General features: G+C 56.5%; 59 protein-coding genes and 1 tRNA gene (2 of these 60 only partly in view). 27 read left to right on the top strand and 33 right to left on the bottom strand.

Annotation, left to right across the window (positions count from 1 at the left end; all coding sequences use genetic code 11):
• The 3 genes in view from BXY66_RS10335 to BXY66_RS10325 are tightly spaced (each overlapping or abutting the next) and all read left to right on the top strand, a layout consistent with a single transcriptional unit that may run on beyond the window.
• On the top strand, positions 1–803 hold the 3' portion of the coding sequence (locus BXY66_RS10335) for a bile acid:sodium symporter family protein (protein WP_132860026.1). It extends 115 nt beyond the left edge of the window; the window shows 803 of its 918 coding nt (coding positions 116–918); its start codon lies beyond the left edge, outside the window; it ends in the stop codon at positions 801–803.
• Positions 800–1,735 (top strand): SDR family oxidoreductase, encoded by a 936-nt coding sequence (locus tag BXY66_RS10330; protein ID WP_132860025.1) that lies wholly within the window; start codon positions 800–802, stop codon positions 1,733–1,735. Before BXY66_RS10335 ends, BXY66_RS10330 begins: the two co-directional genes overlap by 4 nt.
• Positions 1,732–2,490 carry an SDR family NAD(P)-dependent oxidoreductase gene (locus BXY66_RS10325; RefSeq protein WP_132860024.1) on the top strand — a complete coding sequence of 253 codons (759 nt, stop codon included), beginning with the start codon at positions 1,732–1,734 and terminating at the stop codon, positions 2,488–2,490. The genes BXY66_RS10330 and BXY66_RS10325 overlap by 4 nt, the downstream gene beginning before the upstream one ends.
• A 3-nt stretch (positions 2,491–2,493) precedes the next feature.
• Here BXY66_RS10325 and BXY66_RS10320 read toward each other — a convergent pair whose 3' ends face one another.
• The 3 genes from BXY66_RS10320 to BXY66_RS20465 form a co-directional block, all read right to left on the bottom strand.
• On the bottom strand, positions 2,494–4,323 hold the full coding sequence (locus tag BXY66_RS10320; RefSeq protein WP_132860023.1) for a sensor domain-containing diguanylate cyclase: 1,830 nt from the start codon (positions 4,321–4,323) through the stop codon (positions 2,494–2,496).
• 137 nt (positions 4,324–4,460) lie between these two features.
• The gene (locus BXY66_RS10315) at positions 4,461–6,296 is read right to left on the bottom strand and encodes a sensor domain-containing diguanylate cyclase (protein WP_132860022.1); all 1,836 of its coding nucleotides are present in this window, start codon (positions 6,294–6,296) and stop codon (positions 4,461–4,463) included.
• A gap of 191 nt (positions 6,297–6,487) precedes the next feature.
• Positions 6,488–6,571, bottom strand: a tRNA-Tyr gene (locus tag BXY66_RS20465).
• A 136-nt stretch (positions 6,572–6,707) separates the two neighbouring features.
• Between BXY66_RS20465 and rlmB the strand changes: the two genes are divergently transcribed.
• From rlmB to BXY66_RS10300, 3 genes are all read left to right on the top strand, one after another.
• A complete protein-coding gene (gene rlmB / locus BXY66_RS10310) occupies positions 6,708–7,487 on the top strand; it encodes a 23S rRNA (guanosine(2251)-2'-O)-methyltransferase RlmB (protein ID WP_132860021.1) in 780 nt (259 codons plus the stop codon).
• A 68-nt stretch (positions 7,488–7,555) separates the two neighbouring features.
• Entirely contained in the window at positions 7,556–7,855 is a 300-nt protein-coding gene (locus BXY66_RS10305; RefSeq protein ID WP_132860020.1) for a hypothetical protein, read from the top strand.
• 182 nt (positions 7,856–8,037) lie between these two features.
• Complete coding sequence (locus BXY66_RS10300; RefSeq protein ID WP_132860019.1) at positions 8,038–8,505, top strand: CoA-binding protein; 468 nt, start codon at positions 8,038–8,040, stop codon at positions 8,503–8,505.
• On the opposite strand, the gene BXY66_RS10295 is transcribed toward BXY66_RS10300, so the two are convergent.
• The 4 genes from BXY66_RS10295 to hisF form a co-directional block, all read right to left on the bottom strand.
• A complete protein-coding gene (locus tag BXY66_RS10295; protein ID WP_132860018.1) occupies positions 8,502–10,256 on the bottom strand; it encodes an ATP-binding protein in 1,755 nt (584 codons plus the stop codon). The genes BXY66_RS10300 and BXY66_RS10295 overlap by 4 nt on opposite strands.
• 86 nt (positions 10,257–10,342) lie before the next feature.
• Positions 10,343–10,867, bottom strand: a complete 525-nt coding sequence (locus BXY66_RS10290; RefSeq protein ID WP_132860017.1) for a hypothetical protein — start codon at positions 10,865–10,867, stop codon at positions 10,343–10,345.
• Between the two features lie 62 nt (positions 10,868–10,929).
• Complete coding sequence (locus tag BXY66_RS10285) at positions 10,930–11,241, bottom strand: phosphoribosyl-ATP diphosphatase (RefSeq protein WP_132860016.1); 312 nt, start codon at positions 11,239–11,241, stop codon at positions 10,930–10,932.
• Positions 11,238–12,035 (bottom strand): imidazole glycerol phosphate synthase subunit HisF, encoded by a 798-nt coding sequence (gene hisF / locus BXY66_RS10280; protein ID WP_132860015.1) that lies wholly within the window; start codon positions 12,033–12,035, stop codon positions 11,238–11,240. Before hisF ends, BXY66_RS10285 begins: the two co-directional genes overlap by 4 nt.
• Positions 12,036–12,133: 98 nt before the next feature.
• Here hisF and BXY66_RS10275 point away from each other — a divergent pair, with 98 nt between their 5' ends.
• Complete coding sequence (locus BXY66_RS10275; RefSeq protein ID WP_132860014.1) at positions 12,134–12,589, top strand: DUF302 domain-containing protein; 456 nt, start codon at positions 12,134–12,136, stop codon at positions 12,587–12,589.
• On the opposite strand, the gene BXY66_RS10270 is transcribed toward BXY66_RS10275, so the two are convergent.
• From BXY66_RS10270 to hisA, 4 genes are all read right to left on the bottom strand, one after another.
• Positions 12,590–13,045 (bottom strand): DUF2867 domain-containing protein, encoded by a 456-nt coding sequence (locus BXY66_RS10270; protein WP_132860013.1) that lies wholly within the window; start codon positions 13,043–13,045, stop codon positions 12,590–12,592.
• An 86-nt stretch (positions 13,046–13,131) separates the two neighbouring features.
• Positions 13,132–13,449, bottom strand: a complete 318-nt coding sequence (locus BXY66_RS10265; protein WP_132860012.1) for a hypothetical protein — start codon at positions 13,447–13,449, stop codon at positions 13,132–13,134.
• Positions 13,421–13,729, bottom strand: coding sequence for a hypothetical protein (locus tag BXY66_RS10260; protein WP_132860011.1), 309 nt, complete (start codon positions 13,727–13,729; stop codon positions 13,421–13,423). The genes BXY66_RS10265 and BXY66_RS10260 overlap by 29 nt, the downstream gene beginning before the upstream one ends.
• Positions 13,726–14,448: a 1-(5-phosphoribosyl)-5-[(5-phosphoribosylamino)methylideneamino]imidazole-4-carboxamide isomerase gene (gene hisA / locus BXY66_RS10255; RefSeq protein WP_132860010.1), complete on the bottom strand. Its 723-nt coding sequence runs from the start codon at positions 14,446–14,448 to the stop codon at positions 13,726–13,728. Before hisA ends, BXY66_RS10260 begins: the two co-directional genes overlap by 4 nt.
• Positions 14,449–14,585: 137 nt before the next feature.
• Between hisA and BXY66_RS10250 the strand changes: the two genes are divergently transcribed.
• A complete protein-coding gene (locus BXY66_RS10250) occupies positions 14,586–14,978 on the top strand; it encodes a DUF2147 domain-containing protein (protein WP_132860009.1) in 393 nt (130 codons plus the stop codon).
• A gap of 67 nt (positions 14,979–15,045) precedes the next feature.
• Here the strand turns inward: BXY66_RS10250 and BXY66_RS10245 are convergent, their stop codons facing one another.
• Positions 15,046–15,585 carry a peroxiredoxin-like family protein gene (locus tag BXY66_RS10245; protein ID WP_132860008.1) on the bottom strand — a complete coding sequence of 180 codons (540 nt, stop codon included), beginning with the start codon at positions 15,583–15,585 and terminating at the stop codon, positions 15,046–15,048.
• A gap of 96 nt (positions 15,586–15,681) precedes the next feature.
• Between BXY66_RS10245 and BXY66_RS10240 the strand changes: the two genes are divergently transcribed.
• Positions 15,682–16,407, top strand: a complete 726-nt coding sequence (locus BXY66_RS10240) for a helix-turn-helix transcriptional regulator (RefSeq protein ID WP_132860007.1) — start codon at positions 15,682–15,684, stop codon at positions 16,405–16,407.
• A gap of 4 nt (positions 16,408–16,411) precedes the next feature.
• On the opposite strand, the gene BXY66_RS10235 is transcribed toward BXY66_RS10240, so the two are convergent.
• From BXY66_RS10235 to BXY66_RS10225, 3 genes are all read right to left on the bottom strand, one after another.
• Positions 16,412–18,196 carry an SLC13 family permease gene (locus tag BXY66_RS10235; RefSeq protein WP_132860006.1) on the bottom strand — a complete coding sequence of 595 codons (1,785 nt, stop codon included), beginning with the start codon at positions 18,194–18,196 and terminating at the stop codon, positions 16,412–16,414.
• 78 nt (positions 18,197–18,274) lie between these two features.
• Positions 18,275–19,150: a DMT family transporter gene (locus BXY66_RS10230; RefSeq protein ID WP_132860005.1), complete on the bottom strand. Its 876-nt coding sequence runs from the start codon at positions 19,148–19,150 to the stop codon at positions 18,275–18,277.
• Between the two features lies 1 nt (position 19,151).
• Positions 19,152–19,970 carry a TIGR00282 family metallophosphoesterase gene (locus BXY66_RS10225; protein ID WP_132860004.1) on the bottom strand — a complete coding sequence of 273 codons (819 nt, stop codon included), beginning with the start codon at positions 19,968–19,970 and terminating at the stop codon, positions 19,152–19,154.
• Between the two features lie 137 nt (positions 19,971–20,107).
• Here BXY66_RS10225 and BXY66_RS10220 point away from each other — a divergent pair, with 137 nt between their 5' ends.
• Entirely contained in the window at positions 20,108–20,338 is a 231-nt protein-coding gene (locus BXY66_RS10220; RefSeq protein ID WP_132860003.1) for a putative hemolysin, read from the top strand.
• A 97-nt stretch (positions 20,339–20,435) separates the two neighbouring features.
• On the top strand, positions 20,436–20,696 hold the full coding sequence (locus BXY66_RS10215) for a putative hemolysin (protein ID WP_132860002.1): 261 nt from the start codon (positions 20,436–20,438) through the stop codon (positions 20,694–20,696).
• A gap of 1 nt (position 20,697) precedes the next feature.
• On the opposite strand, the gene BXY66_RS10210 is transcribed toward BXY66_RS10215, so the two are convergent.
• Positions 20,698–21,258 (bottom strand): 5-formyltetrahydrofolate cyclo-ligase, encoded by a 561-nt coding sequence (locus BXY66_RS10210; protein ID WP_132860001.1) that lies wholly within the window; start codon positions 21,256–21,258, stop codon positions 20,698–20,700.
• A 7-nt stretch (positions 21,259–21,265) separates the two neighbouring features.
• Entirely contained in the window at positions 21,266–22,660 is a 1,395-nt protein-coding gene (gene mgtE, locus BXY66_RS10205; protein WP_132860000.1) for a magnesium transporter, read from the bottom strand.
• A 150-nt stretch (positions 22,661–22,810) separates the two neighbouring features.
• Between mgtE and guaD the strand changes: the two genes are divergently transcribed.
• The gene (gene guaD, locus BXY66_RS10200) at positions 22,811–24,106 is read left to right on the top strand and encodes a guanine deaminase (protein ID WP_132859999.1); all 1,296 of its coding nucleotides are present in this window, start codon (positions 22,811–22,813) and stop codon (positions 24,104–24,106) included.
• A gap of 39 nt (positions 24,107–24,145) precedes the next feature.
• Here the strand turns inward: guaD and BXY66_RS10195 are convergent, their stop codons facing one another.
• Complete coding sequence (locus BXY66_RS10195) at positions 24,146–24,385, bottom strand: Lrp/AsnC ligand binding domain-containing protein (protein WP_132859998.1); 240 nt, start codon at positions 24,383–24,385, stop codon at positions 24,146–24,148.
• A gap of 144 nt (positions 24,386–24,529) precedes the next feature.
• Here BXY66_RS10195 and hisB point away from each other — a divergent pair, with 144 nt between their 5' ends.
• Positions 24,530–25,117: an imidazoleglycerol-phosphate dehydratase HisB gene (hisB, locus tag BXY66_RS10190; protein ID WP_132859997.1), complete on the top strand. Its 588-nt coding sequence runs from the start codon at positions 24,530–24,532 to the stop codon at positions 25,115–25,117.
• Here hisB and BXY66_RS10185 read toward each other — a convergent pair.
• Positions 25,114–25,731, bottom strand: coding sequence for a DUF2306 domain-containing protein (locus BXY66_RS10185; RefSeq protein WP_132859996.1), 618 nt, complete (start codon positions 25,729–25,731; stop codon positions 25,114–25,116). The genes hisB and BXY66_RS10185 overlap by 4 nt on opposite strands.
• A gap of 94 nt (positions 25,732–25,825) precedes the next feature.
• Between BXY66_RS10185 and BXY66_RS10180 the strand changes: the two genes are divergently transcribed.
• Together BXY66_RS10180 and hisH are read left to right on the top strand one after the other, a co-directional pair.
• On the top strand, positions 25,826–26,437 hold the full coding sequence (locus tag BXY66_RS10180; RefSeq protein ID WP_132859995.1) for a TetR/AcrR family transcriptional regulator: 612 nt from the start codon (positions 25,826–25,828) through the stop codon (positions 26,435–26,437).
• Positions 26,438–26,494: 57 nt separating this feature from the next.
• Entirely contained in the window at positions 26,495–27,133 is a 639-nt protein-coding gene (gene hisH / locus BXY66_RS10175; protein WP_132859994.1) for an imidazole glycerol phosphate synthase subunit HisH, read from the top strand.
• Positions 27,134–27,367: 234 nt separating this feature from the next.
• Here hisH and lpdA read toward each other — a convergent pair whose 3' ends face one another.
• The 6 genes from lpdA to puuE all read right to left on the bottom strand — a co-directional run bounded on the left by lpdA (position 27,368) and on the right by puuE (position 36,535).
• On the bottom strand, positions 27,368–29,095 hold the full coding sequence (gene lpdA / locus BXY66_RS10170; RefSeq protein ID WP_132859993.1) for a dihydrolipoyl dehydrogenase: 1,728 nt from the start codon (positions 29,093–29,095) through the stop codon (positions 27,368–27,370).
• A gap of 11 nt (positions 29,096–29,106) precedes the next feature.
• Entirely contained in the window at positions 29,107–30,360 is a 1,254-nt protein-coding gene (gene aceF, locus BXY66_RS10165; RefSeq protein WP_132859992.1) for a dihydrolipoyllysine-residue acetyltransferase, read from the bottom strand.
• A gap of 24 nt (positions 30,361–30,384) precedes the next feature.
• On the bottom strand, positions 30,385–33,039 hold the full coding sequence (aceE, locus tag BXY66_RS10160; RefSeq protein ID WP_132859991.1) for a pyruvate dehydrogenase (acetyl-transferring), homodimeric type: 2,655 nt from the start codon (positions 33,037–33,039) through the stop codon (positions 30,385–30,387).
• Between the two features lie 189 nt (positions 33,040–33,228).
• The gene (locus BXY66_RS10155; protein ID WP_132859990.1) at positions 33,229–34,554 is read right to left on the bottom strand and encodes a uracil-xanthine permease family protein; all 1,326 of its coding nucleotides are present in this window, start codon (positions 34,552–34,554) and stop codon (positions 33,229–33,231) included.
• Between the two features lie 80 nt (positions 34,555–34,634).
• Complete coding sequence (locus tag BXY66_RS10150) at positions 34,635–35,123, bottom strand: ureidoglycolate lyase (protein WP_132859989.1); 489 nt, start codon at positions 35,121–35,123, stop codon at positions 34,635–34,637.
• The gene (gene puuE, locus BXY66_RS10145; protein ID WP_132860418.1) at positions 35,120–36,535 is read right to left on the bottom strand and encodes an allantoinase PuuE; all 1,416 of its coding nucleotides are present in this window, start codon (positions 36,533–36,535) and stop codon (positions 35,120–35,122) included. The genes BXY66_RS10150 and puuE overlap by 4 nt, the downstream gene beginning before the upstream one ends.
• Before the next feature lie 159 nt (positions 36,536–36,694).
• Between puuE and uraH the strand changes: the two genes are divergently transcribed.
• Positions 36,695–37,048 carry a hydroxyisourate hydrolase gene (uraH, locus tag BXY66_RS10140; RefSeq protein WP_132859988.1) on the top strand — a complete coding sequence of 118 codons (354 nt, stop codon included), beginning with the start codon at positions 36,695–36,697 and terminating at the stop codon, positions 37,046–37,048.
• Here the strand turns inward: uraH and BXY66_RS10135 are convergent.
• Positions 37,045–37,971, bottom strand: coding sequence for a LysR family transcriptional regulator (locus BXY66_RS10135; protein ID WP_132859987.1), 927 nt, complete (start codon positions 37,969–37,971; stop codon positions 37,045–37,047). The two genes, uraH and BXY66_RS10135, sit on opposite strands and share 4 nt — an antisense overlap.
• A 102-nt stretch (positions 37,972–38,073) precedes the next feature.
• Between BXY66_RS10135 and BXY66_RS10130 the strand changes: the two genes are divergently transcribed.
• The 5 genes from BXY66_RS10130 to BXY66_RS10110 all read left to right on the top strand — a co-directional run bounded on the left by BXY66_RS10130 (position 38,074) and on the right by BXY66_RS10110 (position 43,598).
• Positions 38,074–39,312, top strand: a complete 1,239-nt coding sequence (locus BXY66_RS10130) for a urate hydroxylase PuuD (RefSeq protein WP_132859986.1) — start codon at positions 38,074–38,076, stop codon at positions 39,310–39,312.
• 17 nt (positions 39,313–39,329) lie between these two features.
• Entirely contained in the window at positions 39,330–39,980 is a 651-nt protein-coding gene (gph, locus tag BXY66_RS10125) for a phosphoglycolate phosphatase (RefSeq protein WP_132859985.1), read from the top strand.
• A 101-nt stretch (positions 39,981–40,081) separates the two neighbouring features.
• Positions 40,082–40,657: a PA14 domain-containing protein gene (locus BXY66_RS10120; RefSeq protein WP_132859984.1), complete on the top strand. Its 576-nt coding sequence runs from the start codon at positions 40,082–40,084 to the stop codon at positions 40,655–40,657.
• A gap of 252 nt (positions 40,658–40,909) precedes the next feature.
• Entirely contained in the window at positions 40,910–42,556 is a 1,647-nt protein-coding gene (locus BXY66_RS10115; RefSeq protein WP_132859983.1) for a SulP family inorganic anion transporter, read from the top strand.
• 130 nt (positions 42,557–42,686) lie between these two features.
• Positions 42,687–43,598 (top strand): AEC family transporter, encoded by a 912-nt coding sequence (locus tag BXY66_RS10110; RefSeq protein WP_132859982.1) that lies wholly within the window; start codon positions 42,687–42,689, stop codon positions 43,596–43,598.
• A 36-nt stretch (positions 43,599–43,634) separates the two neighbouring features.
• On the opposite strand, the gene BXY66_RS10105 is transcribed toward BXY66_RS10110, so the two are convergent.
• Positions 43,635–44,267 carry a CatB-related O-acetyltransferase gene (locus BXY66_RS10105; protein ID WP_132859981.1) on the bottom strand — a complete coding sequence of 211 codons (633 nt, stop codon included), beginning with the start codon at positions 44,265–44,267 and terminating at the stop codon, positions 43,635–43,637.
• 29 nt (positions 44,268–44,296) lie between these two features.
• A complete protein-coding gene (locus tag BXY66_RS10100; protein ID WP_132859980.1) occupies positions 44,297–44,902 on the bottom strand; it encodes a flavin reductase family protein in 606 nt (201 codons plus the stop codon).
• A 97-nt stretch (positions 44,903–44,999) separates the two neighbouring features.
• Here BXY66_RS10100 and BXY66_RS10095 point away from each other — a divergent pair, with 97 nt between their 5' ends.
• Together BXY66_RS10095 and BXY66_RS10090 are read left to right on the top strand one after the other, a co-directional pair.
• Positions 45,000–45,491, top strand: a complete 492-nt coding sequence (locus BXY66_RS10095) for a GNAT family N-acetyltransferase (protein ID WP_132859979.1) — start codon at positions 45,000–45,002, stop codon at positions 45,489–45,491.
• 30 nt (positions 45,492–45,521) lie between these two features.
• Positions 45,522–46,289, top strand: coding sequence for an EcsC family protein (locus BXY66_RS10090; protein WP_132859978.1), 768 nt, complete (start codon positions 45,522–45,524; stop codon positions 46,287–46,289).
• An 8-nt stretch (positions 46,290–46,297) separates the two neighbouring features.
• On the opposite strand, the gene ptsP is transcribed toward BXY66_RS10090, so the two are convergent.
• From ptsP to BXY66_RS10065, 5 genes are all read right to left on the bottom strand, one after another.
• A complete protein-coding gene (gene ptsP, locus BXY66_RS10085; protein WP_132859977.1) occupies positions 46,298–48,541 on the bottom strand; it encodes a phosphoenolpyruvate--protein phosphotransferase in 2,244 nt (747 codons plus the stop codon).
• 200 nt (positions 48,542–48,741) lie between these two features.
• A complete protein-coding gene (locus BXY66_RS10080) occupies positions 48,742–49,977 on the bottom strand; it encodes an aspartate kinase (RefSeq protein WP_132859976.1) in 1,236 nt (411 codons plus the stop codon).
• An 81-nt stretch (positions 49,978–50,058) separates the two neighbouring features.
• The gene (locus tag BXY66_RS10075) at positions 50,059–50,703 is read right to left on the bottom strand and encodes an SDR family NAD(P)-dependent oxidoreductase (RefSeq protein WP_132859975.1); all 645 of its coding nucleotides are present in this window, start codon (positions 50,701–50,703) and stop codon (positions 50,059–50,061) included.
• 42 nt (positions 50,704–50,745) lie between these two features.
• A complete protein-coding gene (locus BXY66_RS10070) occupies positions 50,746–51,204 on the bottom strand; it encodes a DUF1178 family protein (RefSeq protein ID WP_132859974.1) in 459 nt (152 codons plus the stop codon).
• Between the two features lie 73 nt (positions 51,205–51,277).
• Positions 51,278–51,751, bottom strand: a complete 474-nt coding sequence (locus BXY66_RS10065; protein ID WP_243694341.1) for an NUDIX hydrolase — start codon at positions 51,749–51,751, stop codon at positions 51,278–51,280.
• A 713-nt stretch (positions 51,752–52,464) separates the two neighbouring features.
• Between BXY66_RS10065 and mraZ the strand changes: the two genes are divergently transcribed.
• The 4 genes in view from mraZ to BXY66_RS10045 are tightly spaced (at most 2 nt apart) and all read left to right on the top strand, a layout consistent with a single transcriptional unit that may run on beyond the window.
• Entirely contained in the window at positions 52,465–52,956 is a 492-nt protein-coding gene (gene mraZ, locus BXY66_RS10060) for a division/cell wall cluster transcriptional repressor MraZ (RefSeq protein ID WP_132860416.1), read from the top strand.
• Positions 52,957–52,958: 2 nt separating this feature from the next.
• Positions 52,959–53,945: a 16S rRNA (cytosine(1402)-N(4))-methyltransferase RsmH gene (gene rsmH / locus BXY66_RS10055; RefSeq protein ID WP_132859973.1), complete on the top strand. Its 987-nt coding sequence runs from the start codon at positions 52,959–52,961 to the stop codon at positions 53,943–53,945.
• Positions 53,945–54,298, top strand: coding sequence for a cell division protein FtsL (gene ftsL, locus BXY66_RS10050; protein ID WP_132859972.1), 354 nt, complete (start codon positions 53,945–53,947; stop codon positions 54,296–54,298). Before rsmH ends, ftsL begins: the two co-directional genes overlap by 1 nt.
• A protein-coding gene (locus BXY66_RS10045; RefSeq protein WP_132859971.1) for a peptidoglycan D,D-transpeptidase FtsI family protein crosses the window boundary here: on the top strand, positions 54,295–55,267 show its 5' portion. Its footprint extends 812 nt past the window's final position; 973 of the gene's 1,785 nt are visible here — the first part of the coding sequence; it begins with the start codon at positions 54,295–54,297; its stop codon lies beyond the right edge, outside the window. The genes ftsL and BXY66_RS10045 overlap by 4 nt, the downstream gene beginning before the upstream one ends.

Genomic DNA, 55,267 nt, shown 5'->3' with positions numbered 1-55,267 from the left:
TGACGCCATCGGATTTCAAACGCTTGGCAAAAGGTCCCAAACCCGTTGTCACCGGTTTGGTTTCCCAATTCATCGTTTTGCCTGTTCTGACGTTCCTGCTGGTGTTGCTCGTTCAGCCGCGACCGTCGATCGCCTTGGGGCTGATGCTGGTCGCCGCCTGTCCCGGTGGCAATATCTCCAACTTCATCACTCATCGCGCCGGTGGAAATGCGGCGCTCTCTGTCAGCATGACAGCTTTCGCCACAGTTGGTGCGATCCTGCTGACACCGCTTAACATTGCGTTTTATGGCAATCTTTATGCACCGACGCGGGAAATCCTGCAGGCGACGCAAATTGATCCTGTGTCCGTCGCGATCACCGTCGGGTTCATGCTGGTTCTGCCCTTGATCCTCGGGATTACCCTCAACGTCATGCGCCCTGAGATCACCGCCAAGCTACGCAAACCGCTGCAATACCTGTCGATGGGTATTTTTATCGCCTTCATTGCCGCAGCGTTGGCGTCCAACTGGGACTATTTCAAGAGCTTTGCCGGAGCGGTGGCGCTCTTGGTGATCATCCACAACGCGCTCGCGCTGGGTGGTGGCTTTGTCACTGCGACACTCGCCCGCCTCAGCCCTTATGACCGGCGCGCCATCACCATCGAAACTGGTATCCAGAATTCTGGACTTGGGTTGATCCTTATCTTCGGGTTCTTCAACGGTTTGGGTGGGATGGCTGTTGTGGCCGCGTTCTGGGGAATCTGGCACGCGATATCGGGTATCGGGTTGGCCGCACTGATGAACCGGACGGAGGCTGCACGATGAGCACCATACTGATCACCGGCGCGGCCGGAATGGTGGGGCAGGCCTTGCTGGACGTACTGGCAGACACATCGCACAGGGTCATTGCATGCGATCTGCATAAGCCGGCCTTGCCCGCAAACGCACGGTTTGAGCGGTTGGATGTAACAACAGATGATCCGGCGAAAGTCATTGGCGCAACCGAACCTGATGTGATTGTGCATTTGGCGTCGGTGGTGACGCCTCCCAAAGGCAGCACCCGCGAATTTGCCTACGCCGTGGATGTGACCGGCACCCGCAATGTGATTGACGCTGCCCTTAACGCAGGTACTCGCCGTATTGTCGTTACCTCTTCCGGAGCAGCTTACGGTTATCACGCCGACAATCCGGTGCCTTTGTCGGAAAACGATCCTGTCAGAGGCAACGAAGAGTTCGCCTATGCACACCATAAGCGGCTGGTCGAAGAAATGTTGGCCGATGCGCGCGCTGATCACCCCGAGTTGGAACAGGTCGTCCTTCGGGTCGGCACCGTGTTGGGACAGGGCACCGATAACCAGATCACGGCGCTGTTTCACAAACCACGGCTGCTTGCCGTCCGCGGCAGCGACAGCCCGTTCGTATTCATCTGGACCGACGACTTGGGCCGCATACTCGCACGGGCTGCCACCGATGGACCAACCGGCATTTTCAACGTCTGCGGTGACGGGGCCATGGGGATCAGAGACCTTGCCGAGACTCTGCAAAAACCAGTCCTGCGTGTCCCCGCTGCGGCTCTCAAGGCGGCGCTGGGCGTGGCTCATCCGTTGGGGCTAAGTCGCTATGGTCCCGAGCAGGTTGGTTTTCTCCAGTATCGACCGGTTCTGGACAACACCGCGCTCAAGTCGGAATTCGGGTATGTCCCTCAGAAGACCAGCAGAGAGGTATTTGACAGCTGGAAAGAGAGTGTAGGCCTATGAAGACCGCTGTGATTTCCGGAGGCGCCGGCGGATTAGGACAAGCATTGAGCCGCAGGCTCCAGTCAGACGGGTGGCGCGTGGTTCTGCTCGATCTCGACACCAGCGCTTTGGAGGAAACCGCAACACAGGTACCAGTGGATTGCGACCTTACGGATTCAGTTCAGCTTTCGTCGGCGGTCAACTCAATCCTTGCCTCATCCAGTTCAGTTGATCTTGTGATCTACAATGCCGGTATCACGCAGATAGGAGCCTTTGCGGAAACCCCCGACGCCACACACAGAAAGGTTTTCGAGGTAAATTATTTTGCTGCCGTTGCAATGGCGCGTGGCTTTCAGGAAGCCATACGTGCGAGCAAAGGGACGCACCTTGCCATCAGTTCGGTCGCTGGATTTGCACCACTTTACTTACGGGCGGCCTATGCGGCGTCAAAACACGCGCTCGAAGGGTTCTTCGGGTCACTACGCAGCGAGGAAAGCGCGTTTGGTGTCCGAACACTGATCGCTGCTCCTTCATTCGTGGCGACAAACATCGGCAATGATGAACGTCAAACAGATGGGATTGCGCGCCCCGGGTCGGCTTCGGACGGCATCGATTACATGACGCCGGACGATGCCGCTCGTATTATTTTACGCGGTCTCGCCAAAGGGACCCCTTTGATCCCTGTCGGACGGGTGGCCCGCCTGTCGTGGCTCGTCAATCGGCTCAGCCCAAGGCTTTTCCAGCGGATGATGGAGCGCAACATAAAGGGGGTCTGAATGTCAGGCGACCGCGGGTTGCGAAACAAGCCCCGAGTAGGTGCGCACCCGATTACGTCCGGCACGTTTCGCGTCATATAGCGAGTCATCCGCATTGCGGAGCAACGCATTCACGGTGGTTGTCCGGTTGCGAGCCTCCGCCACACCGAAGCTGCAAGTGATGCGCAGGATCGTACCGTCGTCTGTCGAAACACGCATGGCTGAAATTTCCTTGCGCAGCCGATCCGCGATGCAAGCAGCCTCTTCTTCGTTGGTGTTCGGCAGGATCACCGCGAACTCTTCGCCGCCATACCGGCAGACGCTGTCTGCGCGCCGCATATTGGCGTTGCGCAAGCTTTCACCCAGAGACTTCAAAACAATGTCGCCAACTTGGTGCCCATGGGTATCATTGAAAGCCTTAAAGTGGTCGATGTCGAACAACACCATCGCCATCGGTTCGCCTGATTTGGCCATACCTTCCCACGCAAGCGCAAACTCGTGGTCGAATGCCTGCCGGTTCAAAAGCCCGGTCAGGTGATCATGGCGCGCAGAATTCACAGCCGCACGATGCATCCGCTGCAAGGTCGCGCGTTCTTCCATAAGGGTGGTGGCCCTGCGCTGGGACTGCGCGAACCTTTGACCGATAAGGAAGGTGTAGAACACCATCGTCGCCGTGAACGCATGCTCTATTAGCAGAACCTCATAATCTGTGAGAATGACGGACACCACGTCGTGGGACGCTCCGAAAATCAGCGTGCCAAGTGCGACGCTGGCAAACACCGCGCCCTGTTCGCGGGCCAGAATTGCACGCACGATACCCCAAAGCGACGCGACGCAAACAAAGAGCGCATGGGCCTGATAGACGGGGAGGGAATTGCTCATCATGTCCGGCGGGGCGGTCAGAATAAAGCCGCACAACAACGCGACGACTGTGAGGACAGCCCGCATCAGCCAAGCCGGGTAGTAGTCAGGCAATAGGGCGCGGTTCAGGCCAACCAACATAGTCGTGGCAAAAACGATGTTCATCATCTCAAGCCGCATTCGGATGACGAACCATTCGGGGCCGAACCAAAGCTCGATCTTGTCCCAGAGAATGAGTGCACGCATGGCAATCAGCAAACAGCCGAAAGCCAGATAGAACGGGGCGGCGTCTTTCGGGTTCAGACCATAGAGAAAAAAGTTCTGCGCCATCGTAAACATAATGATGCCGACCACGATGCCGAGAATCAGCTCGTGATGTGTCCGTTCGGCAAGATTGGCTTCGCGGGTTGTGATCTCCGGCTTGTTGAGAATCCCGTTCCAAGAGTTGATTCCGCTCCAACCAAACACATCCTTGCGAACCTGCAACACCAAGAGGCCTTTGCCACGCCCCTGAAAGTCATGCACCTGGTTGCGGATTGCGGCTTGTGGTTCGCCTTCCATATGTCCGGCTTCTGCCACCATGTGCCAGTAATGTGGGCCAACCAGAGGAACCCAATACACTCTGTACGCTTCAGAGATCGTGCTCATCGCCAACACAAGATGTTCGTTGGTCAACGGTACGTCGACCGGCGCGACATAGGTCGCAACCCCGTGATAATAGGGGTTTTCCGGGTCTTTGGGGATGAAGTCCTGCCAGCGACTGGGCACCGGTGCCCGCTCCAGTGTGCCCTCGGTATAGGCTTTATGCGCTTCCATCGGAGACAAAAGCTCGCCCCATGCGAAACCCCATTCCCCTTGGAGAGGAACAGTCAGCGAGTCGCCTTCTTCGGGAGCAAAAATTGCCAGGTCGGACTGGGCCATTGCCTTGATGGGCAATATGAGCGCCAGTGCCAGCATGAGCACGCGCGTAAAGTGAGGTATCAGGTATGACAACAACCGGCTCCGGCCAATTTAGTACTTGTATTGGGTTCTAAGGTCGAAAGCTTAAGAGGCGATAAAACTTCGGTTGGTGAAGTGAATTCTACGCAATAATTCGTACGCTGCCGTCGCACCGTCCGTCATGGTTCGATTCATGTCGCGGAGATGTCGGGGAACTGCGGGTGCTGGAGGCTGTAAACGCCGTTGACGCAGTTGCGGCCCTGATCTTTTGCGGCATAAAGGGCCTCGTCCGCGCGCTCCAGAAGGCTTTCGGCGGAGCATCCGGATGCTGTGATCGTACATGCCACACCAAAACTGCAAGTTACAGACAACGCAAATTCAGGATCGTCGATCACAGGAGTCTCGGCCACGTCTTCGCGGATTTTTTCAGCCACCAACAAGGCGTCTTCCAAGAGTGTGTTTGGCAGAATGAGCGCGAACTCCTCCCCGCCATAGCGGCAAACACGGTCGTGCCGACGCATCGGGAAGTCCGCCAATCGATCGGCCAGCGATTTCAGTACACGGTCCCCCATCGGGTGCCCATACGTATCGTTGACTTGTTTGAAATGATCGATGTCGAACAGGACAACCGAGAGCGGCTCGACCTTGGCGTTGGATGCTCGCCATGCGTGGGTGAACTCATGATCAAAAGCCTGTCGGTTCAACAGCCCTGTCAGATGATCGCGCCGCGCCGAATTCACTGCGTCGCTGTGCAGCTTTTTGAGCATTTCCTTTTCTTCTTCCAGCATCTGACTGCGACTGATGGCGATTGAAACCTTGCGCCCGACAAACAATGTGCAAAGTGCCATAAAGACAAAAATGGCCATTGCTGTGATGCGGTACTGTGTGCTTCCGGTTTCTGCCGCGATGATGTCGTGAACCGCAGCGGAAAGTATAAAAACAAGCGCCAGCATCAATGTCGTAGCACCTTGTTTGCCGTCAAGCATAGCCCGCCCCAAACCGTAGCCCATCACCAGGAAAACGAGGATCAGGAAGGCCTCATAGACGAGAAGATAGTACGACATCAGGTCGGCGGGCGCCGCCAGAATGAAGATGCCTGCAAAGCCTCCGAACCCGACAATGGTCCACATGAGCACGGGGCCGATCAGCGGAGGAATGAGGTATCGGATTGTCAAAAGCAGGATCGGCCCGACTGTAACGGTGGCCAGCAGTTCGATCCTGGTCCTGAGAACGTGAACTCCAGTGCCGAAAATGACTTCGAGCGAGTTCGATGACGCAGCAAGGTGCAGCATTACGATCAATGCTGCGTTTCCGAGCAGCAATGGCGCATAATCGTTGCGGCGCAGACTGAACAGGTAGAAGTTCTGGAAAACCGCAAAAAACAGACAGCCCGTCCAAAAGCCGTCAAAAATACGTTGGAGCTTGCGGTTAACGTTGTCGATTTCCGACGTTGTGATGCGCGGCGGGTTAAAAAAGCCGCCCCAAGCCAGAACGTCCTTGCGGACGTGTATCAAAAGGACACCTTTACCGCTTCCGTTTACAGGGTGGGATAGGTCGACATAAGCGGCTTTTGCCGGGCCAGTTAGGTTGCCCTCGGAGGCGATGCGTATTGCTGCGTCTGGGGATCCTTTGGGAACCCAAAAGACCTCGTAGGCTTCCGGTATCCGTTCAACGTGCAGAACGAGGGAAATGTCCTTGTCTTCCGGAAGATGCAATTCGCGGGCATAAGTGGCAATGCCGTGATTGTACGGATTTGCAGAGTCATGCGGCAAATGGCTGGCCCAGGTTGACGGGGTGGAAACCACATCCAGAGTGTTTGCAGCCAAGGCCTCAAGGACGGCCGCGGGAGACAAATACTCTCCCCATGCAAAGTGCCATTCGCCATCCAGTACCTGTTCGTAGCTGTCATTGGCAGTGTTCCGCGCGCTGGACTTGCCCAGAAAATGCACAAAGAACGGCGCAGCGGCAACGCAGGCGACCAAGGCAACAAAAAGCAGCGCTTTCAAGTGTGAACGGCTGAATTCCACGCGGTTTCTCCGAGGGTGTATCGCGGCTCGAAGTAGGGCAAAGGACTTAATGAGACCTAAAGGAGAGTGACCGGAAAACGGCCATTGACACCCGTATTTTTATCAAATCAGAAACATCCGCCGTTTGGGCGGAATTGTCGGCAAAAGCCCGCGCAAAGGCGCGTGTTTGTTGCTGATTTCAAGAGAGAAAGTGGTGGGCGACCTTGGAATCGAACCAAGCGTGCGTCTCCGCGAGGGAGTTACAGTCCCCTGCCACACCTTGCGGCCTGTCGCCCACTTTCTTCGGTCTTGCGACCGTGGTGTGAGGGGCTGATTACTTTGATGTGTGGGGGGCGTCAACAAGAAAATATCTTGCACATGGCGGCTGGGCATCGCATTGATGCCCCTTCAGCATTTTAAGGGGTCTGGACCATGAAAAAACCCAAGTGGGTGGTCGAAAAAGAGCAGGCAAAACGCAAAGCCGCATCCGAAACTGTCTGGCTTTTTGGATTGCACGCAGTGCGCGACGCTCTGACGAATCCTGCACGCGAAAAATTGCGTCTTATCGTGACCAGAAATGCCGCTGACAAACTTGCAGATGCCATTGCCGAAGCGGGAATAACACCCGAAATGGCTGACCCGCGCAAGTTCACCGCTCCTCTTGACCCGCAGTCCGTACATCAAGGCGCAGCGCTGGAAGTTAAGCCTCTGGATTGGGGACGTTTGGCCGACCGGGCCATTGCTGATGACGAACGTCCACAGCGTCTCATTCTGTTGGACCGAGTGACTGACCCGCACAATGTGGGCGCGATCCTGCGCTCCGCTGAAGTCTTTGGTGCGCTGGCTGTGATCGGGACCCGCCACCACTCGGCACCGGAAACGGGCGCCTTGGCCAAAACGGCCAGCGGCGCTTTGGAACGTCAGCCATATCTACGTTTGCGCAACTTGGCAGATGCCATCTCGGAATTGCAGAACATGGGCTACCTTGTTCTAGGTCTTGACGGAGAGGCAGATCAGACAATCGAAACTGCGTTGGAAGGCCGCAAGGATCAACCGGTTGCTTTGGTGATGGGGGCCGAAGGGCCGGGCTTGCGCGAGAAAACCAAGGAGACGGTAGATCAGTTGGTCAAGATCGAGTTTGCCGGCGCCTTTGGCTCGCTCAACGTGTCCAACGCTGCGGCTGTCGCGCTTTATGCATCTTTGCCCCGATAAATCCGCCAACAACTCTCGCATTTCCCGAAGCTCACCCTAGGTTCTAGAAAACCTGAGAGGAGGCCGACTTGCCTGGCGCATCGAAAATCGCGACCTGTTGTTACTGCGGTACACGCGCAGCGCTTGTGTTGAGAGGTGACAGCCGCCACGAGCTGTCCTGCTCTTCTTGCGGTGCACCGTTGCATGAACTGAAGTCCATTCCCTTGCAAAAACAACGAGTTGAGCGGGAAGTTGCCTATCGTTCGGCAAGTGCCAAGGCGCAAAGGAAGACTGCTGAGAAGCCCCGTAAGAAGCTGAAAAACAAAAGAAAATTCGCAAAAAAGATCTTCGAGGAAGCTTTCGACTTCATAGAAGACATATTTGATTGAAGAGCGATCCGTTCACGCGGCAGTGAGCGCCTCTTTAATCCGTTGTCACAACACCTACGTAACATAGTGAGAAACGCAGACGTGGAACCCTGCGTTTCGCTTCACTGTCCCTCGTTCCGAACTTGCGCCCAAACGTTGTTTGGGCGCTTCTTTTTTTTCACAACACCCGATAGCGTCGTTGCATGGAATATTCCGACGCAAACCTGAAAAAGATTCTCACACGGACAAAAGTTGTTGCCGTGATTGGGGTATCTATGAATTCCGTACGCCCAAGTTACTACGTGGCGCGGTATCTATCCCTGAAGGGCTACCGGGTAATCCCGGTCAACCCGGGCCATGCTGGCAAAATGCTTTTCGGGGAGACCGTTGTCGCGGATTTGTCCGACATCGACGCGCCGGTGGACATGGTGGATATCTTCCGGAGGTCCGAAGCTGTGCCGCCAATTGTCGACGCCGCAATTGCGCATCTACCGTCGCTGAAAACTGTTTGGATGCAGATCGGCGTGGAGAACGCAGAGGCTGCGGCAAAGGCGGAAGCCAAGGGCTTGGACGTCATTCAGAACCGGTGCCCGAAAATCGAATACCAAAGGCTCTTTGGTGAGTTGCGCATGGGCGGGTTTGCCACCGGCATCATCTCATCAAAACTTTAGGCTGCGCCTCGCTCGGTGCAGCGCTCAATCAGACGGACAAGCACGTCCGAAAGTTCCGCTTTTCGGAATGGTTTGCCAAGGCAGGCGGCCATGCCAGCGCTGATGTAGCTTGCTGTCTGTTCTGGCAGGATATTGGCTGAAAGTGCAACCATCGGCGTACTGGCGTTCAACGCACCTTCGCTTTTGATCCTGGCACAGGCCTCGAGGCCATCCATTTCCGGCATCTGAATGTCCATCAGGATCATGTCAAACTTTGTCTGAGTGCAATGTTCAACTGCGGCGCGACCATTGTCGACGATCACAGGTTCGATACCCATGGACTGCAGAAACCGTTGAACAATGACCTGGTTCGTGCGTGTGTCCTCAGCCACCAGAACCTTTGCCCCTTTCAGGCATTCCCGATCGCCGGGTGCATTGGGTACATTTGCTGGCTCGCTTGGGGCAGGTGTGGCCGCCGGAACGGGTGCTTCAACTTCGATGATCGGCACCGTGAACCAGAATGTGCTGCCTTTGCCGGGTTGGCTTGTAACACCGATCTCGCCGCCATGCAGTTCCACCAGTTCTTTGGAAATCGCAAGCCCAAGGCCGGTTCCGCCATATTTGCGGTTGGTCGACGCACTGGCCTGTTCAAACTTGCGGAAAACCCGTCGTTGCGCGCCTTCGGTCATGCCAATGCCTTGATCCGTCACGCTCACTCGGATCAGGTCGTTTTCCCGACCTACATTAACCGTGACAGTGCCCTCGCTGGAAAACTTCAGCGCGTTGCTCACGAGATTGCTGACAACTTGCTGCATCCGTGCAGGGTCAGCGGAAATCCACTTGGGCAGGCGGTTCTCTTGTTGGTAAACCAGCTTCAGACCACGGGTTTCTGCGCCAGCCTGAAGCGCGTGCACGGCAGGTTGCGCCAACTCAGACGGGGCGCAGGGCACACGTTCGAATGTGACGCCGCGTGCTGCAATCTTGGAATAGTCAAGAACGTCGTTGATCAACCGCAAAAGGGTCATGCCAGAGGCTTGTCCCATATGGATGAGCTCGCGTTGTTCCGGAGACAGGTCGGTGTCTTCCAAAAGTTGCAAGACGCCTGACAAGCCGTTCATTGGGGTGCGGATTTCGTGGCTCATATTGGCCAGAAACTCCGATTTAGCGTGGTTGGCGTCCTGCGCCTCCTGGCGCAATTCCACCAATTTGTTTTCCGCGCGGTTGAGTTCTCGGTCAAACAGCGACAGTCCCCAGATGAAGGCACAGATCACGATTGACAGAACCGCTGCGCTCTCAACCGGCAGTTTGCCCAGATACGAGAAGAAAAACAGGTTCGCAAATGTGAAGACCGTCACGATCCACGCAGGTCTGGGACCCATCACCAAGAGGGCAATCACAGGCGGACCGATAAGAAATGCCTCCCTCAGCCAGACGCGGTTTTCCTCGAAATACATCACCATGTTCGTGTGTGCAGACAGCAGGAAGATCAGCGTCAACGCGGTTACGCGGGTGCTTCCGGTCCGGTGCAGGACCGAGGGCACGAAATAATAAAGCACGGAAATAACCATGCTGAGCGTCGCAACGGTTTCCGGCAATCCGGAGTTGATCAGCGATAGGTGAATATTGTGCAGAAACGAATTCACGCCAATCACAAAGCTGAAGCTGCAAATCAACCGGTTTCGCGCGCCAAGAAACGTCGACTCCGAGTCGCGCTCGGGCCAATAGTAAGCCTTCAAGGCTTTCACAGCTTTGGCGCAGAAGGGTCGGTACATCAGATCAATGGCGGGAATCGTTGGGTTACAGCTTTCTGCGAACCTCTTGCCCGAGAAAACCTTAACGCCCGATAAAGGCCGACGAATTAGTTGCGGCGGTCTCTGAACACCTGGCTGCGCGGTTTCCAATTGTAGCGGGTGTCTTCGACCATCGGCGCCCAGAAAAGGTAGCCCCCGTACCGCCACGGATCTAGCACAACGCCGCTTTGCATCGGTTCGCCGCGCTCGGACAGGATCACGGTGCTGTGCTCAATCCGCAGATTGTCCGTGTTCGCGATCGCGCGGTGCAGGCTCAGGGTTTGCAGATTCTCTGCCCGGAGGCGGGATTCTAGATCATCCGCCCAATGCCAGCACAAACCGCGTGAACGAAGCCCTTGATTGACCTTGGTGTTGTGAATGAGCGGCGGGTCAGAGACCTGATACTCGGAGCGCAATTGCAGGGAATATTCGTACGAAATGCGGGCCACACGCGCCGCTTCTTCGCGCGACACAAAATCCCCAAGTGCGAGAATTTCCTGCTCAAGCCCCGGAATGTCCGGCTTTTTGGCGTCTTCGGGAACACCGCAAGCCACCAAAACAATAAATACAAATGAGGCCAGTAGCCGCGCCATCCAGGCTGCTCCGTAAACGGGGTTTGCCTGACTATAGGCGGGGTTTGCTTCAGGGCAATCCCTCAGCTGCGCGCAGCCTTCTCGGCGATGCCGCTCAATCCCTGACGACGCGCCAGTTCCGTCAGTACATCCTCCAGCGCCACATCGCGCGCTTCAAGCATAACCAACAGGTGATACAGCACGTCCGCGGCTTCGTACGTCAATTTTTCGCGGTCGCCCTTGACCGCTTCAATCACCGCCTCAATGGCTTCCTCGCCAAACTTTTCGGCACATTTCTCCGGCCCTTTGGCCAGCAGTTTCGCCGTCCAGCTGCTCTCGGGATCAGCTTTCGCCCGTTGGGCAATCGTCGCCGCCAGTTCATTCAGTGTATTCATGTCAGCCTCATCGGAATACCGGCATCGTGCATGTATTGCTTCGCTTCCTGCACGGTGAATTCGCCAAAGTGAAAGATCGATGCTGCCAACACCGCGCTCGCGCCACCTTTGGTCACGCCTTCGACCAAATGGTCCAGCGTGCCCACGCCACCCGATGCAATAACCGGCACGTTCACCGCATCACTGATCGCTTTGGTCAATGGCAGGTTGAAACCCGCCTTGGTGCCGTCGCGATCCATCGAGGTCAGCAGAATTTCCCCAGCGCCCTTCGCCACGACCAGCTTGGCAAATTCCACTGCATCAATTGGCTTGCCGTCTTTGTCCAGCGCTTCTTTGCGCCCGCCGTGGGTGAAAATCCCCCAGCGGTTCGGAACGCCGTTTTCATCATGCCCAATCGTCTTGGCATCAATCGCGCAAACAATGCACTGGCTGCCAAACTGCGCCGCAGCCTCGGCAATCACGTCAGGGTTCGCCACGGCGGCAGAGTTGAAGCTCACCTTGTCCGCGCCCGCCAACAAAAGCTTGCGCACATCCGCCACGGTGCGCACACCGCCCCCCACGGTCAGCGGTACAAAACACTGCTCTGCCGTGCGCTGCACCATGTCGATCATTACGCCGCGATTGTCGTGCGTTGCATGAATATCCAGAAAGCAGATCTCATCCGCGCCCGCCGCATCATAGGCGCGCGCCGCTTCCACAGGGTCGCCCGCATCGCGCAGCCCCACAAAATTCACGCCTTTCACAACACGGCCGTCGGCCACGTCCAGACAGGGGATCAATCGTGTTTTCAGCATGCGCTCGCCTATTTTTGCACTTCACGCGTTTGTCTATTCACAAATGGCCCCTGACGCCAGACCATGTTGCCATCTGATTTGATGCTTTGGAGTTTGTGATGAAACGTTTTTTGAGCACCTGCGCCGCGCTTGCGGCTTTTGCAATGCCTGTGGCCGCGATGGACGACGACATTGTCAAAGTGGCCGCCACCGGATCAGTGGCCGAAACGATGGACGCGCTTGAGGCCGCCGTGACCAAAGCCGGCGTCGCGGTTTTTGCGCGCATTGATCACGGGGCAGGGGCCAAAAGCGTCGATATGGACCTTGGCGACTCCCAACTCCTGATCTTCGGCAGCCCCAAGATTGGCACCCCGGCAATGCAGGATGATCCGCTTGCTGGCCTCTATCTGCCGCTCAAGGTGCTTGTTTACCAAGACGCAGAGGGCAAGGTTTGGCTGGCCTATGAAAACCCGACCGACATGCTGGATGACCTCACCATCGCCAACGACGCCGCATATCTTGGCAAAATGGCGGGCGCGCTCGGCAAGTTGACCGGTGTCGCCGCAGGCCAATAATCAGCGGGCCGCGCGACGCAGCGCATCCCGCGCGATCAGTATGTGAAACGGCATGATCGTTGCGAGGTAAACCCGGCCCAAAAGGTTATGCCTATGCACCCAGGTTGCCAGCAGGATGTCTTCGCCGTCGCGCATGATTGAGACCCTGAAGTCGAGGTGCTTGTCGTCAAATCCGGCGATAATTTCCTGATCGTTTTCGCTTTCCAGTGGGAACATCCCGATCTTTTCCTGTCCCTTGAAGTCGGAGGGCAGGGCACCGGTCAATCCCATTGGCAACACGATCACATTGCGCAAAGCCACCAGAGCCTGCGCCCAACCGGGAAAGTTTGCGATTGTGTCTGCGGCTTGGCGCAATGGCATGGCGCTTGTTACGCGAAAGCAGTCGATGAAATCCCCGGCGCGAAATCGGTCGTGCAGCGCGCTGAAGGGCGGGAGAGGGGAGGTCGTCACAGTCATGCTATGGTCCTTGTCCTGTTCGCGCGCCAAATGTGCTTACCGCAAGGGAATGGATCAAGCCGACCCATTGTCACAGCTGTACCGCCTCAGTCCCGCGGGGCAAAAGCGCGACGCCACAGGTCTATTGCTGCCATGATCACCAGCCCCACCAAAGCAGCCACCGCCACAGGTGCCGTCATTAAAAAGAACCAGCCAGAGGTGAACATGGAGTGGAGCAACGGCCCAAAGTCCACGCCAATGATGCCGCACTCGGTGACAAATCCTTCGTGAAGGGTGCAGCCTGCGACATTGGCAATCAGCGAAGACGCAACAACCAGAAGGACCGGCAAAACAGAAACCGCAAACAGCAAGATCAGTCCCCGATAAATCAGGCGTCTACGTTTCCGGCTCCTTTGGCTCATCATGCTGTGGCCTCCTGGCCAACACAATAAGCGCAGCAAGGCTTGCAATGAAAGCCACCGGTAACGTGACAACCAACAGCGCGACAGCTGAATAGGCTTGCATCAGGACCGGTGCGCGATCCACACCGTCCACAACGCATCCACCCTGACTAAGTGCGAGGCCGAAGTCACAGCCCCAGCGCTCCGCGGCCCACTCCGACCAAAGATACGCCGCCAACGGCGCAAGGCAGACAAGGATCACCACCAGCAATACTCCGAGGAATATGCGGCGCGCGACCCTCATCCCTTCATCACCTCAAGTGCCTCGGCCAGATCGATCGCGCCATCATAGAGCGCGCGACCTGAAATCGCCCCGTTCAGTTCGGCGCCGCAGGCCTTGAGCGCCCTCAGATCGTCCAGCGAGCTGACACCGCCCGAGGCAATCACAGGGATTGAAACCGCGTTTGCCAATGCTGCTGTGGCCTCCACATTCGGACCTTTCATCGCGCCGTCGCGCATGATGTCGGTGTAAATGATCGCCGCCACGCCTGCGTCCTCAAAGGATTTCGCCAGATCGGTGACCATCACGTCGGTTTCCTCGGCCCAGCCTTTGGTTGCGACTTTTCCGTTACGCGCATCGATGCCCACGGCAACCTTGCCGGGGAATTCTTTCGCTGCTTCACGCACCAGATCGGGGTTTTCCACGGCTACGGTGCCAAGGATGACACGCGCCAGCCCCTTGTCGATCCATCGAGCGATGGTGTCCATGTCGCGGATGCCCCCGCCGAGCTGCGCGGGAACTTTAGTTTGTTTCAGAATTTCCTCGACAGGAGAAGCATTTACAGGCTCGCCGGCAAAGGCTCCGTTCAGATCCACAAGGTGAATCCACTCGCAGCCAGCGTTCACGAATTCCAAGGCCTGCGCCGCCGGGTTTTCATTAAAAACGGTTTCTTTTTCCATGTCGCCATGCACAAGGCGCACCGCGTTTCCGTCTTTCAAATCAATGGCGGGATAAAGGATCATTTACGTTTCCAGTCTAAGTCATCCAAGCGTCACCGCGATGTGGCATGCATGACGGTGAAATGCAACTTGCCCCCAAGTCAGGGTTGATCGGAATCGGCACCTGTCTCACTCTTTTCCCACAAAAGTGGAGGATCCCTATGAAAAAATTCGCACTCGCAGCCGCAATGGTCGTTGCAGGCGCAGGCGCAGCCATGGCAGACCCCGCCGCTGGCACCTGGAAAACCGAACCCGGCGACACCGGTGGTTATCTGCACGTCAAAGTCGCCCCCTGCGGCAGCAACATTTGCGGCACCATCGCCAAGGCATTTGATGAAACCGGCGCAGAAGTGGCCAACTATGAGCATGCCGGTAAGCGCATGCTTTGGGACATGAACGCCGACGGCGGCGGCAAGTACTCTGGCGGTCAGATTTGGGCTGCCGATTCAGACAAAACCTACAAGTCGAAAATGAGCCTGTCCGGCAACACTTTGACCGTCAAAGGATGTGTGGCCGTGATTTGCCGCGGTCAGGATTGGAAGCGCGTGAACTGAACACGCACTCCATCAGATAATGCAACGGGCGCTCGAAGTCGGGCGCCCGTTCTGTTTTTGGGGTAGCTTACACCGCGCCAGTGTACTCGCCGCGCGCCGGATAGTTGTTGGCGATGGCAAAATCGAGCGCGCCGACCAGTTCGGAGAAGTGTGGGCGCATAAACGGCATGGTTTGAACGGAGCCAAAATAAAGCGACTGTTCCGGTGATACCAGGAACACGCCGGGCTCCGAGAACAGCGCTGGTTCCTCGATGCCAATAGATGTCTTGCCGCGTGAAGTGGAGATATACAGACCCCAGTCACGTGCCGCACTCAAGTCGAGATCATACGCGATGCGCATACCATTGGCGGGTGCAACCTTTTCAAGCATCGCTGTCGCCCGCTCTTCGTTGTCGGAGCTCACGGCAACAACGCTGACACCGCGTTCGGCAAAGGCCGGTGCCTGTTTGTCGAGTTCTTTCAGGTAGGTTGCGCAGATCGGGCAATGCAAGCCGCGGTAAAAGCAAACCAAAGTACCGCGCTCGGTACCTTCTGCTGTCAGATCAAATGTGCCGCCACCGACCAGGGGAAGGGCAAGGCCGGGGGTTTTTTGGCGGGGCATCAACATGTCGTCTCTCCTATTGGACATTTCCTTGGCTGCCCTTGTGACAAGATTTTTGACATGATAAATCCGAATAATCTGACCAAAAATCCGGAAAATGCCATGGATCGTCTAACCACCCTGATTGAGAAGTTTCACCTTAGCGTGCAGCCCGCACCAGAAGGCGAAGCGAATTTGATCGCAATCTGCAATGGCGACGGGCTGCCGCGCGAAGTGCGGTTTTTCACGCGCGGAGTATCAGACTGGGCGGATCTGGATCGTTTGATGTTTGCTGCGCGGGTGGACTGGGCCGGCCCAAGTAATCCGCTCATGGCCGCACTGCCTGATCGCATCGATTATGATCTGGCGGACAAGGGGGATACGCAAACTTTGGTGCAGCTGATGTACGCAGAGGCCAAAGGCGGGCGCTGCGGTGCGCAATCGGTGCTGTCCCGGCTGGGTGAGGCTCTGATGGTGCGTCTGTTGCGCGATCAGATGCGTGAGGGCCGCACCGAAGTCGGTCTTCTGGCTGGGCTGGCCGATTCACGTCTGTCTCGGGCCATAGTCGCCATGCACGACCACCCCGGCAAACTCTGGTCCAACGCCGATCTCGCAGAAATTGCGGGGCTTTCTCTGTCGCGATTTTCCGAGCTGTTCTCAGAATTGGTGGGGGAAACGCCGATGGGGTATTTGCGCCGATGGCGACTGATCCTTGCCCATCAGGATGTACGCAAAGGGGATCGTATTGACGCGGTGGCGCGGCGCTATGCCTACGCGTCTCCCGAAAGCTTCACCCGAGCGTTTCGCAAGACCTACGGTGTTGCCCCGTCCTCTTACCGGGCGGCCTGATTGATCAGAGCGGCCAGATCACAGGTATTACTGCGGAGGTCAGCAGTCCGATCGACAGGTTGAGCGGGATGCCGACTTTCATGAAGTCAGTGAACTTATAGCCGCCCGGACCAAACACGAGCATGTTGGTCTGGTACCCGATGGGCGTGGCAAAGCTTGCCGAAGCCGCGATCATGACTGCCACTACCAGTGGACGGGGATCGATGCCGAGCGCGGTTGCCAATCCAACCGCAATAGGCGTGACCACAACGGCAACCGCGTTGTTTGACACCAGTTCGGTGAGCACCGATGTCAGCAGGTAAATTGCCCAGACCATGAGGAAGGGAGGCAACCCGCCAACGTAGGGCGCCAGTGCTTCCACCACGAGGGAAACTGCACCGGAGGACTGCAACGCTGCACCGATGGCAAGCATGGAGAAAATCAAGGCGAGCAGGCGCCCGTCCACAAAGGAAAAGGCTTCGTCAGCGTCAATGCAGCGTGTGAGCAGCACCACCGCGACCGCGAGGATTGACAGAAGGAAGATCGGGGCGACGCCAAATCCGGCCAGCACGACAATCGCCGCCATCGCACCCAAAGCAATCGGGGCGTGTTCTCGGCGGTATTCCCGTTCAGACGGTTGCGAGACATCAACCATATCCATTTCGTCTGATAGACGCTGAATGTCTTCCGGTGCGCCTTCCAGCAACAGAGTGTCACCAACGCGAACCACAAGCTGGTCCAATTGCTGGCCGATGTTCTGGTTTCGGCGGTGTACTGCAAGTGGATAGACACCAAACCGGCGACGCAGGCGTAACGCGCCAAGCCGGCGGCCTACCATCTTGCAGCCTGGCGTAATCAGCGCTTCGACCGTCGTGGTTTCAACTGCGCCAACTTGATCCAATCGCTTCAACGACTTGTCCCGTTGGAGACTCAATAGCTCTGTCATCTTGGTACGCAGAACCACGCGATCACCGACCTGAAGCTCGACCCCCTTTAGGTTGCGCCGCAGAGACGTGTCGCCACGTATGACGTCGATCAGCCGTACGCCGTCCCGTTTGAAAAGCTGTACGCCGGTCACTTCGCGCCCGATCAGGTTGCTTTCGGGCGGAATGACCGCTTCGGTGAAAAATTTCATCTGGCTGCGGTTCGTACCGGACAGCAGGTCGGCCATGCTCGATCGCTCGGGAAGAAGCTTGTTGCCAAAAAGGTAGAGATACAACATGCCCCATGCGACGACGATCAAACCCAGTGGAGTGACCTCGAATATGGTGAACGGTTCCAGCCCTTCGGCGCGCGCCACACCATCTACCAGGAGGTTGGTCGAAGTGCCGATTAGCGTCAGGGTTCCCCCCATGATGGCCGCATAACTCAGAGGGATCAAAAGCTTGGACGCCGACGTATCCAGCGTTCGCGCCAACTGCGTGAAGACCGGGATCATGACCACCACAACCGGCGTGTTGGAAACAAACGCCGAGGCCACGATCACAAAGAGCAGCAGCATGACAATTGCCATCTTGGGATTGGTCTTCGCTTGCCTGTCAGCCATATGGGTGAAAGCACTCAAAGCTCCGGTTCGCACCAGCGCCCCCATGACGATGAACATGGCCGCAATCGTCCAGGGAGCCGGATTGGACAGCACGTCGAGGGCCGCATTGTACGGCAAAACGCCGGCAATCAGCAAAAATGCGACGCCGCCTATTGCCACAACTTCGGTCGGATAGGTTTCACGCAGAAACAGTGTGAACATCACGGCCACGGTGCCCAGTGCCAAAATGGCCTGTGCTGTCTGCGAAATTTCAAAAAGCTGCATTTGCGCTCCGGAGTCAGATCCGGCCCAGATGTATCATGCAGCCTTGCTCGGGCAAGAGAATTTCCACGGGCCTTGGCGTCACTTTTCGCGTGGCTGCACAAGAAACATGCCCGTCAGGATCAAGCCCATCGCTGCCCAGACCCAGAATGAATACCGTTCTCCCAGAAGTAACATGGACCAGATCACGCCGGTGCCGGTCACGAGATAGCTGACCTGCGCGGCAAATACCGATCCCGCGCGGCTCACCAGCCAGACGTAGGCGGTATAGACGGTCACATGGATTATTGAGGACAGCACCAATGCGAATTCCGGCGCGTTCCATTCGGTTCTCGGGTCAATGAACTGTCCGGTGCCAACAGCAAGAGGAAGCGCGACAATCGCCCCGATGACCGACGCGCCGTACAACACATGTCCCGGCCCCAACCCGTGCATGCCCCATTTCGCGACGATGTTGCCTTCAAAGGCATAACAGAGCGGCGCGATCACCGCGATCGGCAGCCAGACAATCATGCTCGGGTCAGGTAGTGCCTCGGGCTCCGCCAGCAGGAATACGCCTCCAAGACCCAAAGCCAGCCCCGCAAGCCGCAACCAGCTGAACCTGTCTACGCCAAGCAAAAGCGCAACCGGGAAGGCAAACATGGCCACCAGCGAAATCACCAACGACATGACGCCCGCCGGAAGTTCTGCTGCTGCGCGATAGGAGAAGCTGTTGGGGATCACAGTGCCCAAAGCCGCGATCAGCAGAAAAAACCAGAGTAAACGGGGTGGCAGGCTGACCGGTTTGCCGGACACGATCCGAATTAGAAACATGAACACGGCGCCAATGGTCAACTGCCAGAAAATCAGCCCCAGCGGCTCATAGCCTTCCGATACGGCGATTTTGGTCAGTGGCTGCGTGATCCCCCAGCCGGCGCCGATTGCCAGCAGGATGCCAAACCACCGCAACTGCATCATTTCAGAGCGGCCCCGCCTGGCTCAGCCGTCCGCCTTGGCGCACCATCTCGATTCTGGTGGCTTGCCCCGAGCGGTCATCCGTCTCCACATAAACGCCCGAAAGGGTGGCTTCTTCCAGCGCCGGAGTGAAGCGTGCCTTGGGCATGCCTGTCACAAACCGCCGCATGGGTTCGGTTTTTTCCATTCCGATCACAGAGTTGTAGTCGCCACACATGCCGGCATCGGCCTGAAACGCGGTGCCACCCGGCAAAATTTGCGTGTCCGCAGTCGGAATATGCGTGTGCGTGCCCACCACAAGACTGGCGCGGCCGTCACAGAAGTGTCCCATGCCCATTTTCTCGCTGGTGGCTTCGCAATGCATGTCCACGATTGCCGCCTGCACAAGTCCGCCGCGCGGATGGGCCCGCAGAACTTGGTCAATCGCAGAGAAGGGATCGCCATACGGTTGCTTCATGAACACCTGACCGAGCGCCTGCGTGACAAGAACCTTGCGCCCGCCGCGAGCGTCAAAAACGCGAAACCCTTTGCCCGGCACATCGCCCCGCGCAAAATTCAGGGGACGCAAGACTCGGGGCTCGTTCTGGATGAACTGCATCATGTCCTTCTGGTCGAACGCGTGATCGCCCAACGTGATGCAATCTGCGCCCGCATCCAGAATGACTTTTGCGTGCGCACCGGATAGCCCCATGCCGTTTGAGGCGTTTTCGCCGTTTACAACAACAAAATCGAGCTTCCAGTCCTCGCGCAGCTTCGGCAACCGCTCAGCAATCGCCTTGCGGCCAGCGCGGCCCATCACATCACCAAGAAAAAGTATCTTCATGGGCATTTGTCCTATGCGTGTCGCGAACAGCTGGCAAGCGGAAAGCAGCCCAAAGGACAGCGCGTAGACGCGGCCTGTTGTCTAAAAGCCGAACAAATTTAAGTTAGTTTCACCACCACGCTAAAAGGACAATTTACATGAAAGCTTTTTTGCCCGTTGCCATCATCGCTTGTCTGGCTGCCTGCACAACCGAAGACACCGAAACCACCATTGGAATGGCGAACCCGGCCTCGGTCTTTTGCGTCGAACAAGGCGGTTCATCTAAAATCGTTGAAGCATCCGATGGCAGTCAATCCGGCATTTGCGTCCTGCCTGACGGGTCGGAAGTCGACGAATGGGAATACTATCGCGACAACAATCAGGAGTAGGGGAATTTCGGGGTAGAACGCGATCAGTGAATTGTTTCTGTTGCCAGCTTTCTTCTTTGCCGTATCGTGGGGGAGAATTTTTGACACAGGTGCCTTGATGAAACCACTGTTCGCGACTGCCCTTTTCGCCGGAACCCTCACGTTGGCTGCGTGCGATTTTCCGATGTCCAACGATCCGGCCAATCCGTCCAACTTCGAAGCCGAATACTGCACCAATCGCGGACATACCTATGAAGCGCGCCAGCGCTCCGATGGCAGCGTTTATGGCGTGTGCAAGTTCGCTGGCGGTGGCGAAATGAATTCCGCCGAGTACATCCAGATCAATGTGACCGGAGCACACTTCAAGCCGCCAAGCTGATCTAGCGGTGGAACTCGATAATCCGACTTTCGGTCACCATCATGTCGAGAGGCTGATCCGTAGGTTCCAAAGGAAGCTCTCCAGCCTCTTGCGCGTCAAAAGCAAAACCGATGGCCAGCGTGGCGCGCCGAGCGCGCAATCGCTCCAGCGTCCTGTCATAAAAACCGCCGCCGTAACCCAACCTTCCGCCGCGCGCGTCAAACGCCACCAGCGGCACAATCACGATTTCAGGCTCGAAAAAGTCATCATCCAGAGGAACTTTGGCGCCAAAAGGACCGTCCCTAAGTGCGCAACCGGGCTCCCACCTTGAAAACTCAAGAGGCATGGCTTCGCCTTGGATGACTGGCACGCCAACCGGACCATGCGCGGCTGCTTCCGCCATCGCGGGTAGGGGGCTGATTTCCGTGCGGATTGGCATGTATCCGGCCAGGGAGACACCACGGTATCCCGCAAGAATCTCACTCAGGTGCGCTGATTGCGCCGGACCTGCCGATTGATAGGCTTTCTTGCGTCGCGCAAAAGCCGCCTTGCGCGCTTCTGCCTTGATGGCTGTCAGATCCATTCCGCCCTCACAATAGAATGCTGGACGCGAGGCCCAGAAAAGCAAAGAAACCAACCACATCCGTAACGGTTGTCACAAATGGACCGGAAGCCAGCGCCGGATCGATTCCGGCGCGGTCCAATGCCATCGGGATCACAATGCCACCCAATGCTGCGGCGATCTGTGTGAAGACCATTGCGATGCCAATAACCACGGCGAGCATCGGAACCCCGAACCAGAACCCGGCCACGAGTGCCATTATGAAGCCAAAAAACACTCCGTTAAGCGCGCCAACTGATAACTCACGCCGCGCCACGCGCAGCGCGTTTTGCGACGTCAGGTCTTTCGTCGCCAACGCCCGTACAGTCACTGTCATGGTCTGGGTTCCTGCGTTGCCGCCCATCGATGCCACAATAGGCATCAACACTGCGAGCGCGACCATCTGGTCGATCGTTTCCGAAAACACGCCGATCACCAGAGACGCCAGAATGGCGGTCAGCAAATTCACAAACAACCACGTCGCGCGGCCTTTTGCGGCCTCAAAAATCGTATCCGAAAGCGAGGTCTCCTCGCTGACACCCGCCAAGCGGAGAATGTCTTCTTCGTGTTCCTCGTCCAGCACGGCCATCGCGTCATCGATCGTGATCATTCCAATCAAACGCTCGTCGCCGTCCACCACAGGGGCGGAAATCAGATGATACTGGTTGAAAGCATAGGCCACATCTTCTTCGTCTTGCGTGACCGGAATTGTCTGGAACACGTCCTCGGTGATTGTTGAAAGTGGCACGTTACGCTTGGAAGACATCAACTTGCCCAACGTCACATTGCCGACGGGCTTCATGCGCGGATCTACCAGGATTACGTGGTAGAACTGCTCTGGCAACTGCCTTGCATCCCGCAAGTGGTCGATGGCCTGACCCACGCTCCAGTCTTCGGGAACCCAGACCGTCTCGCGTTGCATAAGGCGACCGGCGGTGTTCTCCGGAAAACTCAGTGCCTGTTCGACAGCTACCCTGTCAGCATCTTCAAGCTGGTCGAGAATGGCTTCTTGTTGTGGCTCGTCCAGATCCTCAACAAGGTCGACAATATCATCGCTTTCCAGTTCCCGAACGGCCTCAGCGAGGACGTCGGGACGGAGCACCTGAATGATTTCCTCCCGCAGGCTGTCATCCAGTTCGGACAGAATATCACCGTCAAACTCCTCGCCGTAAAGCTGAACAAGCCGCCGCCTGTCATAAGGATTGATCTGTTCGATGATGTCCGCGATGTCAGCGGGGTGAAGCGGCTCCAGCAACTCCACAAGTGTGTGGCGGTCCTTGGCTTCAAGAGTGTAGAGGATGCCGGATATCAGCCGCTTGTCGAGTTGATAGGCGTCTTCTTCGACGGCAGGTTCTAGAGCGGCCTGATCATCAAATTCCGTCATGATGTGCCCTCCGCCGTGATACTGCCGACCTGCGTGGATCAACTCGTCGCGACAATAGGGCAATCCGTTGATACAGTTCAACGAAAGACGACGATTTACACGCCAAAAAAGGCGCGATACGAGAGCGCGTTACGCTGTTGGGAGATAGTCATGACCGCCGCCAAGCTGCTTTTGGGACAGACCCTCGCATTTGACGCGAACCCTTTCGAGGTCGCGCCGGACGACGCCGCGCGGATCGAACGGCGCGGCGCGGTGCTGATCGAGGGTGGAAAGATCGTTGCTACCGGAGAGGCGGACAGACTGAAAGCGGCGCACCCCGCCGCTCAGGTGACGGACTATGGCGACGCTCTCATCGTTGCCGGATTTGTCGACGCCCACGTTCACTATCCGCAAACCGGCATCATTGCGAGTTGGGGAAAGCGGCTGATTGACTGGCTCAACAGCTACACTTTCCCTGAGGAAATGCGCTTTGGTGACCAAGCCTATGCCGACGACATTGCGCGCACATATCTTGATTTGACTGCAAACCACGGCACGACCACGATGGTCAGCTACTGCACCATACACCCCGAGTCTGTGGACGCGATTTTTGGGGCGGCACAAGCGCGTGGCCAGCGGATCGTCGCGGGCAAAACCTGTATGGACAGAAACGCGCCGGACGGGCTGCGCGACACGGCCCAAAGCGCCTATGACGACAGCAAAGCACTGATTGGCAAGTGGCATGGGCAAGACCGGCTTAGCTATGCAATCACTCCTCGGTTCTCGCCAACCTCCACCCCGGAGCAGCTGCGCGCACTGGGCGATCTTTGGGCCGAGCATCCCGATTGCCTGATGCAGACGCACCTCTCGGAGCAAACCGATGAGATCGAGTGGGTGTTGGGCATGTTCCCGGACGCGCGCGACTATCTTGATACCTACGAAGCTTTTGGCCTGCTTGGCGAGAAGGGGCTATACGGTCATGCCATTCACCTTGAGCCACGCGAACGCGCGCAATTGCGCGAAGTGGGCGCCGGGCTAATCCATTGCCCCACGTCCAATACTTTTATCGGCTCCGGTTTGTTCGAAATGCAATCGCTGATGAGCGAAGGCCAGCGCGTTGGCCTTGCCACTGACACCGGCGGTGGGTCCAGCTTTTCCATGCTGCGCACGATGGCAGCTGCTTATGAGGTTGCACAACTGCGCCATACCCCGTTGCATGCGGCACAACTGATGTGGCTCGCCACCCAAGGCTCTGCGCGTTCGTTGCATATGGAAAATATGATCGGCAATCTGGCGCCGGGGATGGACGCGGACATCGTAGTGCTCGATCTCGCCTCAACCCCAGACATCGCTCAGCGTTCTGCCCGTGCCAACGACATCTGGGAAGCCTTGTTTCCAACTATCATGATGGGTGACGACCGCGCAGTGAAGGCCACGTGGATCAACGGACAGGCCGTAAAAGGCTAGGCCGAAAATCGTGGAACTGGGGGCTGTCGCCGCTGTTACCTAGAACGCCTTGAACGTAAGTGTCGTCAGGGACCGCTCGATCCCCTCTATGTCCAAGAGGTTTTCATTGATGTATTTTCCGACATCCGCGTCTTCGGGAATGTAGAGCTTCATGAGCAGATCATAGTCACCCGACGTGGAGTAGAGTTCCGAATGGATCTCCTTCAAAGCGATCTCCTCAGCCACGCGGTAAGTGGTTCCGGGTTTGCAGCGGATCTGAATAAAGACGCAGGTTGTCATATCGGGCGGCCCTTCTCTGGCTCTGATTGGTCGCGTTTAAGCTGGCACAAATGCCACCCGCAACACAATCCGAAAACCGCCCCCTTGGCCGCTTGTTCCGCCGCTCCTATAAGAGCGGCCAGAAGACATGCAAAGGACACCCCGATGCGCACAGCAAGCGTCACCCGCGCCACTGCGGAAACCGATATCACTGTCGAGATTAACCTCGACGGTACAGGCACTTATGACAATCAAACCGGTGTGGGTTTCTTTGACCACATGCTGGATCAGTTGTCCCGCCACTCGCTGATCGACATGACTGTGCGCGCCAATGGGGATTATCACATCGACGACCACCATACTGTCGAGGACGTGGGAATCGCGCTCGGACAGGCGCTGACGCAAGCGCTGGGCGACAAGCGAGGCATCCGCCGGTATGCGTCCTGCCATCTTCCGATGGACGACGCACAAGTGCGCGCAGCGCTTGATTTGTCCGCGCGGCCGTACCTCATCTGGAACGTCGAGATGCCGACACAGAAGATAGGCACATTTGACACCGAACTCGTGCGGGAGTTTTTCCAGGGGTTTGCTACTCATGGCGGCATCACCCTGCACGTGGACCAAATCCATGGTTTCAACAGCCACCACATCGCCGAAGCCACGTTCAAGGCTGTGGCTCGCGCTCTGCGCGAGGCCGTGGAAGTGGACCCGCGCAAAGCAGATGCCGTGCCGTCGACCAAAGGCGCGCTTTAAACCGGCTGCGCCGCCCCCAAAACGGGACGGCGGCGCACCACCCATTCGGCAACCAGTATGTTGGGGACCCAACACAGCCACGCGACAAGCGGGTATCCAACTTCCAGCCCCACCGTCATTGCGAGAATTGGCAACTCAAGTCGCAGAGTGACTGCTGCCAGCGTAAGCGCAGCGCTGCGGATCATCCACGCCTTGTGATCTTCGATGTGCTTGTTCCGGATATGGGATACCGCCACTGCTGTTGTGCCGATCCAGGCAAACCCCAAGAGGGCAAAACCGACCGCGGCCAGCTGCCCCGCATCGGTGCCGATTGCCATCAGTATGCCGCCAACACCAGCCAGCAGGATTGCGATCGCGTAGGCACGTCCCATCCAGCGGTGCAAGGCAGGACGACGCATGCGCAGCTTCGTCCAGAATTGTAGGGGCACCAGCATGAGCGCCACCGGCGCAAGCCCGACATGAGCATAGAATGCCCACCGGCGTTCGATGGCATGATAGGCGACAAATTCCATAGTTGCCTCGACGCCAAACAGCAGGAACCGCCATGACCAGACTGCGATACCCAGACAAAAGAACCAAAGAAAAAACGTGCGTGCGGAAACCAGGACTTTCATGGCGACTCTCCCTCACCTAATTTGACAGTGTAAAGTTGGCTTAACTTGACATTGTCAATTTGACACTGTCAAGCCCAGCCGCCAATTTGCGCATATGACTCAGAAAGACTCCAAGAAACCGCATCATCATGGCGATCTGCGAAACGCGTTGATCAAAGCAGGCATCGAAATCCTTGAGGAGGGCGGCATGGATGCGTTGTCTTTGCGCAAATGCGCAGCGCGGGCAGGGGTAAGCCATGCGGCTCCAGCGCATCACTTTGACGGTCTGCGCGGCCTTAAAACAGCTATCGCACAAGAAGCATTCGACCGGTTCTCATCGCACATGACCAAGGCCGCCGAAGCCGAAGGAGAAAGTCCGCGCGACCGGCTCCGCGGCATCTGTCGCGGGTATCTACAGTTCGGTCTGAACCATCGCGCACTTTTGGACATCATTTTCGGGATCGATGCGTCCGACATTCTGAGTGAGAATATCCAGCCTGACGACAATCATGCGTACATGATCCTGCGCGAGGCCTGTGCGCCATTTGTGCCAGCCCACACTGCGCCGGAAGTGATCGAGTTTCAGGTTTGGTCACTGGTCCACGGCTACACGCAATTGTTTCTTTCGGGCCGTTTCGGGGCAATCGCCCCTATAGAAGTGTCCGACGGACCCTTTGATGAAGTTATGAGCCTTTTGGACCGCATTGGCACCGCCCCAAAGTCTTGACCTCAGCGTCTGCCTGCGTCAGGTGAAAGGCAGACGATTTCAAGGACGACCTTCGCAATGCTGACAGCCATCATCGACTATGAATCCGGCAACCTGCACTCCGCCCAAAAGGCGTTTGAACGCATGGCGCACGAAGTCGACGGTGGTGAGGTCGTTGTGACGTCCGATGCAGATGTCGTGTCCAAAGCCGATCGTCTCGTGCTGCCCGGCGACGGCGCCTTTCCTGCCTGCGCTGCCGAACTACGCGGTCACAAAGGCATCTATGACGCGATGGTCGAAGCAGTGGAGCAAAAAGGCAGGCCGTTTCTCGGAATTTGTGTCGGTATGCAATTGATGGCGACGACGGGACACGAATACGAAGAGACTCCCGGCCTTGGGTGGGTCGCCGGAGATGTGCGCAAAATTGAGCCATCGGACGAGGACCTCAAGGTGCCTCACATGGGTTGGAACAACCTGGTGATCGACCACCCTCACGCTCTGCTTGATGGCATCAAAAACGGTGATCACACCTACTTCGTTCACAGCTACCAGTATCACGTGAAAACGCCGGCCGAGCGGTTGGCCCATGTGGACTATGGCGGCGACGTCACGGCGATTATCGGTCGCGATACGATGGTCGGCATGCAATTTCACCCCGAAAAAAGTCAGGACATTGGCCTGCGCATGATCGGAAATTTCCTGAACTGGAAACCCTGATCAAAACACAAAATTGCTCCCGTTGCGTGTCGCAACGGGCGCACGATGCATTAAATCCTGAAAACAGACGACGACAGGCTTCAATACCGACGCTTTGCCGACGTCATGCCGACGCGATACAGACTGTGCATTTTTTCCTTTGAGCCTTATTTACCAAGGCGCGCGGGTCTTGCGTCACCCAATCAAAAAACGCCGCCGGAAGCGGCGGCGTTCTTTAAGTTCACATCTGAATAATCACTTGCGCTTCTTGGGCGGCATCAGGTCCGTGATAGTGCCTTCGAACATCTCCGCCGCGAAGTTTACAGTCTCTGATAAAGTTGGGTGGGGGTGGATGGTATGACCCAAGTCCACTGCGTCTGCACCCATCTCGATGGCCAGCGCAACTTCGGCGATCAGGTCGCCCGCATTCGGGCCGACGATGCCCGCGCCGATGACACGTTCATGTTCGTCAAACACCAGTTTTGTAAGGCCTTCAGACCGTCCCAGTGAGAGTGAGCGACCCGACGCAGCCCAAGGGAAAACGCCCTTGCCGACCTTCAGCCCTTCCGCCTTCGCTTGGGTTTCGGTCATGCCAACCCAAGCCACTTCAGGATCAGTGTAGGCAACTGAGGGAATAACGCGCGCGTCAAAGTGGCGTTTCTGGCCCGCTGCCACTTCGGCTGCGACCTTGCCTTCATGAACCGCCTTGTGCGCGAGCATCGGTTGGCCAACTACGTCACCAATGGCAAAAATGTGAGCGACACCAGTTCGTTGCTGGCTGTCCACGGCGATAAACCCACGCTCATCCACAGCGACCCCTGCCGCCGCAGCGTTGATCTTTGCCCCATTTGGTCGGCGCCCGACCGCCACCAGGACCTTATCGAAGGTATCAACCGTCTCGCCGTCTGGACCTTCCATTGTGACCTTCAAGCCGTCTGCCTGCGCCTCCACTGCGGTCACTTTGGTTTTGGTCAAAACAGCCTCGTACCGACTCTCGATACGTTTCGCCAAAGGCTTAACCACGTCCTTGTCCGCACCTGGAATGATCTGATCCATGAACTCGACGATCGTCACGTTGGATCCCAAGGCGTCATATACGGTTGCCATCTCAAGACCGATGATACCGCCGCCCAAAACCAACAAGCGTTCCGGAACATCCTCCAATTCAAGCGCGCCGGTGCTATCGATCACACGAGGGTCATCGTGCGGAATGAAGGGAAGGGTAACCGGCTCCGAACCCGCCGCGATCACGCATTGATCAAAGCTCACAGTCGATTTCACACCGTCGTTGTCTACTTCAATCATGTTAGGACCCACAAACGAGCCATAACCGTTCACCACCTGAACTTTGCGCGCCTTTGCGAGTCCACCAAGACCCCCAGTGAGCTGTTTTACAACGCTTTCTTTCCATCCGCGCAGCTTGTCGAGGTCCACTTCCGGTTTGGAAAAGCTGATGCCGTGCTCGCCCATTTCCTCCGCTTCGGTGATCACCTTGGCAGAGTGCAGCAGCGCTTTGGACGGGATACAGCCCACGTTGAGACAAACGCCGCCAAGCGAACTGTCTTTCTCGATCAGGACCACTTTTTTCCCGAGGTCAGCGGCGCGAAATGCAGCGGTATAGCCACCTGGACCAGAACCCAGCACAACAACTTCCGCATGCACATCTCCTGCACCTGCAGCAGTACCTGTTGCTGTCGTGGCCTGTGGCGCGGCCGGCGCAGTTGATGCTGCGGGAGCAGGCCTGTCCGCGGAAGCTTCGGCTTCAAGGACGATAATAACGCTGCCCTCAGAGACATTATCGCCTTCGGCCACCTTGATCTCCTTGACTACGCCAGCAGCAGGAGAAGGCACTTCCATCGTGGCCTTGTCGCTTTCCAGTTCGATCAGCGGATCTTCAGCGGCGACGGTGTCACCAACAGCGACCAAGACCGAGACAACCGGAACCTCGGAAAAGTCGCCAATATCAGGTACTTTGACGTCCATAATTACTCTCCTCACCACATCAATTTGCGCATGTCGCCCAATAGGGTTTTCAGCGTGACGCAGAAGCGTGCCGCCAAAGCCCCGTCAATGGCGCGGTGGTCGTAAGACAGTGACAGCGGTTGCATCAGTCGCGGAACAAACTCTTCCCCGTTCCAGACAGGTGCCATTTTGCTTCGGGTGAGGCCAAGGATGGCCACTTCCGGTGCGTTCACGATGGGCGTGAACGACGTGCCGCCGATTCCGCCAAGCGAGGAGATGGTGAAGGTTGCGCCCTGCATGTCAGGACCCTTCAACTCACCCGCGCGTGCTTTGCCGGACAATTCCATGAGATCTTTGGATATTTCCACAATGCCTTTTCGGTCCGCATCTTTGATCACTGGCACCACAAGGCCGTTGGGCGTATCTGCTGCAAAGCCGATGTTGTAATAGTCCTTCTTGATCAGCTTGTCGCCGTCTGGGTGGATCGACGAGTTGACCTCCCAGTGCTGCTTCAGAGCCGAAACCGAAGCCTTGATAACAAAGGACAGAAGCGTCACCCGATAGCCGTCTTCTTTGGCCATCGTGTCCATTTCCTTGCGATACTTGTCGAGGTCCGTGATGTCGGCTTCATCGTTGTGCGTAACATGTGGAATGTTGAGCCAACTACGGTGCAAAGCCGGACCGGAGATCTTCTTGATCCGCGGCATCTCCACGTCTTCGACCGGACCGAATTTGGAGAAGTCCACAGCCGGGATCGGCGGAATGCCCATGCCGCCATGCGAGGCACCCGATGCAGGCGCTGTTGCAGTGGTTGATTTCAAAAAGGCCGTGACATCTTCGCGTAGGATACGGCCCTTGCGCCCTGAGCCATTGACCTTGGCCAGATCAACATCCAGTTGCCGGGCAAAAGCGCGAACAGACGGAGAGGCATGAGCTTTGCCGAAACCGGCGTCTGTCACTGCGGCCGGAGCAGGGGCGGCGGGCGTCGGTGCGCTGGCGGGTGCAGGCGCGGATTCGGTTTTTGCCGTTGGAGCCGCTTCCTTTGCGCCTGACGCGGCTTCCAGCATCAGTATCAGGGTTCCTTCCGACACGGCATCGCCTTCGGAAACCTTGATTTCAACCACCTTGCCGGTAGCAGGTGATGGTACTTCCATTGTGGCCTTGTCGCTCTCGACCTCGATCAAGGGATCTTCTTCAGACACGGCATCGCCGACGCTGACCAAAACGGAAACCACTGGCACATCGGCAAAATCTCCGATGTCGGGAACCTTTACTTCGATAGTCATCTCAAATTCCTCCAGATTTCCCAATCACACCAGGCGCGGGTTCGGCTTGGTGCCGTCGATGTCATATTTGGCCATGGCGGCCTCAAGCTCTTTTTTGGTGATGGATCCTTCGCGGTAGAGGTCCACCATTGCTGCAGCCGCGATATGATTTGCATCCACTTCAAAGAAACGGCGCAAATTCACCCTGCTGTCAGATCGCCCAAATCCGTCTGTTCCCAAAACGGTGTACCGGTTCGGAACACAGGTACGGATCTGCTCTGCGTAGTTTTTCATGTAGTCGGTCGCGGCGATTACAGGGCCTTTTGCCTTGCTCAACTGCTCGGCTACGAAGGACACTTTCGGGTCTGCAAGCGGGTTCAACCGGTTGTGACGCGCGACGTCCTGGCAATCGCGTGCCAGCTCGTTGAAACTGGTGGCGGACCAGATTTCTGACGTGACGCCAAAATCTGCTTCCAGCATCTCCGCTGCCTTCATCGCTTGAACGAGAATCGTGCCGGACCCCATTAACGTGACGTGCTTTTGGGACGGTTTCTTAACGTCTTGGAAACGATACAGACCTTTGATGATCTCGTTTTCCACACCCATCGGCATATCCGGATGGGAATAGTTTTCGTTCATCAATGTGAGGTAGAAGAAAACATCTTCCTGATCCTCGTACATCCGCTTCAGGCCGTGCTGCACGATCACCGCGACTTCGTGTTGAAAGGTCGGATCGTAACTTACGCAATTCGGAATAGTTCCTGCCAGAATATGGCTGTGACCATCTTCGTGTTGCAGGCCTTCTCCGTTCAGGGTTGTGCGTCCTGCGGTGCCGCCAAGCATAAAGCCACGAGCTCGGCTGTCGCCTGCTGCCCATGCCAGATCACCGATCCGCTGGAAGCCGAACATGGAGTAGTAAATGAAGAAGGGGATCATCGGCACGCCGTGGTTGGAATAGGCGGTCGCCGCCGCGATCCAGTCCGCCATTGCACCAGCTTCATTGATGCCTTCCTGAAGAACCTGACCGCTGGTCGATTCCTTGTAGTACATCATCTGCTCGGCGTCCTCGGGCGTGTACTTCTGTCCCTCGGGATTGTAGATGCCCACCGACCGGAACAATCCTTCCATACCAAAAGTACGGCTTTCATCTGGCACGATAGGCACAACATTTTTGCCGATCTGCTTGTCCCGAAGCAGGGTCGTCAGAATTCGGACAAAGGCCATGGTCGTGGAGATTTCGCGTTCTCCGGTGCCTTTGAGTTGGGCCGCGAATTTCTCGAGATCCGGAATTTCCATTTTCGGCGAAACACTCTCGCGCTTGGGAAACTCTCCGCCCAATTCCTTGCGTCGATCCGCGAGATACGCCTTTTGCGCGTTGTTCAGCTTTACAAAGGGCGCTTTCGGCAGGTCTTCGTCACTGACGGGAATCTCGAACCGGTCGCGGAAGGCGCGCAGTTGGTCTTCGGCCATTTTCTTTTGCTGGTGGGTGGTGTTCTGCCCTTCACCGGCCGATCCCATACCGTAGCCCTTGACCGTTTTCACCAACAGGCAGGTCGGTTGACCCTTGGTGTCGGATGCTCGTTTGAAGGCAGTGTAAACCTTTTGTGGATCGTGACCGCCGCGGCGCAGCGCCCAGATCTGGTCATCCGTCCAGTCTTTCACCAATTCTGCAGTCTCCGGATATTTTCCGAAGAAATGCTCACGGATATAGGCGCCATCCTTGGATTTGAATGTCTGGTAATCGCCGTCGACGGTTTCGTTCATCAATTGGCGCAGCTTGCCGGACGTGTCTTTCTCAAGCAGCGCGTCCCAGCCTTTGCCCCAAAGCAGTTTGATTACATTCCAGCCCGCACCGCGGAAATCGCCTTCAAGTTCCTGAACGATCTTGTGGTTTCCGCGCACCGGCCCATCAAGGCGCTGCAAATTGCAGTTCACAACAAAGATCAGGTTGTCGAGGCCCTCACGTGCAGCAAGATCAATTGCGCCACGGCTTTCGGGTTCATCCATCTCGCCGTCACCAAGGAAACACCATACTTTGCGATCGGCCATATCGATCAGGCCGCGGTTGTGCATGTACTTCATGAACCGCGCTTGGTAGATCGCCATCAGCGGTCCAAGCCCCATGGAGACCGTTGGGAATTGCCAGTAATCAGGCATCAGCCATGGATGCGGGTAGGACGAAAGACCGTTGCCAGCTACCTCGGAGCGGAAGTTTTCAAGCTGCTCCTCGGTAATGCGTCCCTCCATGAACGAACGTGCATAGATGCCGGGGATCACATGGCCTTGGAAGAAAACGAGGTCGCCTCCGTGGATCGCAGACTTGCTGCGCCAGAAATGGTTCAACCCTATATCATACATGACAGCGGAGGACGCGAAGGAGGCGATGTGGCCGCCATATTCGCTGCTTTCTTTGTTGCGACGCACGACTGTAGCCATCGCGTTCCAACGGTTTATCGTTCGAATGCGCCATTCCATGTCCAGATCGCCAGGGAATTCTTCCTGGTCGTCAGCAGGAATGGTATTTTGATAGGGCGTGGTCGCTGAGAAGGGCAAGGTCGCGCCCGCCGCACGGGCCTGCTGTACCGCTTTGTCCAACAAATAATGGGCTCTGTCGGCTCCGTCTCGCGCGATGACATCCTCAATGGCGTCCTGCCATTCTTGCGATTCAATCGGGTCGATATCTGGAATCTCGTTCGCCATTCGGGCGCCTCCTCCACTGAAATCCTTGTTGGGAGGATGTATAGTTTAATATTAAACTATATAGGTAGCCCTTGCCGTGCATGGCACCCATGCGCAGGGCGAATTCCTTACGTTAAGGTTAACCTTTTGTGCTTGGCCCAAGAAAAAGGGGGCCCGAGGGCCCCCAATCTGTCTGCAGTGTTACTGGCGTCAGTCTTCTTGCGGAAGCACCAGATTGAGAACGATGGCACACAGCGCGGTTGGTGCGACGGCCGAAGTCATCAACGTCTTCACAACGCCCGGCAGATATTGCACGGCTGTGGGAACAAGGTTCAGACCAAGTCCAACAGCCAGTGAAATCGCGATGATCACCATATTGCGACGGTTCATGTTCACTTCGCTCAGAACGTTCAGGCCGGCCGAAGCCACCATACCGAACATGACGATCACGCCACCTCCCAGCACCGGCAGGGGCATTGAGGCGATCACAGCGCCGATCTTGGGCATAAGGCCACAAACCACTAGCACCAGAGCACCAATCGTCACCACGTGACGGCTCATCACGCCGGTCATGCCAACAATGCCGACGTTCTGGCTGAACGATGTGTTTGGCAGCCCGCCAAAGACGCCGGCTATGGCTGTGCCCAAGCCGTCAGCGTAGGTTGCGCCGGCGATCTCCGCGTCCGTCGCGTCACGCCCTGCGCCAGCTTTGGCTGTGGCCGAAGCGTCTCCAACGGTCTCGATGGCCGAGACGATGGACACCAGAGTAACAGCGATTACCGCACCGAGGCTGAATTCGAACCCGTAAGGAAGCGGTGTAATGCCGGTCACCCAGCTTGCTTTGCCAACAGCCGCGAAGTTCACCATGCCGAGCATGAACGCAAGCGCGTAGCCTGCCAACAAGCCCACGAGAATAGCGGCGCTCGATAGAAGTCCCTTGGTGAAGAACTTCAACACCAGCGCCACAATCACAACAGTTAGAGCAACGGACCAGTGTTTGAGAGAGCCAAAGCTTTCAGCTTCCATCTGGAAGGAAGCCGCGCCGCCGGCCGCGTATTTTATTGCCACTGGAATGAGGTAAAGGCCGATAGCCAATATGACGAGCCCAGTCACCAAAGGGGGGAAAAGCCAGCGTAGATTGCCAATGACCGATCCGAGCGCAAAGTGGACTACGCCGCCGATGATACATGCGGTCAACGCCACGCTCAGGCCCTGTGTTGCGGCAACGCCGGCAAGCACCCCAACGAACGCGAAACTTGTGCCCTGCATAATCGGTAGTCTCGCGCCCACTGGCCCGAAACCGACGGTCTGAAACAGTGTTGCGATGCCGGCGAACAGCATAGCCATTTGAATGAGGTAGATCTGTTCAGGCCCGCCGAAGGCAAGGCCCGCAGCCCCAGCTACGATGATGGAAGGGGTCACGTTGGAAGCGAACATCGCCAACACGTGTTGGAACCCAAGGGGGATTGCTTGCCCCAGGGGAGGTGTGAAATTCGGATCTGACAACTGTCCCGTTTGTGCTGTTGTATCAGCCATTACTCTTCTCCTGTTGAGTGATAAGTTTGCCGCTCTTTTTTTCGGCGGCTTGTTTGATGTCGGGACGTTGCCCGACGGTTTCAGGTCGATAAGACCGTGTAGGGCTCATCGAACCAGAACTCTTCTAAATTTGGGCCATCGCCGATCCTGTCAATCACAGCAAATAGCCCAGGGGCATGAAGGGGCGTCAGTACCCCGTGCCAGGTATTGCGGTAAAAATTGATCCCTTGTCCGGGAGATGTAAGAAACGCTTTGGGCATCCCCGGGCGCCCGGTGTCATCCGGTGCAACAATCACCAGGAATGGATGTTGCGTCATAGGCAAGAACGCCTGAGATCCATTTGGATGGCGCTCCATCATAGTCAGTTCATAGGGTAAGGCGCGGGGCTCAGCATCAAACAGCGAAATGCCTGCGCGCCCCCCATCCGTGAAGTCCAGAGAGGCGAGATCATGATGCCTGCCGCATAGGCCCTGATTGATCAGCTTGTCTGGGGAGGCTCGAAGCGTAATCACTTCACCAAACGGCGCAAAATCTTCTGTTGTCAGCGGTTTGGTGAGGATTGTTGTCACGGTAGAATATCCTGCAGCCTGAAATGGGCGATGCGCTCCACTTGTTTGCAGGCTTCTGCAAACTCAGTGTCTGTGTCATGTCCGATCCGCCGCTCAAACGCTGAGAGGATCGACGCCTTGTTGTGGTCTCGCACAGCGATGATGAAGGGAAAACCGTGTTTGGCCACGTATTCTTCGTTGAGACGCGTAAACGTTTCGCGCTCGGTGTCAGTAAGCAAATCCAGGCCTGCGCTGGCCTGTTCGGACGTGCTTTCCTCCGTGAGACGACCAGCGGCCGCCAGCTTGCCTGCAAGGTCGGGGTGTGCAGTCAGAACGCCGAGCCTTTCAACTTTTGGAGCAGTGCGGAATACGCGGCAAAGCGCATTATGCAGGCCGACCGCGCTGTCGTGGGCAAGACCAAGTTCTAACTCAAAAGCCCCTTCTGCAACCCATTGAGAATGCTCGAAAATGCCGCCAAATCTCTCGACAAACTGTACTTTGGTCATTTGACTTGGACGGTCCATCCGAACGTGCGGATGGTTTGCCTTCCAATGGTCGGCTATGTCTATTCGACGGGGTGTCCAAACGCCTTCAAAGCCTTTGATATAGTTGATAAATTTTTTCAGGCCGGCCAGTTTTCCAGGTCGCCCGATCAATCTGCAATGCAGGCCGATTGACATCATTTTGGGCGCGCCGTCGATACCTTCTTCATAGAGAACATCGAACGCATCTTTCAGATACGTGAAGAATTGCTCTCCGGTGATGTAGCCAGGCGCCGTTGCAAATCGCATGTCGTTGGCTTCAAGAGTATAGGGAATGATCAGTTGGTGATGGCCGCCAACTTCAAGCCAATAAGGAAGATCATCGTCATAAGTGTCTGAAACGTAATCAAAACCACCTTCTTGAGCGACCAGGCTTACGGTGTTTTCAGAGCATCTTCCCGTGTACCAGCCACGCGGGCGCTCGCCCACAACTTCTGTGTGAAGACGAATTGCTTCGGCAATGGCCGCACGCTCTTCTTCTTCCGGCATGTCTTTGTGTTCGACCCACTTAAGCCCATGTGATGCGATTTCCCAGTCCGCGGCCTTCATCGCAGCGACCTGCTCCGGGCTTCGAGCAAGTGCAGTTGCGACGCCGTAGATGGTTACAGGAATATCTGCACCCGTGAATAGGCGGTGTAGCCGCCAGAACCCAGCGCGCGCGCCGTACTCGTAAATGGACTCCATGTTCCAGTGCCGCTGACCGGGCCACGAAGCGGCGCCTGCGATATCCGAAAGGAATGCTTCTGATCCAGCGTCTCCATGTAGGACGCAATTTTCCCCACCTTCTTCGTAGTTTAGCACAAACTGAACCGCGATTTTCGCGTCGTTTGGCCACTGAGGTTGCGGCGGATTGGGGCCATAGCCCCGCATGTCACGAGCGTAACGGTTCACCATATTGAAACTGTGGCCCTGTTTAGTTTGCACTGTTTTATCCGATAGAACGAGGCAATACTTTCATAATATTTTTGAAAGAGCTATCGGGGCGCTCTCTCTGCACTTGCTGTGGCGTTGGGCGTTAAAACGATGATGTGATTGAAAAAGGGGCGAAAGATGGCTGGCTATCTTACTACGCATATTCTGGACACAGCGCGAGGCTGCCCTGCACGGGGCATAAAAATCGCGCTGTATCGCGTATCGGGGAATTCGCACCGCAAGATTGCGGAGGCTGTGACCAATGCAGACGGTCGGACAGATACGCCGATCCTGCCTGAGAGTGAATTCAAGACGGGTAGTTACGAGTTGATCTTCTTCTGCGGTGACTATTTGCGCGACACGGGTCAGGCCGACGGTGAAACTCTGTTTCTGGACAACGTGCCGATCCGATTTGGCATGGATACGGAAGACCACTACCATGTTCCGTTGTTGCTTTCTCCCTTCGGTTATTCGACCTATCGCGGCAGCTAAGCTGAGGCGTTTGCGAGGCTTTTTCGCAATTCTGCCTGAACTCTGGGTGTCATCCACTCGATGAAAAGGCGAGTTTTGGGATCCTGATGTCTTCGGTGAGTGTACAAGAGCGCCATTTGAATTGAGACAGGTGGTGTGTCCTCCAAAATTGGGCGTAGAGTGCCTGCACCAAGGTGCTCTGCAATCTCGAAAACTGGCTTTAGGGTGATACCAAGGCCGTCACGCGCCCAGTTTGTCAGAACGTCACCGTCATCGGACTCAAATGGTCCTTTAACCGCAAACCGTTGAATTCCGTTTGGTGTTTCCAGTGGCCATTGGAATTCCGGGGCGCCAGGGTAGCGGAGATTGAGGCAATCGTGCGTGCCGTTGGTTAACTGGCTTGGTGTTTCCGGAGTGCCGCGTTCGGCAAGATAGGCAGGGGCGGCACATAATACACGATCACAATCCGCAATTTTCTTGATCCGCAGAGTACTGTCTTCAGGCACCCCGAGGAAGAAAGCGACATCCAAGCCTTCCGCTGTGAGGTCCAACTTGCGGTCTGAAAGCCGCAGGCGCAGGTCAATAAGTGGATACTCTCGTTTGAATTCAGGGATCAAAGGAGCGATCAACCTGCGTCCGACCCCGAGGGGCGCGGCGACATGCAAGAGGCCTCTTGGGCTTTGCGTGATGGAATTAACTGCGGCCTCGGCTTCATCAATTGCCTCAAGAATTTTACAGGCACCTTCGTAGAAAATGTTGCCTTGTTCAGTCGGGTTCAGTTGCCGCGTGGTCCGATGAAACAAGCGAACACTCAGGTAGTCTTCCAACTGAGAAATACGTGACGAAGCAACTGCGGCCGAAATACGCTGGTCGCGGGCTGCAGCAGACATGCTTCCGAGTTCATATACGCGGACAAAAGTTCGGATATTGTCAAAGTAGGACATTGGCGATCTTCAGGATATTTTTGAAGCTGTTCGGAGTTTTTCACGATAGAGAAGAAAACGAGCCTGCGCTAGCGTTCTCGGGACGGGTAGAAGGAGCAAAACATGGCTGACTTGGCGATTATCTGGGACTGGCTGGGATTTGCCGTGCGGTGGCTACATGTGATCACTGCGATCGCCTGGATCGGATCCTCTTTCTATTTTATCGCTTTGGACCTCGGATTGCGCAAGGCGCCGGATCTTCCAAAGGGGGCACACGGGGAGGAGTGGCAGGTCCACGGAGGCGGATTCTATCATGTTCGCAAGTACCTTGTTGCACCCGCCGAGATGCCCGATCACCTGACATGGTTCAAATGGGAAAGCTATTCCACATGGCTTTCTGGGGCTGCTCTGCTGATGATTGTTTATTGGGCCGGTGGCGAGCTTTACTTGATTGATCAGGCCAAAGCCGAATTGGCGCTATGGCAGGGTATTTTGATTTCCGCAGCTTCGCTGACAGTGGGTTGGATAGTCTACGACGCACTCTGCAAGTCGCCGTTGGGCGACCATCCTACCGTACTCATGCTGCTGCTGTTCGCGCTTCTGGTGGCCATGGGCTACGGATATAACCAGATTTTCACCGGGCGTGCGATGATGCTTCATCTCGGCGCTTTCACCGCGACGATAATGACCGCGAATGTGTTTTTCATTATCATGCCGAACCAACGGATTGTGGTGAAGGATCTTCAAGAAGGCCGAACTCCCGATGCGAAATATGGCAAAATTGCCAAGCTGCGGTCGACGCACAATAATTATCTGACCTTGCCCGTAGTATTTCTGATGTTGTCCAACCACTATCCATTGGCTTTTGCCAGTGAGTACAATTGGTTGATTGCTGCGCTCGTGTTCCTGATGGGGGTGACCATCCGCCATTTCTTCAATTCGATGCACGCGCGGAAGGGCAAACCATATTGGACATGGGCAGTTACCGCATTTTTGTTCATCGCGATAATGTGGCTCTCCACGGCTCCTTTGACACAATCTGATATTGAGGAAGAAGAGGCGCGTGCTTTGACGCCAACCGAACAGGTGTTCGCGGACGCGGCTGGTTTTGAGGACGTGACGGACATCGTTTTGGGACGGTGCTCGATGTGCCATGCACGGGAACCGGGGTATGACGGCATCCATCGTGCGCCAAAAAATGTTCTTTTGGAAACGCCCTCCGAGGTTGCGGCATATGCCCAACAGATTTTCTTGCAGTCTGGCGTGACGGATGCGATGCCTCCTGCGAACGTAAGCTGGATGGAGCCTGAGGAGCGTCGTGCCATTGTCGCATGGTATCGGGCAGCAAACGGCGACAGCTGATTTGCAGAGGAATTTGCATGGCAAAGGCAGTCATTTTCGATCTGGACGGCACCCTGATCGATAGCGCCCCCGAGATTCAGGATGCGGTGAACCGTGTATGGACATCTCGTGGGTTCGAACCTTTTGACTTGCCGACATTGATCTCCTTCGTTGGGAATGGATTGCCAACATTGGTTCGTTTGGCAATGGAAGCGCGTGACATTCAGGGCGAAGCATACCGGAGCCTGCATGACGAAGTTCTCGATATTTACAACGCGGCGGACGGGTCGTTAACCAAACCGTACGAAGGTGTTTCGGAAACGCTCGAAGACCTTTCTTTGCAAGGTTTTCGTCTCGGAATATGTACTAACAAACCGGAAGGCGCAGCGCGGCACGTGTTGCGATTGCTGGGTTGGGATGATGTGTTCGAAGTCGTGATAGGTGGCGATACCTTGGCTTGGCGAAAACCGGATAGGCGTCCCCTTGATGCCGTTTGTGAGGCTCTTGGAGCTTCGTCCGTGCTTTATGTCGGAGACAGTGAGGTAGATGCGGAAACGGCGGTAGCCGCGAACGTGAAATTTGCATTGTTCACAGAGGGGTATCGAAAATCTCCCCTTTCACAAATTCCGCACGACTACCGGTTTTCCAACTACGACGCGTTCAGCAAGATACTTATGGATGTCTTTTGAGGCTGTTGATCTCTCGAGCCGTCACGCAATCGTCGCTTGCCACTTTGCCCCGTTTTTCTCTAGGCTGGTGACAAACGTGAAATTGTCGGGAGGTGTTCAATATGAAATCGTTTATTGCCAAGGGCTTGTCCGTGATTTCGTTGATGGTTGCAGGCGCGGTCAGCGCGCAGGAAATTGAGGTTACACCCGCAAATCCGCAGCCTTCGGGACTGAAGCAAGGTCTCAAGGTTTCCTATTATACCGGCGAGCGGTCTATCCGCACTGTCGGGAACGCCAAACAGCGAGTGAGCAAAGCGAAACCCGGAAAACCGCTTCCAGGATTGAATTTTCCGGACAAGGGCCGTGGTGCAGAGGTGCTGACATCTGGTCTTGCCGAGCTGGTGGTCGCGGACATCACGGGCTACATCAAGTTTCCGGCAGCGGGCACTTATGACCTTGAATTCTTTACGAATGATGGTGCGGAGTTCTGGATCGGCGGTCAGACGGTGGCAAAACTAAACGGCATCACCCCATGCGCCAGCGCGGGCCGTCCGAAGATCAAGGTGCCAAGTGCGGGATGGTACGATTTCCGAGCCGTTTATTTCCAAAAAGAGGGTACGGCGTGCCTTGAGTCTGAATGGAAAGCGCCTGGCGGTAAGCGCCAGCTGATCCCCAATTCGGCCTTCGGATATAAGTAAACTGCGGATCATTTTCGCACAGAAGGGGGCTTGGCCCCCTTTTTTTGTGCGCAAACTCCAGAGGTCTGCAAAACATCTGCATTACGTCGGCAAAGCGTCGGTATTGGTCACTGCATAAAATTCTGGCTGGAAAGTCGCACTCGGCTGCATAGCACGTGCCAAGATGACGGATCGGCGGAGGTTTGCTTGTGTGAACGGCGCAAAACCGCTAGGGAGCGGCCAAGCGAACACTCCAAACACAGGTAAGCCCCCATGAGACGCGCGGCGTTGGCCATGCTGGCCAAGAATATTTCCCCTCCCAATTTGTCGATCATGCAAGACGAAGGTTTGACCGCTGGCCGGATCAAAACCGAGGTTCTGTCCGGCCTGACCGTGGCCCTGGCTCTGGTGCCCGAAGCCGTTGCCTTTGCATTCGTGGCAGGTGTCCACCCGTTGGTTGGTCTTTATGCGGCCTTCATGGTGGGACTGATCACGGCTGTGATCGGTGGTCGCCCGGGTATGATTTCAGGCGCGACAGGCGCGCTAGCAGTTGTCATGGTCGCTTTGGTGGCTGAGCACGGCGTAGAGTACCTCTTTGCCACAGTCATTCTTATGGGAATCTTGCAGGTCTTTGCGGGGGTCATGCACTGGGGCAAATTTATCCGTCTGGTGCCGCATCCTGTGATGCTTGGCTTTGTGAACGGTCTGGCGATTGTGATCTTTTTGGCCCAGCTCACGCAATTCAAAGACCCCGCCAACACCGAACAATGGTTGGCAGGACCGCAGTTGGCGATGATGCTGGGCTTGGTTGCATTGACCATGGCGATCATTTGGGGATTACCCAAAGTAACCAAGGTTGTGCCTGCACCCCTTGCTGGGATTGGTATCACCGCGTTGGTGGTAATTGGTTTCGGCATCAACGTACCGACGGTGGGTGATATGGCTTCGATCAAAGGCGGCTTGCCGACTTTCCATGTGCCGTTTGGCTCTGGAGAGGGGCTCTACCCGCCGGCACTTTTGGCGCCTTTCAACCTTGAAACACTTTATATCATCCTGCCGTACGCAGTGATCCTCGCGGCAATCGGGCTGATCGAAAGTCTGCTCACTCTGAACCTTGTAGGCGAGATGACCGGCAAGCGCGGTGGCGCATCGCAGGAATGCATCGCGCAAGGCGTCGCCAATGTCACGACTGGTTTCTTCGGGGGCATGGGTGGCTGCGCGATGATTGGTCAGTCGATGATCAACGTGAAATCGGGGGGACGGACGCGGATTGCTGGTATCTGTGCGGCTCTGTTCCTGCTGTTGTTTATCGTCGTGGCGAGTCCCTTGATTGAGCAGATCCCACTGGCGGCACTTGTGGGTGTTATGTTCATGGTGGTTATCGGCACCTTCGCTTGGAACAGCTTTAAGATCATGCGCAAGGTTCCGGCAATGGATGCTTTTGTGATCGTGCTGGTCACCGTGGTGACGGTCCTTGAAGATCTCGCGGTGGCGGTTGTGGTCGGCGTAATCGTGAGCGCATTGGCTTACGCTTGGCAGAATGCGCGTCGCATTCACGCAGTCACACGTGACAGTGAGAGTGATCCCGGCGCGAAAGTGTACGAGATCGAAGGTCCGCTGTTCTTCGGGTCTTCTGACGGCTTCACCGAGCTTTTTGAGATCGACAGCGATCCGGCGCATGTGATCGTCGATTTTGCGCGGTCGCGCGTAGTAGACCAATCCGCGCTGCAGGCTATTGAAACCGTGGCAGCGAAATATGAAGCGGCGGGCAAGCAATTGGTGCTGCGCCACTTGAGCCGTGATTGTCACGAACTGTTAAGCCGTGCCGGTAACCTCATGGTCGATAGCGATGACGATCCCGAATACGAGGTGGCTGTCGATTACTCCGTACGCACGGGCGTGTTCGGAGGCGGTCACTGAGTGACGCTTCGATAAGATGGAATAGGAGAGGGCTGGCTGAAAGGCTGGCCCTTTTTTGTGTCGCCTGCAACGCCTTGTATTGCGGATGAAATGGGCGCATCAATTCGTTGATTGTTCAGGGCCGCACTTCATGACCTTTCTTGCCATTCTGATCGGGCTTTTGCCTTCGTTTTTGCTTGTCGCTTTAGGCGGGTTGCTACGTAACCGACTGAGTGTGAATGCGTGGCAGGGTTTGGATAAACTGAACTTTGAAATCTTGTTTCCGGCACTTTTGTTTGTGGCGGCGTCCCAACGGAAAATCGAAGTAAACGCAATAGCCACAATTGCGCCAATCGTTTGGGGGCTTCTGGCCGTGGGGTTGGCGGTTGGGTATCTCGCACGCAAAAACGGACCTGAGCGATTTCTGGATTTTGCTGGCGCCTGGCAGACGGCGTGGCGCTTCAATACAGCGCTTGCGTTCATTGCAATTGCGACCACGGACAAGGCTGACGCCGGAGTGATGGCGGTCTGTATAGGGATGGCGGTTCCAATGGCGAACGTGTTTGCCGTGGCCGGACTATCACGGGGAGGCAGTCTAGGGCTTTGGGGTACATTCAAAAAAATTGCACTCAATCCCTTTCTTCTGGCTTCGCTGGGCGGCGTAGTCGTGGGGGTCAGCGGTTTGACCATTCCTGCGCCGGTGCTGGCACCGCTGGAGATGCTGGCGGCGGCGGCCATTCCGATTGCGTTGATCTCGGTCGGGGCGACCATGAATTGGGGCGCGCTGGCACGACTTGACCGGTTCAGCGCGCACATATGCGCCACGAAGTTGGTCGTGATGCCGGCCACGGCGCTGGGGGTCTCTTTGGCGTTGGGGGTCGGACCGGCCTTGGCTGTGGTGTTGGTGATCTGGGCTGCCTTACCGACAGCCAGTGCGGCGCACGTTCTGGCGACGGGCTTTGGCGCAGATCGCGAGCTTTCAGCAACATTGGTTGCCCAGACGACCTTGCTTGGCGCGGTAACGCTGCCGGTTTGGATCACAGTGGCGACCTTGGTTTTCTAGCAAGTAACAGGGCGCGCATCAGGCGCGCATTCAAGGTCAAATTTTTGATAGAGCCTCGATGTCTCCAGCCATGATGGCAGGGATGGCAAGGTCAATTGCATCTTTTGGCCAATTCCACCACGCAATGTCCAGCAGTCGGGAAATTGTGTCGTCGTCAAACCTTCTTTTTACAACGGTGCCGGGGTTACCTGTGACGACGCTATAGGGTGGTATGAGGCCTCGTACGACGGCGCCTGCTCCGATGATCGCGCCGTGGCCAATGTCTGCTCCAGGGCCAACAATGGCGCCGTAACCCAACCAGACATCATGGCCCACAATTGTGTCGCGCTGATCGGGTTGATAGTCATCCGGCATTGTTTCGCCAAAGATCGGGAACGGGTAGCACGACAGGCCGTCCAGAGCGTGGTTGGCGGAACTTGTTATGAAACGTACGCCATGTGCAATTTGGCAAAACTTACCAATACGCAAAATGCCTTTGGACATTGGGAAATGGTATGGCGCGAGACGTTGTGCCCAGTCTTGCGGTGGGTCGAAATCGGACGCATAGGTGAAATCGCCAACTTCGATGTTGTCCTGATCGATCACAGCGGACAATAGCGCGGTGCCCATGTGTGTGCTGCCATCAGGCAGCACCACGGGAAATGCGGATTTCGGATCGGGCAGGGGCATGTCTGACTCCTTTGACCCGCGCAATCACATCAGTCGTCGGGACGCGCGAGCGTGAACGTGTTGTCGACCACAGAGTAGTCGCGATAGCCCAGCCGGGCGAGCGGACGGAACGTTGTGACATCGAAGATGCCGTCCACGATGCAGTCGTCACGCATGTGGATGCCGGTGACTTCGCCCATAATGATGAAATTGTTTTCACCAAGCTGCTCGACGATCTGAGTCATGCGGCATTCCATGCTGGCGGGGGCTCCCACGAGGCGGGGGCAGTCGATGGTGTCGCACTGCGCGGCTTCCAGACCAGCGCGTTCGAATTCATCGACGTCCTTGTCAAATCCAGTTGTGGAGACGTTCATTGCGTCGCGCATGGTTTCTTCGACGATGTTGATACAGAACACACCCGTTTCACGGATATTGGCGAGACTGTCCTTGCCTTCGGGCTGGTCCGATTTGGTGCCCGTGGAGGCGAACATAACCTGAGGCGGGGTGTAGGATGTGCCATTGAAGAACGAATAGGGCGCGAGATTGCGTACGCCGTTTGCATCGCGGGTCGAAACCCATGCGATTGGCCGCGGAGTGATCAGGGCGTTGAATGGGTTATGGGGAAGGCCGTGGCCGTCTTTGGGTTCATAGAACATCGCAAGCTTCCTATTGGTTTGCGCCCAGACCTAGCGTCATGTTAGGGGCGAGGAAACAGCAAAAAGACGTGAAGAGGCGCAGGGGAGCGCAGGGGACGTGTTCAGGCTTGCACAGGAAACGGCGGACGACTGGTGGGAGGTCGAAGCGCTTTATGATCTCTGCTTTGCGCCGGGGCGCGAGGCTTTGAGTTCATACCGCCTGCGAGACGGCGTGCCTGCGGTTGAAGCTTTGTCGCTGGTCGCGCGCGATGAACAGGACATTCTGGCCGGTGCTATCCGGTTTTGGCCTGTGCTCATTGGGGCTGAGAAGGCCTTGTTGCTCGGGCCGGTCGCGGTCCACCCGACCCATCAGGGCGAGGGGCTTGGCGGTTTATTGATCGAGGATAGCCTTGCGCGGGCTGTGCAGGAAAATTGGTCGCGTGTGATGTTGGTAGGGGATGCGCCGTATTACAGGCGTTTCGGCTTTGAGAAGCTCGACAATGTGGTCATGCCGCCTCCGACTAACCCTGATCGCATACTGGGGCGCGAGCTTTTTGCGGGGGCTTGGCAGGGTGTGACGGGTGACGTGCACTCGGTAGCCAGCGGTTGATCTGAGGCAATTTGCTCCTAGATTCATCTCATGGATGATTACCAAATATTGCCCTCTGAACCGGCCGAAGTGATTGATCTGGAAGCTGAACTGGACGCGCTAGCAAAGCGGTACCAAGGTGCTTCGGGATTGGGGATCAAGGTGCTGGGGTTGCTCGGTTTGCCTGTTTCGGGATTGCTGTCCTCTCTGCCAAAAGAAGTGCAAGGCGGTTTGGCAACCGGGACCGAAGCGGCTCTGAAACAGGCGGTGAAGCTTGCCGAAAATTCACGTGGGGTTTTGAAGGATCAACCCGATTGGATTAACGCGTCTTTGACGGCCGCGCTGGGCGCAGCTGGTGGGCTGGGCGGCGTGACCTCTGCTTTGGCGGAGTTGCCGGTGACGGTGACTGTATTGCTCCGAGCCATTCAGGCCGTTGCAGTGCAGCACGGGTTCGACCCGAGCCACGACAGCGTGAAGTTCGACTGTCTTCAGGTTCTGGCGGCCAACGGTCCGTTTACCGAGGACGAAGGTGCGGATCTGTCAATGCTGGAGCAACGTGCAGGGCTTGCTGTAGGCGGGGCGAAATGGATCGGGGCGGTCATCGTACCCAGATTGGCACCTGTTCTTGGTCAGAAATTGGCTGCGCAAGCGGTTCCAGTGATAGGCGCGGCGATGGGTGCTGCGACCAACTATGCATTCACAAGTTATTATCAGGACATCGCCCACGTGCATTTCCGTCTTCGCAAACTGGCCGTTGACGCGGATATCCCTCCGGAACAGCTGGTTGAGGGCATGCTGAAGCGGTTGGAGAAAGACTAGGTCTGACGTCAGCTCTGATTGCGCAGATAGGCCATGACGGCGGGGCGCACGGATTGGTCCCCGTTGACGCGGGCCTGATCGATCACATCTTTGATTTCCGCAAGATTCACCCGTCGCAATAGGCTTTTGACCGGACCAATAGATGCGGGCCGCATGGATAGATGGCGCATTCCGATTGCCGCCAGACAGACGGCTTCGATCGGCCGTCCGGCATCCTCGCCGCAGAAACTCAGCGGAGTATTGGTATCGATGCAGCGGTTCACGATGCCTTCGAGGAAGGTCAGAAAGCTGACGTTCAGAGTGTCATAGCGACGACGAACGCGTTCGTTTTCTCGGTCTGCGGCGAAGAAAAACTGTTTGAGGTCATTGCCGCCAATGGACAGAAAATCGACTTCCTCAAAGAAGCGTTTAGGGGCAAATCCCAGCGAAGGTGTTTCCAACATCGCGCCGACTTCCAGAGCTGCGGGGAGGGGATGCCCGAGGATGCGTTCACGTTCCAGAGCCTTGTCGACCTCCGCCCGTGCTGCGCGGTACTCGTCAAACTGAGCGATGAAAGGAAACATTACGGTCAGCGGGCGACCGTTTGCGGCCCTCAACAAAGCCTGAAGCTGCATCCGCATGACGCCTGGTTTGTCCAGTGCGACCCGTACCGCGCGCCAGCCCAGAGCCGGATTGGGCTCATCCTGCGGCGCCATATAGGGCAGAACCTTGTCCGAACCGATGTCGAGTGTTCGAAAAACAACGCGTTTGCCGTCCGCCGCATCCATCACACGGGAATAGAGTTGTGCCAGTTCGGTCCGTTTTGGCATTTGGTTGCGGATGAGGAACTGAAGCTCGGTTCGGAAAAGACCAACGCCTTCTGCGCCGGAGCTCGCGAGGCTTGGCAAATCTGCCATAAGGCCAGCGTTCATGTGCAGGTGTACGGTTTGGCCGTCCATCGATGTGGCGGATTTCTCGCGGATCGAGGCGTAGCGTTCCTGTGCCTTTGCTTCCATCGCGATTTTGTCGCGGAACGCGGTGACAACGTTGTCGTCGGGACGCAAGTGCACGATGCCCTGATCGCCGTCAATCATAACGTGGTCGCCGTTGAGCGCCTCGGTGGTGATGCGCTCTGCGTGGATTACAAGTGGAATCGCGAGCGCGCGGGCAACGATTGCTGCGTGGCTGCCAACGGAACCTTCTTCGAGGATGATGCCGCGCAGGCTGCGTCCGTACTCCAGTAGTTCTCCCGGGCCAATGTTGCGCGCGACAAGCACAGGGTCTGCCGGCATGTCTGCTCCGGTTTCGTTGCCCTGACCGGTCAGAATACGCAGAAGGCGGTTGGAGAGGTCGTCGAGATCGTGGAGGCGTTCACGCAGATACGCGTCGGTGACTTCTTCCATGCGTTTTCGGGCGGAAGACTGCTCCTTCTCCACGGCGGCTTCTGCCGACAGGCCGCGAGCAATGTCCTGCTCCATCCGCCGCATCCAGCCTTTCGAATTTGCAAACATTCTGTAGGCTTCAAGAACCTGCAACTGTTCCTTGTCACCGTTGTTGGCGCCCTCGAGCATGCGATCCACACCAACGCGCAGGGTTTCAACCGACTCTTTCAGGCGTTGCAATTCCGCTTCGGGGTCGTCGGCGACGGGATTGGTGACCACAACGCGAGGTTCGTGCAGCCAGATATGGCCCTCTGCGGCACCTTCCTGGGCACATCCGCCGCGGAACATCACTGATTGCTGATGCAGGGCAGACATGGCAGCGCCTTCGCCCACGAAGGCACCCAGTTCAGTCATCTCGGCGAGCACCATCGCGACAACTTCAAGTGCATAGACTTCGTCAGGAGAATAGGTGCGCTTGTCCTTGGACTGAACCACCAGTACGCCGAGATTGTCGCCCAGTCGCTGGACTGGCACGCCGCAAAAGGAAGAATAAATTTCTTCGCCCGTTTCCGGCATGTACCGGAACCCTTTGGCCGATGGGGCGTCGTCGGTGTTGACGACTTTGGAAGATTTGGCCACGCGACCAACAAGGCCTTCGCCAACGCGCATGCGGGTCTGGTGCACCGCTTCCGCGTTTAGACCTTCGGTAGCGCAGAGTTCGAGCGTTTCTTCGTCGCGAAATAGATAAATAGAGCAGACCTCGGTGCCCATGGAGGTCGCGATCAGATGCGTGATCTTGTCGAGACGCTCCTGACCGGCGCTGTCTTCAGCCAGCGCGTCGCGCAACCGCTGAAGCAGTTTGCGGCTTTCGGTTTGCGTGTCTTGCGCCATGAAGTCTTCCGGGTCCTTGCTGCCGGTCGAATAGAACACAAGCGGCGGAAAAGAAAAACGGAAAATGCCGTATGCCGCCGCGACAGGGTGTCCTTTTCTCCCCGAGGCGACGAAGCAGTGCTTATATTTCTATCAGCTGCCAAAAAAGAAAAAGGCTCCCGACAACTGTCGGAAGCCTTTTGCGATTTATGTGTGAAGCACTAGGCTTTTTCGAGTTCGAACGCATCGTGCAGCGCTTGGACTGCAAGCTCCATGTACTTGCGATCGATCAGGACGGAGATTTTGATCTCGGAGGTGGTGATAACCTTGATGTTGATACCTTCATCCGACAGAACCTTGAACATTTTGGCGGCAACACCGGATTGGGACCGCATGCCGATGCCGACCACGGAGACCTTGGCAACGTCTTCGTCGATCACCAACTCCTGGAAGTTCAAGCCACCATCGTTCTTGAGCTGATCAAGTGCTTGCTCGGCCCGCTTCACCTGATCGGTGGGAAGCGAATAGGTCATGTCGGTGCGACCATCTTCCGAGATATTTTGCACGATCATGTCAACGTTGACCCCGGCATCAGATAGACAGCCGAAGATGATTGAGGCGATGCCCGGGCGGTCAGCCACCGACAGAAGGGTCATTTTGGCTTCGTCGCGGGAGTAGGCCACACCGGCCACAACATTGGATTCCATGATTTCCTCCTCATCGCAGACCAGCGTGCCTGCCTCGTCGGATTGTTCTTCAAAAGAGCTGAGCACGCGCAGTTTCACCTTGTAGCGCATGGCGAGCTCGACAGAGCGGGTTTGCAGGACCTTGGCGCCCAGAGACGCCAGTTCCAGCATCTCTTCAAAGGCGATCTTGTCCAGTTTACGCGCCTTGGGGGAGATGCGCGGGTCGGTGGTGTAGACGCCATCGACATCCGTGTAGATGTCACAGCGTTCCGCATCGAAAGCTGCGGCAAAGGCTACGGCTGTTGTGTCTGAGCCCCCGCGACCGAGCGTTGTAATGCGACCTTCCGGGCTGAGGCCCTGAAATCCTGCGACGACGGCAACACGCATACCTTCGCCAAACTTGGCGTTCAGGTGGTCGGTTGGGATGTCCTCGATCCGCGCTTGGCTGTGCGCGGATGTGGTCAGGAGCGGCACTTGCCAACCCTGCCAGCTGCGTGCCGGAACATCCATTTCCTGCAATGTCAGGGCCATAAGGCCGGCGGTGACGTTTTCGCCGGAGCTGACAACCGCGTCATATTCGCGGGCGTCGTAAAGTGGCGAGGTTTCGTCTACCAGCCCGACGAGCTTGTTGGTTTCCCCCGACATGGCGGAGACGATGACGATAACGTCATAGCCCTTGGCCACTTCAACGCCAACACGCTTGGCAGCGCGGCGGATGCGGTCGAGATTGGCGACGCTTGTGCCGCCGAATTTCATCACGAGAACGGGCATGATCAGTCCCTTGGTCTTTTGTCCCGAGGCGGTTTACGCCGTTGGCTGGGGCGACGCAAGCAGGGAAGCGTCGCAGGGGGCTCAGAAGGCGTGAGGGCGTCCGTCCCAAGTTTCGAAACAACCTGTTGTGTCAAGGTTGAGCGCATCAAACCTGTCGGCGAGCCCTTGCGCGCTTTCTTGGACCGTGATGTCGGCGGCATCACCGCCCATGTCAGTTTTGACCCATCCGGGGTGGTAGATTCCTACCGCAACGCCGAGATGCTTGAGATCCGAGGCGAGGTTGCGACCAAGGTTAAGTGCGGCGGCCTTGGATGCGCGATAGATGTACGAACCGCCGGGGGCTCGCGTGTCGCTGCCCATCTGCGAGGAAATGATCGCGATCTTGGGAGCGTCCGAAAGTTGTAGGTTTGGCAGCAGGGATTGGATTGTCAGAAATACACCGGTTACGTTGGCTGCGAAGCTTTGTTCCCAGAGTTCTGGCGCGTAACCATCAGCGAGGTTCTGGCCTCGGTCCAGAAAAACGCCCGCATTGCAAATCAAGAGGTCAACGGGTTTGGCATCAAGGGTTTTGACCATTGCAGCCTGGCTTTCCGGCGAGGTTACATCCAGATTGAGAAACTCGTCGTTACTGCGAGCTGTGCCAGTGACTTCGTGGCCGAGTTCGCGAAACCGGTGGTCAAGAGCCTGACCGATACCTCGGTTTGCGCCAGTGATAACGACGTGCATGTATTCCTCCTGAAATGCCTCGCGAAAACCGTTTAGGGCAAATCAGTTGGTTTTGCGACCGATATTAAATGGGAGGGGCGCGACCGGTACGCCGTCTTCGATGAGCGCTTTGGCCTCGTCCAGTTTGGCTTCGCCGTAAATCGCACGTTCAGGCGCCGAGCCTTCGTGCATCGCGCGGGCTTGCGAGGCAAAATCCTTCCCGACGTAGTCCGAGTTTTCCTCAACCTGTTTGCGCAGTTTCGCCAGCGCGGCTTCGGCCTCGTTCGCGGGTTCTGATAATTGGGTCGGGGGAGGGGCAACCGGTTCTTGGCTGGATGGCTGGGCAGCAGCGTCCCGCGCAGGGCGCACACGCGGAGCCATCATCGCTTTTTGGATGTGTTTGTCACCACACACGGCGCAGGTGACCATTCCTGCAGCTTTGAGCTTGTCAAAAGCGTCTGCAGATTGAAACCAGCTGTCAAACCGGTGGTCGTTCGCGCATTTGAGAGTGTAACTGATCATGCCTGTGATGCGTTGTGGCTGTCGTCTTGATGTTGTGCGAACATATGGATGCCGAGCGCGGGGATCAAGCGGTTCAGGACTTCAGTTTCGGGTCAAAACCACGCACGATCTTGGCGAGATCGGGCATCAAGATACGTTTTGCCGCTTTTCGGGGACTTAGCCATTTTCGGTCGCGCTGACCACGCTCCGGGAAAGATTTTGTTTTTTCCGCGACCTTGAGTGGGAAGACCAGCACTGTGAATTTCTTGCCGCGGTGAGCGCCTCGAGATTTGCGATACGTGTAAATGCCAACGCAGTGCTTGGACGGTTTGCCTCTGACACCGGCCTCTTCCCAGGCTTCTTGGGCTGCCGCCTTGTGAGGCTTGATGTCTTCCATCGGCCAGCCTTTGGGCAGCAACCACTGACGCGTGCCGCGCGAAGTGATCAGCAGGATTTCGGGTTTGCCTTTGCGCAGTCGGTAGGGAAGTGCGGCAAACTGGATGCGACTTCCTGACTTTCCGGCTTTGCGCAGCATGCTGGCCACGGTCTTGGGATCCTGGCGCCCCATCACAACATCTCGTTCTTGTTCTGCTCTTTGGCCGAACCTAGCCCACTCCGGATTTGAGAGGAAGGTCTCTTCGGTTTGCAGGTGTCCGAGGTGAAAGCGTCATGGGGGGATGTGGGAAGATATGGGATGCGTGGGAATTCGTGGGACGGAGTGGGTGGTTTTGTCGGGAAGCCTCGTAATTTGGCTGGTTTCGGGTTCCAGAATCGCTGTAGAGGGATGGATTCGAGGGGGTAATGAAAATTTTTTGGGATTTTCTGGCCTCATACTGGGTGCGACCAATTTTGTGGATATGTGGGGTCTGCGGGGAGAGTATTAACCATATGTAGTGTTTCTCGGTGGTGATTATGACACATCATCTTGTTTTTCAGGGGGGTGAAAACCAACATTTTGTGCTGAGTGGTGAAAAATCCTGTTGATTTCCATGATTTCCCATGGCATCCCTATATCACACGATGAGGACGGGAATTAAGGGGCGCAAAAAGACCCCGAACAAAAATTCCAAGTCAGGTTTCATACAGGCCCCGCCTTCATCGAAATTAGAGATCCGGCGCGCGGGCGAGCAGAACATCCCCCCAGGTGGCGCGCGCAGCTGGACACCCGCAAAAAGCGGGACGAGGGCGGCGGATTGATCAGTGGCAGCAGATCAATCCGCCGTTTCGTTTCCCGCACCGAGTTAGGCAGTGAGGCGCAGAAAGGCCAGTTCCGTGGCGCTGATGTTCAGAGGCGAGAGCCGCAACAAGGTAGATACGAAAGGTCGGATGTCGATTCCGGCCAAGTTTCGCCGTGTGCTCGAAGCCGGGGACCCTGACTGGAAGAGCGGTGACAATCCAAACATTGTAATCGTCTATGGTGGTCGCACGCGCGAATACTTGGAATGCTTCACCGTTGACGCGATGAACGACGTTGTTGGTCGCATCATGAAAATGCCGCGCGGATCCAAGAAACGGTTGGCGCTGAGCAAGTTGTATCTCACACAGTCGATCGAGGCGTCCGTTGATGACACCGGACGTTTGGTCCTGCCAAAAGAGCAGCGTGACAAGATCGGCCTTGAGGATATGGCGTTCTTCGCAGGTAAAGGGGACACCTTCGAAATCTGGAACCCTGATGCATATGATGCCGCCGAAGCCGAGGCGCTTGAGGCGGATGATGACTTCGATCCCGATCTTGATCCGTCTGTCTATCTAGACGGGGACGAGGATTTCTAACGATGAGCGCGCAAGAGAGTTCATCGCGTCCTCACATTCCGGTACTGCTGGCCCCACTGCTTCGTGAAGTTTCCCCTGTTGGTGGAGTCTGGCTGGACGGAACCTTTGGGGCTGGCGGTTACAGTCGCGGTTTGATTGACGCCGGGGCCGACAAAGTCATTGGCGTAGATCGCGATCCGTTGGCCTTTGATTTGGCTGCCCCGTGGATTGACGCTTATGACGGGCGGATCGAAATGGTGGCTGGCGTTTTTTCAAAGATGGACGAGTACGCACAGAACCTTGACGGGGTTGTGCTCGATCTCGGCGTGAGTTCGATGCAGCTTGATTTGGCTGAGCGGGGTTTCTCGTTCATGAAAGACGGTCCGTTGGACATGCGGATGAGCCAAGACGGTATGTCTGCGGCAGATATCGTGAATGAGGCTACAGAAGTCGAGATCGCGGACATTCTTTACCAATTCGGGGAAGAGCGCGCGAGCCGGCGCATTGCGAAAGCGATCGTCAGGGAGCGAACACTCGAGCCAATTACCAACACGCTGAGGCTCGCGGAAATTGTCGAAGGGTGTTTGCCGCGTCCAAAACCTGGGCAGAGCCATCCGGCGACGCGGTCTTTTCAAGGACTGCGGATTGCCGTGAATGACGAGTATGGCGAGTTGTTCCGGGGACTTATGGCGGCTGAGCGAGCGCTGAAGCCGGGAGGGTTGCTAGCGGTGGTGACGTTTCATTCGGTCGAGGACCGGATGGTGAAACGGTTTCTGCAGGCGCGAGCAGGAAAACAGGGCAATGTTAACCGCTATGCGCCTGAAACAGAGAAAGAAAAACCGGCATTTGAGCTTGTGACGCGCAAGGCAGTCGGGCCCGATCCGGAAGAGTTGGACGACAACCCGCGCGCGCGATCTGCGAAATTGCGAGTGGCGCGACGCACGGATGCTCCGGCGGGGGATGTGACGGGCAAGGCCATCGGCATGCCAACAGTCGGGGGTAAACGGTAATGCGTACCATAATGTTCATTGTGACCGTAGTTGGCGTGATCTGCGTGTCGGTGTGGGCTTATCAAGAGAACTACAGCACTCAGCGCATGATTAAGGACACTGAACGGCTTGAGCGTCAGATCGGTGTGGCTCAGGCGCGACTGGCTGTTCTGCGTGCGGAATGGGCATATCTCAATCGCCCGGACCGACTTAGGGATCTTGCAGACATCAACTATAATGACTTGCAGCTTTTGCCGTTGCGGCCAGACCAGTTCGGAATTGTTGAGCAGGTGGCCTATCCGATAGATGAGAGTCTGCTTGGCATCGAAAATGCGACGGAAGTCTCTGCCGATTTGGATGGAGAGCGCCCATGACCAGAAAGCCGCTTCGTCCACTTGCGTCAATTCTGAAAGCCCGGCGTGACGGCGAGAGTGCTGAAGCGATCGAGCGGGCCAATCTGCGTGAGCGCCACGAGGAAATGCAAAACAAAGGGCGGGCGCGGGCAGAAGGGCGCCTTCTTGTTATGTCGTTCCTGTTTCTAGCGGCCTTCGGAACCGTGGGGGTACGCATGGGGACTGTGAGCATGACCGATGCCACGGAGCCTCGCAGAAGTTTTAGTGCGAGCCATATTCAGGCCGAACGCGCCGATATTGTGGACCGCAAGGGGCGTATTCTGGCGACAAATCTGGAAACGCACGCGCTTTATGCGCAGCCACCGCACATGATCGACAAGGAGCGCGTGGCGCGCGAGCTTGCGGCGATTTTTCCTGATCTGAAAGAAGAACGGCTGGTGAAAGACTTTACTGGCAAGCGTAAGTTCCTGTGGATCAAGAAGAAATTAAGCCCGGAGCAGAAGCAGGCGGTCCATGACATAGGCGATCCTGGCTTGCAATTCGGTCGTCGCGAGATGCGTTTGTACCCCAATGGCCAACTGGCAGCGCACGTTCTTGGCGGGGCAACTTTTGGCGAAGAGGACGTTCATGCAGCCGAGCTGATTGGTGTGGCTGGCGTTGAGAAATACTTCGATGAAGTCCTTCGCGACCCTGCAAACGGTGGCCGTGCGCTAACTTTGTCTATTGATTTGACGGTGCAGGATGCGTCTGAACGCGTTCTTTACGGTGGTATGAAGTTGATGAACGCCAAGGGCGCATCGTCTGTGCTGATGGATGTGCACACAGGCGAAGTGATTGCCATGGTGTCGCTGCCAGATTTTGATCCGAACGATCGACCACGTCCGCCGACGCAGGGCAACGCAGGGGACAGCCCGTTGTTCAATCGCGCCGTTCAGGGGCTTTACGAGCTTGGCTCGACTTTCAAGATTTTCACTGCGGCGCAGTCGATGG

It is taken from the genome of Shimia isoporae, assembly GCF_004346865.1.
GTDB lineage: Bacteria > Pseudomonadota > Alphaproteobacteria > Rhodobacterales > Rhodobacteraceae > Shimia > Shimia isoporae.
Note: the sequence above shows the minus strand (reverse complement) of the source record. Positions and strands in the feature narration are given on the sequence as shown.

Excerpts from the sequence above, each read along its gene's own strand:
- BXY66_RS10330 (WP_132860025.1), top strand. The coding sequence starts at position 800 with ATGAGCACCATACTGATCACCGGCGCGGCCGGAATGGTGGGGCAGGCC.
- BXY66_RS10325 (WP_132860024.1), top strand. The coding sequence starts at position 1,732 with ATGAAGACCGCTGTGATTTCCGGAGGCGCCGGCGGATTAGGACAAGCA.
- rlmB (WP_132860021.1), top strand. The coding sequence starts at position 6,708 with ATGAAAAAACCCAAGTGGGTGGTCGAAAAAGAGCAGGCAAAACGCAAA.
- BXY66_RS10300 (WP_132860019.1), top strand. The coding sequence starts at position 8,038 with ATGGAATATTCCGACGCAAACCTGAAAAAGATTCTCACACGGACAAAA.
- BXY66_RS10295 (WP_132860018.1), bottom strand. The coding sequence starts at position 10,256 with ATGTACCGACCCTTCTGCGCCAAAGCTGTGAAAGCCTTGAAGGCTTAC.
- BXY66_RS10290 (WP_132860017.1), bottom strand. The coding sequence starts at position 10,867 with ATGGCGCGGCTACTGGCCTCATTTGTATTTATTGTTTTGGTGGCTTGC.
- BXY66_RS10285 (WP_132860016.1), bottom strand. The coding sequence starts at position 11,241 with ATGAATACACTGAATGAACTGGCGGCGACGATTGCCCAACGGGCGAAA.
- hisF (WP_132860015.1), bottom strand. The coding sequence starts at position 12,035 with ATGCTGAAAACACGATTGATCCCCTGTCTGGACGTGGCCGACGGCCGT.
- BXY66_RS10275 (WP_132860014.1), top strand. The coding sequence starts at position 12,134 with ATGAAACGTTTTTTGAGCACCTGCGCCGCGCTTGCGGCTTTTGCAATG.
- BXY66_RS10270 (WP_132860013.1), bottom strand. The coding sequence starts at position 13,045 with ATGACTGTGACGACCTCCCCTCTCCCGCCCTTCAGCGCGCTGCACGAC.
- BXY66_RS10265 (WP_132860012.1), bottom strand. The coding sequence starts at position 13,449 with ATGATGAGCCAAAGGAGCCGGAAACGTAGACGCCTGATTTATCGGGGA.
- BXY66_RS10260 (WP_132860011.1), bottom strand. The coding sequence starts at position 13,729 with ATGAGGGTCGCGCGCCGCATATTCCTCGGAGTATTGCTGGTGGTGATC.
- hisA (WP_132860010.1), bottom strand. The coding sequence starts at position 14,448 with ATGATCCTTTATCCCGCCATTGATTTGAAAGACGGAAACGCGGTGCGC.
- BXY66_RS10250 (WP_132860009.1), top strand. The coding sequence starts at position 14,586 with ATGAAAAAATTCGCACTCGCAGCCGCAATGGTCGTTGCAGGCGCAGGC.
- BXY66_RS10245 (WP_132860008.1), bottom strand. The coding sequence starts at position 15,585 with ATGTTGATGCCCCGCCAAAAAACCCCCGGCCTTGCCCTTCCCCTGGTC.
- BXY66_RS10240 (WP_132860007.1), top strand. The coding sequence starts at position 15,682 with ATGGATCGTCTAACCACCCTGATTGAGAAGTTTCACCTTAGCGTGCAG.
- BXY66_RS10235 (WP_132860006.1), bottom strand. The coding sequence starts at position 18,196 with ATGCAGCTTTTTGAAATTTCGCAGACAGCACAGGCCATTTTGGCACTG.
- BXY66_RS10230 (WP_132860005.1), bottom strand. The coding sequence starts at position 19,150 with ATGATGCAGTTGCGGTGGTTTGGCATCCTGCTGGCAATCGGCGCCGGC.
- BXY66_RS10225 (WP_132860004.1), bottom strand. The coding sequence starts at position 19,970 with ATGAAGATACTTTTTCTTGGTGATGTGATGGGCCGCGCTGGCCGCAAG.
- BXY66_RS10220 (WP_132860003.1), top strand. The coding sequence starts at position 20,108 with ATGAAAGCTTTTTTGCCCGTTGCCATCATCGCTTGTCTGGCTGCCTGC.
- BXY66_RS10215 (WP_132860002.1), top strand. The coding sequence starts at position 20,436 with ATGAAACCACTGTTCGCGACTGCCCTTTTCGCCGGAACCCTCACGTTG.
- BXY66_RS10210 (WP_132860001.1), bottom strand. The coding sequence starts at position 21,258 with ATGGATCTGACAGCCATCAAGGCAGAAGCGCGCAAGGCGGCTTTTGCG.
- mgtE (WP_132860000.1), bottom strand. The coding sequence starts at position 22,660 with ATGACGGAATTTGATGATCAGGCCGCTCTAGAACCTGCCGTCGAAGAA.
- guaD (WP_132859999.1), top strand. The coding sequence starts at position 22,811 with ATGACCGCCGCCAAGCTGCTTTTGGGACAGACCCTCGCATTTGACGCG.
- BXY66_RS10195 (WP_132859998.1), bottom strand. The coding sequence starts at position 24,385 with ATGACAACCTGCGTCTTTATTCAGATCCGCTGCAAACCCGGAACCACT.
- hisB (WP_132859997.1), top strand. The coding sequence starts at position 24,530 with ATGCGCACAGCAAGCGTCACCCGCGCCACTGCGGAAACCGATATCACT.
- BXY66_RS10185 (WP_132859996.1), bottom strand. The coding sequence starts at position 25,731 with ATGAAAGTCCTGGTTTCCGCACGCACGTTTTTTCTTTGGTTCTTTTGT.
- BXY66_RS10180 (WP_132859995.1), top strand. The coding sequence starts at position 25,826 with ATGACTCAGAAAGACTCCAAGAAACCGCATCATCATGGCGATCTGCGA.
- hisH (WP_132859994.1), top strand. The coding sequence starts at position 26,495 with ATGCTGACAGCCATCATCGACTATGAATCCGGCAACCTGCACTCCGCC.
- lpdA (WP_132859993.1), bottom strand. The coding sequence starts at position 29,095 with ATGGACGTCAAAGTACCTGATATTGGCGACTTTTCCGAGGTTCCGGTT.
- aceF (WP_132859992.1), bottom strand. The coding sequence starts at position 30,360 with ATGACTATCGAAGTAAAGGTTCCCGACATCGGAGATTTTGCCGATGTG.
- aceE (WP_132859991.1), bottom strand. The coding sequence starts at position 33,039 with ATGGCGAACGAGATTCCAGATATCGACCCGATTGAATCGCAAGAATGG.
- BXY66_RS10155 (WP_132859990.1), bottom strand. The coding sequence starts at position 34,554 with ATGGCTGATACAACAGCACAAACGGGACAGTTGTCAGATCCGAATTTC.
- uraH (WP_132859988.1), top strand. The coding sequence starts at position 36,695 with ATGGCTGGCTATCTTACTACGCATATTCTGGACACAGCGCGAGGCTGC.
- BXY66_RS10135 (WP_132859987.1), bottom strand. The coding sequence starts at position 37,971 with ATGTCCTACTTTGACAATATCCGAACTTTTGTCCGCGTATATGAACTC.
- BXY66_RS10130 (WP_132859986.1), top strand. The coding sequence starts at position 38,074 with ATGGCTGACTTGGCGATTATCTGGGACTGGCTGGGATTTGCCGTGCGG.
- gph (WP_132859985.1), top strand. The coding sequence starts at position 39,330 with ATGGCAAAGGCAGTCATTTTCGATCTGGACGGCACCCTGATCGATAGC.
- BXY66_RS10120 (WP_132859984.1), top strand. The coding sequence starts at position 40,082 with ATGAAATCGTTTATTGCCAAGGGCTTGTCCGTGATTTCGTTGATGGTT.
- BXY66_RS10115 (WP_132859983.1), top strand. The coding sequence starts at position 40,910 with ATGAGACGCGCGGCGTTGGCCATGCTGGCCAAGAATATTTCCCCTCCC.
- BXY66_RS10110 (WP_132859982.1), top strand. The coding sequence starts at position 42,687 with ATGACCTTTCTTGCCATTCTGATCGGGCTTTTGCCTTCGTTTTTGCTT.
- BXY66_RS10105 (WP_132859981.1), bottom strand. The coding sequence starts at position 44,267 with ATGCCCCTGCCCGATCCGAAATCCGCATTTCCCGTGGTGCTGCCTGAT.
- BXY66_RS10100 (WP_132859980.1), bottom strand. The coding sequence starts at position 44,902 with ATGTTCTATGAACCCAAAGACGGCCACGGCCTTCCCCATAACCCATTC.
- BXY66_RS10090 (WP_132859978.1), top strand. The coding sequence starts at position 45,522 with ATGGATGATTACCAAATATTGCCCTCTGAACCGGCCGAAGTGATTGAT.
- ptsP (WP_132859977.1), bottom strand. The coding sequence starts at position 48,541 with ATGGCGCAAGACACGCAAACCGAAAGCCGCAAACTGCTTCAGCGGTTG.
- BXY66_RS10080 (WP_132859976.1), bottom strand. The coding sequence starts at position 49,977 with ATGCCCGTTCTCGTGATGAAATTCGGCGGCACAAGCGTCGCCAATCTC.
- BXY66_RS10075 (WP_132859975.1), bottom strand. The coding sequence starts at position 50,703 with ATGCACGTCGTTATCACTGGCGCAAACCGAGGTATCGGTCAGGCTCTT.
- BXY66_RS10070 (WP_132859974.1), bottom strand. The coding sequence starts at position 51,204 with ATGATCAGTTACACTCTCAAATGCGCGAACGACCACCGGTTTGACAGC.
- BXY66_RS10065 (WP_243694341.1), bottom strand. The coding sequence starts at position 51,751 with ATGGGGCGCCAGGATCCCAAGACCGTGGCCAGCATGCTGCGCAAAGCC.
- mraZ (WP_132860416.1), top strand. The coding sequence starts at position 52,465 with ATGTTCAGAGGCGAGAGCCGCAACAAGGTAGATACGAAAGGTCGGATG.
- rsmH (WP_132859973.1), top strand. The coding sequence starts at position 52,959 with ATGAGCGCGCAAGAGAGTTCATCGCGTCCTCACATTCCGGTACTGCTG.
- ftsL (WP_132859972.1), top strand. The coding sequence starts at position 53,945 with ATGCGTACCATAATGTTCATTGTGACCGTAGTTGGCGTGATCTGCGTG.